Origin of the sequence: Streptomyces sp. NPDC019937, assembly GCF_040631655.1 — a bacterium.
Taxonomy (GTDB): Bacteria; Actinomycetota; Actinomycetes; order Streptomycetales; family Streptomycetaceae; genus Streptomyces.
Window position 1 is genome coordinate 57,672 of sequence record NZ_JBEYAL010000014.1, and the last position, 57,014, is coordinate 114,685.

Sequence of the window (57,014 nt, forward strand, 5' to 3'; positions counted from 1 at the left end):
GGGCACGGGGAGGTCGGCGTGGGCGGCGTACAGGGGGCGCGCGGAGCGGGAACACGCCTCGGTGGCGCGCAGCGCCAGCTCGGCCGCCTCGGCCATCTCCTTCGACGCCAGCGCGTCGTCCCCCAGCAGCCGCCGCAGCACGGAGTCGGCGGCCCGCAGCCGGGCCTCCAGCGCGGCCTCGGGGGAGACCACGTCCCAGGCCCGCGGTATGTGGTGGGCGACCAGCTCGTGCTTGAAGTTGTAGAAGGTCGCGGTGACGGTCCCCGCGCCCACCCGGCCGAACGCCGCCGCACGGCCCACGAAGTAGACGGCGCCGCGCTCCTCCAGGCCCAGTTCGGCCAGCTCGTTGGCGTAGTCCGGGGCGAAGTAGACGCAGGAGTGCAGCGGATTGACGACGGAGTGGCAGCGCCGTACGGCGTGCTGGGGAAGTGTGGTCATGGACCGCACGCTACCGGCTGGTAAGGCAGGCCGGCAGCCGGGGTTGGAAGCCGGGGCCGGGCGGCCGGTCCCGGTGCGGTCAGGAGACCGGCGGGGACCAGCCGAAGCGGGGCGCCCGGCGCTCCAGGAAGGCGGCGATGCCCTCCCCGGCCTCCCCGCTGACCCGCGCCTGCTCCCGCCAGTACGCGACCCGCTCCGCGTCGGCGGGCCCGGCCGCGAACTCCTTGGCCGCCGCCTGCGTCAGCCGCGAGCGGGACACCAGCACCCGGGTGAACTCCTCGACCCGCTTGTCGAGCCCGCCGGCCGGCAGCACCTCGTCGACCAGCCCGGTGCGCAGCGCCCGCGCGGTGTCGATCAGCTCGCCCGAGAACAGCAGGTACTTGGCGGCGGCCGGTCCGGTCAGCTCCACCAGCCGCCGGGTGGAGCCGGGGGAGTAGACGATCCCGAGCTTGGCCGGGGTGATCCCGAAGAGCGCGCCCTCCTCGGCGAACCGCAGGTCGCAGGCGGCCGCCAGCTGGCAGCCGCCGCCCACGCAGTAGCCGCGCACCGCGGCCAGCGTCGGCTTGGGGAAGGCCGCCAGGGCCTCCTCGGCGGGCAGCGCGAGGCCGGTCGTCTCCTCGTACGTCGCGCTCAGCGAACCGATGTCGGCGCCCGCGCAGAAGGTGTCCCCGTGGCCGGTGAGCACGAGCGCCCGTACGGCGGGGTCGGCCGCGAGCCCGTCGAGCAGCGGGGGCAGCGCCCGCCACATGGCGGGGGTGAGCGCGTTGCGCTTGGCGGGATTGCGGATGACGACGGTCGCTATGCCGTCCGTGACCTCGTGCCGCAGACAGGGCTCCATGCGGCGGATCGTATCCGGGCGGTGCGCGCCCTCCCGTCCGGGGCCACGAGACCGGGGCACGAGGCCGGGGTCGAGCCATAGGCGCCAGGGGGCGTCATCCAGACGGGCAGGAACAGTCGAGCGAGTGACTCTGGCATACGCCAACGAACAAAAGCGGTCGATAACTAAACAGTTGTGGTCACTCCCTCGGCCCGTACCAGACCATTCCTGACACTCGATCCGAGAGGTCGAGCCGTGGCGATGGGTGGGTGTCGGGCATGGAGATCGTCGGGAGAGTCCCCTCCGAACCGGGGCACGCCCCGCCGCGCGGACCGGCGGTCGGCGAGGGGGCGTGGCGGTTCACCGCTCCGGCCCTGGAGTCCTCCGTACCGCAGGCCCGGCACGCGGTGCGCGATCTGCTGGCCCATCAGGGGGTGTGCGGGCACGGCGATCTGGTGCCGAATCTGCTGCTGATCGTCTCCGAGCTGGTCACCAACGCGGTGCGGCACGCGGCGCTGCTCTCCCCGCAGATCGCCGTCGAGGTGTCGATCGGCCGGGGCTGGGTGCGGATCGCCGTGGAGGACAACCATCCCTACCGGCCCAGGCCCCTGGAGCTGGAGGCGGACCAGGGGCGGACCGGCGGCCGCGGGCTGCTGCTGGTGCGGGCGATCGCGGAGGAGTCGGGGGGGACATACGACGTGGATCACACGGCCAGCGGCGGCAAGGCGGTCTGGGCCGCCCTGCCGCTGACCCCCGCCGCTCCCGGCCCGGTGTCCGGCTCCGTGTCCGGCCCGGTGCCCGGCGGGCCGCTCACCAGCCTGCGGCCGCCCCGGTCAGCTCCCGGATCGCCGGCCGGGCCGCGTCCAGCACGGTCATGAACCACGCGGAGAACGGGCCCTCCGCGTGCAGCTTCGTCAGCTCGTCCGGTGTGACGAAGGCCGTCTCGCCGATCTCCTGCGGATCGGGCCGCGGCGTCTCCTTGAGCAGCCCGACGAACAGGTGGTTGTACTCCTGCTCGACCAGACCCGAGGCCGGGTCCGGGTGGTTGTAGCGGACCGTGCCCGCCTCGCCGAGCAGCGCGGGCGCGATGCCCAGCTCCTCGCCGGTGCGGCGGGCCGCGGCCACGAACGGCGGCTCACCGGGGTACGGATGGCCGCAGCAGGTGTTCGACCAGACGCCGGGGGAGTGGTATTTGCCCAGGGCGCGCCGCTGGAGCAGCAGCCGTCCCTGCTCGTCGAAGAGGAAGACGGAGAACGCCCGGTGCAGCTGCCCGGGAGCCTGATGTGCCGTGAGCTTCTCCTCGGTGCCGATCGTGGTGCCATCCTCATCGACCAGTTCGAGCATGATCGATTCCGTCGAGCCGTTCGGCGCGGAGGGCGCGGCGGTCTCGGCGGAAGGGCCGTTGGCGGGTGTGATCGGCATGACCGTCCTCATAGTTACGACGTTGGCCCCCAAGTCTGCCGCACGCATGCACGTGTCACTGGCACAGCCGGGCTTCGTGATCAGCATGTCCACCCGGTTCCAGCTGAAACGTGCAGTGCGCGACGTCGAAATGCGCCCCCAGACATCCCTGGAGATCGTGCAACAGCCGCTCATGGCCCACCGCGTCGAGCACCGGCCGGCCGACCACCACATGCGCGGAGAGCACCGGCATCCCGGAGGTGATCGTCCACACATGGAGATCGTGCAGCCCCTCCACACCGGGCAGGGCGAGGATGTGGGCGCGCACCGCGGCCATGTCGACATCCCGTGGCGCCGCCTCCAGGAGGACGTTCAGCGTCTCCCGGAGCAGGGTGTACGTACGCGGCACGATCATGAGCGCGATCCCGAGCGAGGCGATCGGGTCGGCCGCCTGCCACCCCGTGGCGAGGATGATCCCCGCCGACACCAGCACCGCGACCGACCCCAGGGCGTCCGCCAGCACCTCCAGGAACGCGCCCCGCACATTCAGGCTCTCCCGCTGCCCGCCGCGCAGCAGGGCCAGCGACACCAGGTTCGCGGCCAGCCCGACCGCCCCGAAGACGATCACCAGGCGGCCCTGGGTGGCGGCGGGGTGGAGGAAGCGCAGCACCGCCTCGCAGAGGATGTAGCCGCCGACCCCGAACAGCAGCAGACAGTTCCCCAGCGCCGCCAGGATCTCGGCGCGCGCGTATCCGTACGTACGCCGCGGGCTGGGCGGGCGCCCCGCGAAGTGGATCGCCAGCAGCGACATGGCCAGGCCGAGCGCGTCGGTGGCCATGTGCCCGGCGTCCGCCAGCAGCGCGAGTGAGTCGGCGAGCAGCCCGCCGACGATCTCCACGACCATCACGGTGAGGGTGACGACGAGCGCGATCCGCAGCCGCCACCGATGCCCGGCGCCCGCGGTGCGGTGGTCATGACCTGCGCCCATGTCGGTACGGCCCTCCTGCCCCGGGCGGCCCCTGTCCCCAGTGAACTACGCCGGGGCCATGGCCCGGGCGGGTCGTACCGCCGTCCGGGGCCTCCCGTGGCGGGGGCCGGGGTCAGCCCCGGCGGGCCCAGGGGGTGCCTTCCGGATCATGCCGGGCTCGCGAGCCCTGGCACGCACGCTCGCCGCGTTGTCGTCGTCGCACGCAGCGCCGCTGCGCTCTCCTCCTCCGCCTTGCGATCGCACGCCCCAGACCCCGCTCCCTGATCCGGCCTGATCCGAAAGACACCCCCTACGGGTGGTGGAGGCACCAGCCCTCCCAGGCGGACTCCACCATCGCGCGCACGTCGTGCCGGGCGGCCCAGCCCAGCTCCTTGCTGATCAGTTCGGTCGATCCGACGACCCGGGCCGGGTCGCCCGGGCGGCGGGGCCCGACCACGGGCGTGAGCTCGGGATGGCCGGTGACCTCGGCGATCAGGTCGGCCATCTCGCGCACCGAGACGCCCTGACCGGTGCCGATGTTCACCGTCAGATCGCCCGCGCCCGGCCGCGCGGCCAGGCGGCGGGCCACGGCGAGATGGGCGGAGGCCAGGTCCTCGACGTGGATGTAGTCGCGGATACAGGTGCCGTCCGGGGTCGCGTAGTCGTCACCGAAGATCCTCGGGGCCTCCCCGTGGGTGATCCGCTCGAACATCATCGGGATGATGTTGAACACTCCGGTGTCGGCCAGCTCGGGTCCCGTGGCGCCCGCCACATTGAAGTAGCGCAGACAGGCCGTCGACACCGAATGCGCCGCTCCCACGGCCCTGACCAGCCATTCTCCGGTCAGCTTGGTCTCCCCGTACGGGTTGATCGGCACACACGGGGTGTCCTCGGTGACCAGTTCCACATCCGGCATGCCGTAGACGGCGGCGGAGGAGGAGAAGAGGAAGCTGCCGATCCCGGCGGCGGTCACGGCCTCCAGCAGCACCGTGAGACCGTGCACATTCTCCCGGTAGTACCGCAGCGGCTGCTCGACGGACTCCCCGACCTGCTTCTTCGCCGCGAGATGCACCACACCGGTGATGTCCAGCTCCGCGAACGTACGGTCCAGCAGCTCACGGTCCAGGGTGGAGCCGCGCACGAGCGGAACGTCCTCGGGCAGCCGCCCGGGGATTCCGCTGGAGATGTCGTCGAGCACGGCCACCCGCTCGCCCGCCCGGGCCATGGCCCGTACGACATGCGACCCGATATATCCGGCACCACCTGTGATCAGCCACGTCATGACGGCACCCTATCCACAGGTCAGGGCGGCGCCCGTTTGTCGAGGGGACACGCCATCCACCATGATGATCGGCGGCGCGCGGAAGCGGTCGTTCCCCCGATCGTGTGGTGAATGCGCGGTGAACGGTCGCTTCCATCGATCCGATAGCCTCTGCCGACACGCCGCCCGCCCCACCCGGGACCGGGATGCGCGATGCCCGCTGTCCCCTCAGGGCTCCAGGGTTCCAGGCCTGTGCCAGAGCGGCGCGGTCACCATGTCAGCTGCCAAGGAGTGAGTTCGTCTGTCGACCGCGATTCTCACCGGTGCCCCGGTCGCCGGCTCGTCTCTCCAGGACGACCTGCGGTCGCTGGGTTTCGACGTGCGCACGGCGATCGACCCGGCCGGGGTGGCGACGGAGCTGGCCGCCGTCCCGCCGCGTGAGCGGGTGGCCCTCGTCGATCCCCGTTTCGTCGGCCACGGCCACGCCCTCCGCCTGGCGCTGACCGACCCCCGCTTCCCCGCGGCCGCCGTGCCCGGCGCGCTGACGGCGCAGCCGGAAGCCCGGGCCGCGTTGGCCCGCGCGGTGACGGCCGCCGCGGCCGCCCCCGGCGCCGCCGGGCAGGCCGAGCGCACTCCGGCGCCCGCGGCCGCCGCGGCCACGGCCGCCGGGCAGGTGGCCACGGTCGGCAGCGCCGAGGAAACGGACACCGGGGAAGCGGCGGAGGCCCGTACGCCCTCCCTCGTGGACGACATCGCCGCCGCCCTCGACGCCGAAGACGTCCCCCCGCACCGGCCCGAGCTGGGCGTGCTCGTCGCCACCGTGCCCGCGGACGAGGAGCGGCGGAGGGCGGCGCTGGCGCGGACCGCCTCCGTGGACGAGGAGCAGGTGCGGCTGCGCAGCGCCGTGAAGGCGCGGGACGGCTTCTTCACGACCTTCTGCATCAGCCCCTACTCCCGCTACATCGCCCGCTGGTGCGCCCGCCGCGGACTGACGCCCAACCAGGTCACCACCGCCTCCCTGCTCACCGCCCTCATCGCGGCGGGCTGCGCCGCCACCGGCACCCGGCCCGGGTTCGTCGCGGCCGGGGTGCTGCTGATCGCCTCGTTCGTCCTCGACTGCACCGACGGCCAGCTGGCCCGTTACTCGCTGCAGTACTCCACCCTCGGCGCCTGGCTGGACGCCACGTTCGACCGGGCCAAGGAGTACGCGTACTACGCGGGTCTCGCCCTCGGCGCGGCCAACGCCCCCGGCGGTGACGACGTATGGGCGCTCGCGCTCGGCGCGATGGTGCTCCAGAGCTGCCGCCATGTCGTGGACTTCTCCTTCAACGAGGCCAACCACGACGCCACCGGCAACAGCAGCCCCACCGCCGCCCTCTCCGACCGCCTCAACAGCGTCGGCTGGACGGTCTGGGTGCGGCGCATGATCGTGCTGCCGATCGGCGAGCGCTGGGCGATGATCGCCGTGCTGACCGCGCTCACCACACCCCGCATCACCTTCTCCGTCCTGCTCATCGGCTGCGCCCTGGCCGCCTGCTACACCACCGCCGGGCGGGTGCTGCGCTCGCTCACCCGCAAGGCGCGGCGCACCGACCGGGCCGCGCGGGCCCTGGCCGACCTCGCGGACTCCGGCCCGCTCGCCGAGCTGGTCGCCAAGGCGACCGCCCGTAGCTCCCGCGGCTATCTGGCACCGGTCGCGGCCGCCCTCGGCGCCGCGCTGCTCGTCGCCGGCGCCGCCGCGCTGCCGTACGGCTCCTGGCTCGCCGTCGCGGGCGCCGCGCTCTACGCCGTCCTCGCGGGCTGCGCCGTCGCCGCACCGCTGAAGGGCCCGCTGGACTGGCTGGTGCCGCCGCTGTTCCGGGCGGCCGAGTACGGGACCGTCCTCATCCTCGCCGCCCGCTCGCAGATGAACGGAGCATTGCCCGCTGCTTTCGGGCTGGTGGCGGCCGTCGCCTACCATCACTACGACACGGTGTACCGCATCCGCGGCGGCACCGGGGCGCCCCCGCACGGGCTGGTGCGGGCGATCGGCGGGCACGAGGGGCGGATCCTGGTGGTCACGGCCATCGCCGCGCTGCTGCACGGCCGGAGCCAGGGCGGCCCGAACCAAGGTTTCACCATCGCGCTGACCGCGCTCGCCGTGGTCATCGCGCTGACGGTGCTCATCGAGAGCATCCGCTTCTGGGTGTCCTCCGGAGCACCCGCTGTCCACGACGAAACAGGAGAACCCGCATGATCGGCCTCGTGCTGGCGGCCGGCGCCGGACGGCGTCTGCGCCCCTACACCGACACCCTCCCCAAGGCCCTGGTGCCGGTCGACGGTGAGACCACCGTCCTCGACCTGACCCTCGGCAACTTCGCGGAGGTCGGCCTGACCGAGGTCGCGATCGTGGTCGGCTACCGCAAGGAGGCGGTGTACGAGCGCAAGGAGGCCCTGGAGCAGAAGTACGGCCTCAAGCTCACCCTGATCGACAACGACAAGGCCGAGGAGTGGAACAACGCCTACTCCCTGTGGTGCGCGCGTGACGCGATCAAGCACACTGTGATCCTCGCCAACGGCGACACCGTGCACCCGGTCTCCGTCGAGAAGACCCTGCTCGCCGCGCAGGGCAACGGCCAGAAGATCATCCTCGCGCTCGACACGGTGAAGCAGCTCGCCGACGAGGAGATGAAGGTCGTCGCGGACCCCGCCAAGGGCGTCCAGAAGATCACCAAGCTGATGGACCCGGCCGAGGCGACCGGCGAGTACATCGGCGTCACCCTCATCGAGGGCGACGCCGCGGCCGACCTCGCCGACGCGCTGAAGACCACCTTCGAGCGCGACCCCGACCTCTACTACGAGGACGGCTACCAGGAGCTGGTCAACCGCGGCTTCAAGGTCGACGTGGCCCCGATCGGCGACGTCAAGTGGGTCGAGATCGACAACCATGACGACCTGGCGAAGGGCCGTGAGATCGCGTGCCAGTACTGACGAGGCTCATCCCCTCGCCGCTCGTCGTCGACATCCGCGCGGGCGCCCTGGACGACCTGGCGGACGTCCTGGCCGACCAGCGGATCTCGTCCTCCGGCAAGCTCGCCGTCGCGATCAGCGGCGGCTCCGGGGCCCTGCTGCGCGAGCGGCTGGCCCCGGCGCTGCCGGGCGCGAGCTGGTACGAGGTGGGCGGCGGCACCCTCGATGACGCGATCAAGCTCGCCGACCGGATGAAGTCCGGGCACTACGACGCGGTCGTGGGGCTCGGCGGCGGCAAGATCATCGACTGTGCGAAGTTCGCCGCGGCGCGCATCGGCCTCCCGCTGGTGGCCGTCGCCACGAACCTCTCGCACGACGGTCTGTGCTCACCGGTCGCGACCCTCGACAACGACGCGGGCCGCGGCTCGTACGGCGTGCCGAACCCGATCGCCGTGGTCATCGACCTCGATGTGATCCGCGAGGCCCCGGTCCGCTTCGTCCGCTCCGGCATCGGCGACGCGCTCTCCAACATCTCCGCGGTCGCGGACTGGGAGCTGTCCCACCGCGAGACCGGCGAGCAGATCGACGGACTCGCCGCCGCCATGGCACGCCAGGCGGGCGAGGCCGTGCTGCGCCACCCCGGCGGCGTCGGCGACGACAGCTTCCTGCAGGTGCTGGCCGAGGGCCTGGTCCTCACCGGCATCTCGATGTCGGTCGCGGGCGACTCCCGTCCGGCCTCCGGCGCCTGCCACGAGATCAACCACGCCTTCGACCTCATGTTCCCCAAGCGCGCGGCGAGCCACGGCGAGCAGTGCGGTCTTGGCGGGGCGTTCGCGATGTACCTGCGCGGGGAGCACGAGCAGTCGGCGTTCATGGCCGAAGTGCTGCACCGGCACGGTCTTCCGGTGCTGCCCGAGGAGATCGGCTTCACCGTGGACGAGTTCGTCCAGGTCGTGGAGTACGCGCCGAAGACCCGCCCCGGGCGCTACACGATCCTCGAGCACCTCGACCTCTCATCCGACGCGATCAGGGACGCATACGCCGACTATGCCAAAGCAGTCAGTCAAGCCATCAGTGGCTGAACTCCGCCCGGTCGTTCACCCCGCGGGGGTGAAGGACCGGCGGAGCGGTGAGCACTGGGCCGGGCGCCTGTACATGCGGGAGATCTCGCTGCGCTGCGACCGGTACCTGGTGAACACGCGGGTCACGCCCAACCAGCTGACGTATCTGATGACCGTCTTCGGCGTCCTCGCCGCCCCGGCCCTGCTGGTGCCGGGGATCGCGGGCGCCGTGCTCGGGGTGCTGATGGTCCAGCTCTACCTGCTGCTGGACTGCGTCGACGGCGAGATAGCCCGTTGGAAGAAGCAGTTCTCGCTGGGCGGTGTGTATCTGGACCGGGTCGGCGCCTACCTGTGCGACGCCGCGGTGCTCGTCGGCTTCGGTCTGCGCGCCGCCGACCTGTGGGGCTCGGGGCGGATCGACTGGCTGTGGGCGTTCCTCGGCACCCTCGCCGCGCTCGGCGCCATCCTGATCAAGGCCGAGACCGACCTCGTCGGGGTCGCCCGGCACCAGGGCGGTCTGCCGCCGGTCAAGGAGGCGGCCTCCGAGCCGCGCTCCTCCGGTATGGCGCTGGCCCGCAGGGCGGCCGGGGCGCTGAAATTCCACCGGCTGATCCTCGGCATCGAGGCGTCGCTGCTCATCCTCGTGCTGGCGATCGTGGACCAGGTGCGCGGCGACCTGTTCTTCACCCGGCTGGGCGTAGCCGTACTGGCCGGTATCGCCGTGCTGCAAACCCTGCTTCACCTCGTGTCCATCCTCGCGTCGAGCAGGCTCAAGTGACGGGCGGCACGATGAGGGTCGGAGCGGTTGTCCTGACGATGGGCAACCGCCCCGAGGAGCTGCGCGCGCTGCTCGACTCGGTCGCCAAGCAGGACGGCGATCCGATCGAGGTGGTCGTCGTGGGCAACGGCTCGCCCCTTCCGGCGCTCCCCGAGGGCGTACGGACCATCGAGCTGCCCGAGAACGTGGGCATCCCGGCGGGGCGCAACGTCGGCATCGAGGCGTTCGGACCGGGCGGCCGCGACGTCGACGTCCTGCTGTTCCTCGACGACGACGGGCTGCTGCCGGGCACCGACACGGCCGAGCTGTGCCGTGCGGCGTTCGCCGCCGACCCGGAGCTGGGCATCATCTCCTTCCGTATCGCCGACCCCGACACGGGCGTCACCCAGCGCCGCCATGTGCCCCGGCTGCGCGCCGCCGACCCGATGCGCTCCTCGCGGGTCACCACCTTCCTCGGCGGTGCCAACGCGGTCCGCACCGTGGTGTTCCAGCAGGTCGGCGGGTTGCCGGACGACTTCTTCTACGCCCATGAGGAGACCGATCTGGCCTGGCGGGCGCTGGATGCCGGATGGATGATCGACTACCGGTCGGACATGGTGCTGTACCACCCGACCACCGCGCCCAGCAGGCACGCGGTCTACCACCGCATGGTCGCGCGCAACCGGGTCTGGCTGGCCCGGCGTAACCTTCCGGCCCTGCTCGTACCCGTGTACCTGGGCGTCTGGCTGCTGCTCACACTGGCCAGGCGTCCGTCCAGGACCGCGCTTCGTGCCTGGTTGGGAGGGTTCCGGGAAGGCTGGAAGACCCCTTGTGGTCCACGGCGGCCCATGAAGTGGCGTACGGTATGGCGCCTGACCCGACTGGGCCGACCTCCTGTCATCTGACAAGCTCGTATCAGATACGCATCGAGCGCGACCCGGGGCGCGGCCCCGCTCAGCGCACCCTGAAGACGAAAGTGTCAACTGTGAGCGAGACTACGCACGACAGTGCGGTCGCCGTGAGTGCCCCGCCATCACCCGACGACGGCCTGTCCCCCGCCGAGCTGGCGAAGAAGTACGGCCTGTCGGTCAGCGGTGCCCGGGTGGGCCTCGGCGAGTACATCCGCCAGATGTGGGGCCGGCGTCACTTCATCCTGGCCTTTTCGCAGGCCAAGCTCACTGCCCAGTACAGCCAGGCGAAGCTGGGTCAGCTGTGGCAGGTGGCGACGCCGCTGCTGAACGCGGCGGTGTACTTCTTCATCTTCGGCCTGCTGCTGGGCGGCAGGGGCGGCATGGGGAACGAGCAGTACATCCCGTTCCTGGTGACGGGGGTGTTCGTCTTCACCTTCTCGCAGAACTCCGCCATGGCCGGAGTGCGGGCGATTTCCGGGAACCTGGGTCTGGTGCGGGCCCTGCACTTCCCGCGGGCCTCGCTCCCGATCTCCTTCTCGCTCCAGCAGCTCCAGCAGCTGCTGTTCTCGATGATCGTGCTGGTCGTGGTCCTGCTGGGCTTCGGGCACTTCCCGGACTTCTCGTGGCTCCTGGTCATCCCGGCCCTGGCGCTCCAGTTCGTCTTCAACACCGGTCTCGCCCTGATCATGGCCCGGATGGGCGCCAAGACGCCGGACCTGGCACAGTTGCTGCCGTTCATCCTGCGCACGTGGATGTACGCCTCCGGCGTGATGTACCCGTTGGAGCACATGCTCCAGAAGGCGGGAGCGCACTCCTGGGTCTCCGACGTTCTGCTGGCGAACCCGGCGGCGGTCTACATGGATCTGATGCGGTACGCGCTGATCGACGGCATGCCCGAGGCCCTGCCGCCGCACGTCTGGTCGTTCGCCCTGGGCTGGGCGGTGCTCTTCGGCGTCGGGGGTTTCGTGTACTTCTGGAAGGCAGAGGAGCAGTACGGCCGTGGCTGAGCAGACACTCGAAACCGTCGAGCGGGCCGCGCCCGCCGAGGCCCGCGTGCCCACCGTCATCGCCGACGACGTGCACATCGTCTACCGCGTCAACGGCGGCCCCAAGGGCCGTGGCAGCGCCACCGCCGCGCTGAGCCGCATCCTGCGCCGCAAGGGCGCCCCCGGTATGCGCGAGGTGCACGCCGTGCGCGGCGTCACCTTCGTGGCCTACAAGGGTGAGTCGATCGGCCTCATCGGCTCCAACGGATCCGGCAAGTCGACCCTCCTCAAGGCCGTGGCGGGCCTCCTGCCCGCCGAGCGCGGCAGCGTCTACACCGACGGCCAGCCGTCGTTGCTCGGCGTCAACGCGGCCCTGATGAACGACCTCACCGGTGAGCGGAACGTCATTCTGGGCGGTCTGGCCATGGGGATGTCGCGCGAGCAGATCCGCGAGCGGTATGCGGACATCGTGGACTTCTCGGGCATCAACGAGAAGGGCGACTTCATCACCCTCCCGATGCGCACCTACTCCTCCGGCATGGCGGCCCGCCTCCGCTTCTCCATCGCGGCGGCCAAGGACCACGACGTCCTGATGATCGACGAGGCCCTGGCCACCGGTGACCGGAAGTTCCAGAAGCGCTCCGAGGCCCGCATCCGGGAGCTGCGCAAGGACGCCGGAACGGTCTTCCTCGTCAGCCACAACAACAAGTCCATCCGGGACACCTGCGACCGGGTGCTGTGGCTGGAGAAGGGCGAGCTGCTGATGGACGGGCCGACGGACGAGGTCATCAAGGCCTACGAGAAGGAAACCGGCAAGTAGCCGAAAACCGGGAGGGGCCGGGGCCGCGGGGCGGCTCCGGCCCTTCTGTATGCACCCGTCCTGTGGAAAAGCTCACGCACTGTCACCCTGCCCGACTAAGGTGGTGGTCAGAATGGTCCATCGGACTTACGGGGGGTGACGCGTGCGACTGCTGCCGGGAATTGAGCACCATGGCGATCCGGTCGATCGGCGCGGGAAAAGCGGAAGCTGTGTTCCGTATCGGGGGAGGGACCTGGTGAACACACGTCCGCCAGGTGGAATTTCGCCCTGTCGCCAGGGCGCGGACGGGCCGTCCGGACCGTCCCGGGGCGCCGCGGCAGGCCGCCGACCGGCCGTCCCTCGGTTCCGGCCGCGGTCGCACGGTCTCCCGGTGGGCCGCGCGCGAACCGAAGGTGACGCAGAGGTACCGCCGCTGCCGCTGTTCACTAAACGGAGGCGCTGTATCGTGTGCGTGTACGCCGGGTTGCCGAGCGGCGGGGTATGAGGGAGGGGGACGCGTGTCGCCAGGGGAAGCGCACGTCGCACCGTACTCACGGCGTGAGCGGTTGCGCATTGCGACCATCCGCGAAATCAAGGACGTCGCCCGGACGCTCCTGGTTCAGGAGGGCCCGGAGAATGTGACCATCCGGGCCATCGCGCGGGAGATGGGCATGACCGCGCCGGCCGTCTACCGCTACTTCAGCAGCCGGGACGCGCTGATCCTGCAGCTGCGGGTGGACATCTTCGCGGAAATGGCCCGCTACATGCGCGGGGTCATCGGGCAGCTCCCCGAGGGCGAGCCCGGTCGCAGACTGATCGGCGGCGCCCGGGCGCTGCGCGTCTGGGCCATCAAGCACCCGCATGAGTTCGGCCTCATCCTCGGACCCTGGGCCCCGGGCCTCGGGCGCGAGGAGACCAAGCCGGAGCGCACCATGGGCTGGGTCTTCGGGTCCGTCTTCTCCGACCTGGTCTCCGACCTGTGGCGGGTGCGGGGCTTCCCGGCCCCCGAGGAGCAGGAGCTGGATCCGGCGCTGGCCCGTCAGCTCGGGGCGCTCAGCGAGGACCAGGGTGTGGACATGCCGCCGGGCGCCATCGCCGTCATGCTGCGCTGCTGGGCGCGGCTGTACGGGGTGATCTCCATGGAGGCGCTGGGACACATGTCGTTCGGGCTCTCGGAGGGGCAGTCGTTCTTCGAGTTCGAGCTGCGCGACCTGTGCACCATGCTGGACATCACCGAGTTCTACGACGAGGCCGCCTGACCCGGTCGGCGGGCGGTCCTCGGGGGCGTCGCCCGGGGTGTGGCCCCGTACGCGTGTGCGCCGAGGGGCGTAAGCTGTGGCAATGCCCAACCGGATCATCTCGGACGTGTGCGGCTGTCACCTGTTCGGGGGTGTCCGGCCGGACACCCTTGACATGTCGGCGCGGCGTGTCCGGATCGTGCCGACCCTGGCAACCGGTGTAGAACGGGGGATGTGACGGCATTGGCTCCACGGCCCATTTTCAGTACGCCCACGGGCCCCGGTCACCGGGATCCGCGCGGCGTCCTGGCCCTCGCCCGTACGCCTGGCTGTCCACGGTGACCGCGGAGGACGAGCGCAGCGGGTCCTCCACCACGTCGGGCAGCCTGAGCGGCGGGCAGGAAGCCGCGCGCGTCGTGCTCGACAAGGCCGCGCACGAGAACTTCCCCGTGGCCCCCTTCTTCGTCCCCCGCGCCTGGCGCGCCGATCTCATGGCCGTCTACGGCTACGCCCGGCTGGTCGACGACATCGGCGACGGCGATCTGCCCCCCGGCGGGGCCGACGCCGAGCTGCTGGGCCTGGACCGGTCCCTCGCCGATGATCCGCTCGCGATGCTCGACGCGTTCGAGGCCGACCTCGACCGCGTCTTCGCCGACACCCCGCCCGCGGCGCCCCGCCATCCGCTGCTGCGCGCGCTGCGCCCCACCGTCCGCCGCCACGGCCTCACCCCGGGCCCCTTCCGCGGCCTGATCGAGGCCAACCGGCAGGACCAGCGGGTCCGGCGGTACGCCACCTTCCAGGAGCTGCTGGACTACTGCGAGCTGTCCGCCAACCCGGTGGGCCGGCTCGTCCTCGGCATCACCGGCACCACGACCCCCGAGCGGGTCCGCCGCTCCGACGCGATCTGCACCGCGCTGCAGATCATCGAGCACCTGCAGGACGTCTCCGAGGACCTTCGCAGGGACCGCGTCTACCTCCCGGCGGAGGACATGAAACGCTTCGGGGTGACCGAGGCCGACCTCGCCGCCCCGAAGGGCGGTGCATCGGTGTGTGCCCTGGTCGCGTACGAGGCGGAACGCGCCCGAGACCTGCTGAATGAAGGCACCCCACTGGTGGGTAGCGTCCACGGCAGGCTGAAGGTGCTGCTCGCCGGATTCGTGGCCGGGGGGCGGGCCGCCTTGCGGGCGGTCGAGGCCGCGGGGCATGACGTACTCCCTGGACCGCCCAGGCCCACCAAGCTCAGCCTGCTGCGCGAGGTGGGGGCGACACTGCGAAGAGAGGGGTGAGCCGGACCGTGGACGGATTTCCGCACGCGTCCGCGCCAGTGCTCGCGGCATACCGCTACTGCGAGGCCGTGACCGGGCACCAGGCCCGCAACTTCGCCTACGGCATCAGGCTGCTGCCCACCGAGAAGCGCCACGCGATGTCGGCGCTCTACGCCTTCTCGCGCCGCATCGACGACATCGGCGACGGCGCGCTGGGCGCCGACGCCAAGCGGGCCCGGCTCGCCGAGACCCGCGGGCTGCTCGACCGGATCCGGGCCGGTGCGATCGAGGAGGACGACACCGACCCGGTGGCCGTCGCGCTCAGCCACGCCGCCCGGCGCTTCCCGATCCCGCTCGGCGGGCTCGACGAGCTGATCGACGGCGTGCTGAAGGACGTGGCCGGGCAGTCGTACGAGACCTGGGACGACCTCAAGGACTACTGCCGCTGTGTGGCGGGCGCCATCGGGCGGCTCTCCCTCGGCGTGTTCGGCACCGTACCCGGCGCGCGCGAGGCCGACCGCGCCCCCGAGTACGCCGATACGCTCGGTCTCGCGCTCCAGCTGACCAACATCCTGCGCGACGTCCGCGAGGACGCCACGACCGGACGCACCTATCTGCCCGCCGAGGACCTCGCCAAGTTCGGCTGCGCCGACGCCTTCCGCACCTCGGCCGCCCCGCCCGACGCCGACTTCACCGGTCTGGTGCAGTTCGAGGTCCGGCGGGCCAGGGCGCTCTTCGCCGAGGGCTACCGGCTGCTGCCCATGCTGGACCGGCGCAGCGGGGCGTGCGTGGCCGCCATGGCGGGCATCTACCGCAGACTCCTGGAGCGGATCGCCCAGGACCCCGCGGCCGTCCTGCGCGGCCGCGTTTCGCTGCCGGGCCACGAGAAGGCGTACGTCGCCGTGCGCGGCCTCGCCGGGCTCGACGCCCGCGCCGCCGTCCGCCGCGGGGCCGGGGGGATTCGATGACTCAGGCAACCTCGCAGCCCCGCGCCGCGTCGTGTTCACCCGAGGGGGTGAACCCATGACAGCCCGCACCGCACACTCCGCCGACCGCCCGGAACCGGACCCGGCAGGCCGCCCCGAGGGGGCGGCCGCGCTCGTCCGCGACCCGCGCGCACAGGTGAGCGAGCACGACCGTGAGCACACCGGAGGGGCCCGGACGGCGCTGGTGATCGGCGGCGGGATCGCCGGGACCACCGCGGCCCTCGCGCTCGCCGACGCCGGTGTGCGCGTCACGCTGCTCGAAGGGCGCCCCCGGCTCGGCGGGCTCGCCTTCTCCTTCCGCCGCCCCTCACCGGCCGGTGAGCTGAGCGTCGACAACGGGCAGCACGTCTACCTGCGCTGCTGCACCGCCTACCAGTGGTTCCTGGACCGGGTCGGCGCCACCGGGCTCGCCCCGCTCCAGGGCCGGCTGGACGTACCCGTCGTGGACGCCGCCGCGCGGCCCGGGCGGCGGCTGGGCCGGCTGCGCCGCACCGCCCTGCCGGTGCCGCTGCACCTGGCCGCGAGCCTCGCCACCTATCCGCACCTCTCGCTCGCCGAGCGCGCCCGGGTGGGCCGCGCCGCGCTCGCCCTGGGGCGGCTGGACCCGCTGGACCCGGCGCTGGACGCGGAGGACTTCGCGGGCTGGCTGCGCCGCCACGGCCAGTCGCCGCGCGCCGTCGAGGCGCTGTGGGACCTGGTGGGCGTGGCCACGCTCAACGCCACCGCCCGGGACGCCTCGCTGGGCCTGGCCGCGATGGTCTTCAAGACCGGGCTGCTCTCCGAGGCCGGTGCCGCCGACATCGGCTGGGCCCGCGCCCCGCTCGGCGAGCTGCACGACACCCTCGCCCGCGCCGCCCTGGACGCGGCGGGCGTGGCGACCGAGCTGCGCACCCGCGTCACCGCCGTCACCGCCGCCGAGGGCCGCTGGACCGCGCACACCGACCGCGGCCCGCTCCACGAGCCGGTGGACACGGTCGTCCTCGCCGTGCCGCAGCGGGACGCGCACGCCCTGCTGCCCGACGGCGCCCTCGACGACCCGGACCGGCTGCTGCGGATCGGCACCGCGCCCATCCTCAACCTGCACGTCGTCTACGACCGCACCGTGCTGCGCCGCCCGTTCTTCGCCGCCCTCGGCAGCCCCGTCCAGTGGGTCTTCGACCGCACGGACGCCTCGGGGCTGCGGGACGCGCCGGGGGCCGGGGACAGCCAGTACCTGGCGGTGTCCCAGTCCGCCGCGAGGGACGACATCGACCGCCCGGTCGCCGAGCTGCGCGCCCGCTACCTGCCGGAGCTGGAGCGGCTGCTGCCGGGCGCCCGCGGCGCGCGGGTACGGGACTTCTTCGTCACCCGGGAGCGCACCGCGACGTTCGCCCCGGTCCCCGGCGTGGGGCGGCTGCGGCCCGGCGCCCCCACCAACGCGCCCGGCCTGTACCTGGCCGGTGCGTGGACCGCCACCGGCTGGCCCGCGACCATGGAGGGCGCCGTGCGCAGCGGGCTCACCGCGGCCCGCGCGGCGCTCTCAGAAACCGGCCGCCCGCACGTGATTCCGCTTCCCGCCGTCGGCGGGGGGACGCCCAAGGAGGCGGCATGAGCACCACCACAGAAACCAGAGGAGAGACCGTGACCCCGGCGACCCCAGCTGTCGACTCCGCAGGCGTCATCGCGCTGTTGGAGCGCGGCCGTACGCTTGCCACGCCGGTGCTGCGCTCGGCGGTGGACCGGCTGGCCCCGCCCATGGACACCGTCGCCGCCTACCACTTCGGCTGGATCGACGCCGACGGCCGCCCCGCCGCGGGGGATGGCGGCAAGGCGGTGCGCCCGGCGCTCGCGCTGCTGTCCGCGCAGGCGGCCGGCGCCGACCCGGAGGTCGGGGTGCCCGGCGCGGTCGCGGTCGAGCTGGTGCACAACTTCTCGCTGCTGCACGACGACCTGATGGACGGTGACGAGCAGCGCCGCCACCGCGACACCGTGTGGAAGGTCCACGGACCGGCCCAGGCGATCCTGGTCGGGGACGCGCTCTTCGCCCTCGCCGGGGAAATACTGCTGGAGCTGGGCACCGTGGAGGCGGGGCGGGCCACCCGCCGGCTCACCTCCGCGACCCGCAAGCTGATCGACGGCCAGGCGCAGGACATCTCCTACGAGCACCGGGAGCGGGTCACCGTCGAGGAGTGCCTGGAGATGGAGGGCAACAAGACCGGCGCCCTGCTGGCCTGCGCCGCCTCCGTCGGCGCCGTCCTCGGCGGCGCCGACGACCGCGCCGCCGACACCCTGGAGCGCTACGGCTACCACCTGGGCCTCGCCTTCCAGGCCGTGGACGACGTGCTGGGCATCTGGGGCGACCCGGTCGCGACCGGCAAGCAGACCTGGAGCGACCTGCGGCAGCGCAAGAAGTCGCTGCCGGTGGTCGCGGCCCTCGCCGCCGGGGGCCGGGCCTCCGAGGACCTGGCCCAGATCCTCGCGGCCGACGCGCACAAGCCGGAGGACGAGTTCGCCGACTTCAGCGAGGAGGAGTTCGCGACCCGCGCCGCGCTGATCGAGGAGGCCGGCGGCCGGGACTGGACCTCGCAGGAGGCCCGTCGGCAGTACGCGAAGGCCATCGAGGCCCTCGACGAGGTGGACATGCCCGGCGAGGTACGAGATCAGTTCGTGGCGCTCGCGGACTTCGTCGTCGTCCGGGAGAGATGATCACAACCGACCGCGCCAGGCCCTGGGCCCGTAGGACCAGGCTCGCAGTCGCCGGCCGGCACCAGCCCGGTGCCGGCCGACGGAAGCCCCAACGACGGCAGATCACACTGCAGAGGGGAAGCCATGACAGCGACAACCGTCCAACCGTCCGAGTCATCCGAATCCGAGACGTTAACCGTCGCCCGTGAGGCGACGGCCCGCGCGGTCCGGCATCTGCTCTCCCGCCAGGACGAGCAGGGCTGGTGGAAGGGCGACCTGGAGACCAACGTCACCATGGACGCCGAGGACCTGATGCTCCGGCAGTTCCTCGACATCCAGGACCCCGGCGTGCTCGACGCCGCCGCCCGCCACATCCGCTCCCAGCAGGGCGCGGACGGCACCTGGGCCACCTTCCACGGCGGCCCGCCGGAGCTGTCCGCCACCATCGAGGCGTACGTCGCCCTCCGGCTGGCCGGTGACGCCCCCGACGCGCCCCACATGGCCGCCGCCTCGGCGTGGGTGCGCGACCAGGGCGGGGTGGCCGCAAGCCGCGTCTTCACCCGCATCTGGCTGGCGCTCTTCGGCTGGTGGCGGTGGGAGGACCTGCCCGAGCTGCCACCGGAGATCATCTACTTCCCGGCGTGGCTGCCGCTCAACCTCTACGACTTCGGCTGCTGGGCGCGGCAGACCATCGTGCCGCTCACCATCGTCTCCGCGAAGCGCCCGGTGCGCCCCGCCCCGTTCTCCCTCGACGAACTCCACGCCGACCCGCGCAGGCCGAACCCGCCCCGCCCCGCCGCCCCCCTCGCCTCCTGGGACGGCGCCTTCCAGCGGCTGGACCGGGCCCTGCACCTGTACCGCAAGGTGGCCCTGCGGCCGCTGCGCCGGGCCGCGCTGCGCTCCTGCGCCCGCTGGATCGTGGAGCGGCAGGAGAACGACGGCTGCTGGGGCGGCATCCAGCCGCCCGCCGTCTACTCCGTGATCGCGCTCCACCTCCTCGGCTACGACCTCGACCACCCGGTGATGCGCGCCGGGCTGGAGTCGCTGGACCGCTTCGCCGTCTGGCGCGAGGACGGCAGCCGCATGATCGAGGCGTGCCAGTCCCCGGTCTGGGACACCTGTCTGGCCGTCATCGCGCTCGCCGACGCCGGACTCGCCCCCGACCACCCCGCCCTGGTCAAGAGCGCCGACTGGATGCTCGCCGAGCAGATCGACCGGCCCGGCGACTGGTCGGTCAAGCGGCCCCGGCTCGCCTCCGGCGGCTGGGCGTTCGAGTTCCACAACGACAACTACCCCGACATCGACGACACCGCCGAGGTCATCCTCGCGCTGCGCCGCGTCGACCACCCCCAGCCGGACCGGGTCCAGGCGGCCGTGCGGCGCGGGGTGCGCTGGACGCTGGGCATGCAGTCCCGCAACGGGGCGTGGGGCGCGTTCGACGTCGACAACACCAGCCCGCTGCCCAACCGGCTGCCGTTCTGCGACTTCGGCGAGGTCATCGATCCGCCGTCGGCCGATGTCACCGCCCACGTCGTGGAGATGCTGGCCCACGAGGGCGGCGCCCGCGATCCGCGCACCCGGCGCGCCATCAACTGGCTGCTGGCCGAGCAGGAGCCGGGCGGCGCCTGGTTCGGCCGCTGGGGCACCAACTATGTGTACGGGACCGGCTCCGCCGTCCCCGCCCTGGTCGCCGCCGGGATCCCGGCCTCCCACCCGGCCATCCGGCGGGCCGTGCGCTGGCTGGAGAGCGTGCAGAACGAGGACGGCGGCTGGGGCGAGGACCAGCGCTCGTATCCCGACCCCGAGTGGATGGGGCGCGGCGCCTCCACCGCCTCCCAGACCGCGTGGGCGCTGCTGGCGCTGCTGGCGGCGGGGGAGCGGGAGAGCAAGGCGGTCGAGCGCGGGGTCGGCTGGCTCGCGGCCACCCAGGAGCAGGACGGCTCCTGGGACGAGCCGTACTTCACCGGCACCGGCTTCCCCTGGGACTTCTCCATCAACTACCACCTGTACCGGCTGGTCTTCCCGCTCACCGCGCTCGGGCGCTACGTGAGCGGCGAGGCCACCGGCGCGCGGCCGCGGAGGACGTGATGGCCTCCGGACCGGCCCCGGACACCGGCGGCGCCCCGCTGCTGATCGCCTGCGCGCTCGGCATCGAGCGGTTCGCGCTGCGAGGGGCCGGTCTCGGCGCCGCCGCCGGGCCGGTGACGGTGCTGCGCACCGGCATGGGACCGCAGGCGGCCGAGCGGGCGGTGCGCCGCGCGCTGGCCGCGGGGCGGGACCGGGCCCGGCCGGTCCGTACCGCCGTCGTCGCCACCGGTTTCTGCGCCGGGCTCGCTCCGGGGATGCACCCGGGGGACCTGGTGGTGGCCGACGAGACCCGCGACCCGGCCGGCCGCACCCCCTGCCACGGCAGCAGCCTCCTCGCCGAGGCGCTGGCCCGCCATGCCCGGCGGACCGGCGGGGGCGCCGGGCGCACCGTGCACATCGGGCCCGTCGTCGGCTCCAACCATGTGGTGCGGGGCGCGGAGCGGGCCGATCTGCACGCCGCCGGCGCCATCGCGGTGGACATGGAGTCCGCCGCCACCCTGCGCAGCGCGGTGCGCGGTGGCGCACGCCCGGTTGCGGCCGTCCGGGTGATCGTGGACGCTCCTGAACATGAGCTGGTCCGCATCGGGACGCTGCGCGGTGGAATATCGGCTTTCCGGGTACTACGAACTGTTCTTCCCGCTTTTTTCGATTGGCACCGTTCCTCTTTGCTCCCAGGAGGTGAGCTAGATGGCCATGCCGCTCCGCCAGACCATCCGGGTCGCGACGTATCTCTTTGACCAGAAGGTGCTCAAGCGCCGGGACAAGTTCCCGCTGATCGTGGAGTTGGAGCCGCTGTTCGCCTGCAACCTCAAGTGCGAGGGCTGCGGCAAGATCCAGCATCCGGCGGGGGTGCTCAAGCAGCGCATGCCGGTGGCGCAGGCGGTCGGCGCGGTGCTGGAGTCGGGCGCCCCGATGGTCTCCATCGCCGGCGGTGAGCCCCTGATGCATCCGCAGATCGACGAGATCGTCCGGCAGCTGGTGCAACGGAAGAAGTACGTCTTCCTGTGCACCAACGCGATGCTGCTGCGGAAGAAGATGGACAATTTCGCCCCCTCCCCGTACTTCGCGTTCGCCGTGCACATCGACGGGCTGCGCGAGCGGCATGACGCGTCGGTGGCGAAGGAGGGGGTGTTCGACGAGGCGGTGGCGGCGATCAGAGAGGCCAAGCGGCGCGGTTTCCGGGTCACCACCAATTCCACCTTCTTCAATACCGACACCCCGCAGACCATCGTCGAGGTACTCGACTTCCTCAATGACGACCTCAAGGTGGACGAGATGATGATCTCGCCCGCCTACGCGTACGAGAAGGCGCCCGACCAGGAGCACTTCCTGGGGGTCGAGCAGACCCGCGAGCTGTTCCGGAAGGCGTTCGCGGGCGGCAACCGCAGGCGCTGGCGGCTCAACCACAGCCCGCTCTTCCTGGACTTCCTGGAGGGCAGGACCGACTTCCCGTGCACCGCCTGGGGCATCCCCAACTACTCGCTCTTCGGCTGGCAGCGGCCCTGCTACCTGATGAGCGACGGCTACGTGCCCACCTACCGCCAGCTGATCGAGGAGACCGACTGGGACAAGTACGGCCGGGGCAAGGACCCGCGCTGCGACAACTGCATGGCCCACTGCGGCTACGAGCCCACCGCCGTCCTGGCCACCATGGGCTCGCTCAAGGAGTCGCTGCGCGCGGCCCGCGAGAGCGCCGTGGGCTGACACCCGAGGAGGGGAACCGAGCATGCCGCTGCTGGAGAACATCCGGGGCCCGCACGACCTCAAAGCACTGACCACGGAGGAGCTTGCCGCACTCGCCCAGGAGATCAGGGAGTTCCTGATCGAAGCCGTCGCCAGGACCGGTGGGCATCTGGGCCCCAACCTGGGCGTCGTCGAGCTGTCCATAGCCCTGCACCGCGTCTTCGACTCGCCGGTGGACCGCATCCTGTGGGACACCGGCCACCAGTCCTACGTCCACAAACTGCTCACCGGCCGCCAGGACTTCTCCAAGCTCCGCGGCAAGGGCGGGCTCTCCGGCTATCCGTCGCGCGCCGAGTCAAGCCACGACGTCATCGAGAACAGCCACGCCTCCACCGTCCTGGGCTGGGCCGACGGCCTCGCCAAGGCGGGCGAGATCCGCGGCCGCACCGACCATGTGGTCGCGGTCATCGGCGACGGCGCGCTCACCGGCGGCATGGCCTGGGAGGCGCTCAACAACATCGCCGCAGCCCGCGACCGCCCGCTGATCATCGTCGTCAACGACAACGAACGCTCCTACGCCCCCACCATCGGCGGCCTCGCCGGCCATCTGGCCACCCTCCGCACCACCGACGGCTACGAACGCTTCCTCGCCTGGGGCAAGGACGTCCTCCAGCGCACCCCCGTCGTCGGACAGCCGCTGTACGGATCGCTGCACGGCGCGAAGAAGGGGTTCAAGGACGCCTTCGCGCCGCAGGGAATGTTCGAGGACCTGGGGCTGAAGTACGTCGGGCCGATCGACGGGCACGACACGGAGGCCGTCGAGGCGGCGCTGCGGCGCGCCAAGCGGTTCCACGGCCCCGTCCTGGTCCACTGCATCACCGAGAAGGGCCACGGCTACCGGCCCGCCCTGGAGGACGAGGCCGACCGGTTCCACACCGTCGCCGCGATGGACCCGCTCACCTGCGCCCCCCTCATCCCCTCCCGCGGCCGGTCGTGGACGTCGGTGTTCGGCGAGGAGATGGTGGCCATCGGGGCCGAGCGGCCCGACGTGGTGGCCCTCACCGCCGCGATGCTCGACCCCGTCGGCCTCGCGGACTTCGCCGAGGCGTACCCGGACCGGGTGTGGGACGTCGGCATCGCCGAGCAGCACGCGGCGGTCTCGGCGGCCGGGCTCGCCACCGGCGGGCTGCATCCCGTCATCGCCGTCTACGCGACCTTCCTCAATCGCGCCTTCGACCAGCTGCTGATGGACATCGCCCTGCACCAGTGCGGGGTGACCTTCGTCCTGGACCGGGCGGGCGTCACCGGTACCGACGGGCCCAGCCACAACGGCATGTGGGACATGTCCGTCCTCCAGGTGGTGCCGGGCCTGCGGATCGCCGCCCCGCGCGACGCGGACCAGCTGCGCGCCCAGCTGAGGGAGGCGATCGACGTGGACGACGCGCCGACCGTCGTCCGCTTCCCCAAGGAGTCGGTGGGGCAGCCCATCCCGGCCCTGGAGCGGATCGGCGGGATGGACGTGCTGCGCCACGGCGACGACGTACTGCTCGTGGTGGCCGGGGTCATGGCGCCGGTGGGCTTGCGCGCCGCCGAGCTGCTGGCCGAGCGCGGCATCGGCTGCACCGTGGTCGATCCGCGCTGGGTCAAGCCCGTCGACCCCGAGCTGCCCGCGCTCGCCGCCCGCCACCGGGCGGTGGCCGTCGTCGAGGACAACGTGCGCAGCGCCGGGGTGGGCGCGGCCATCGGCCAGGCGCTGCGGGACGCGGGCGTCGACCTGCCGCTGCGGACCTTCGGCATCCCCGAGGCGTTCCTGCCGCACGCCAAGCGCGGCGAAGTGCTCGCCGACATCGGACTCACCCCCGCCGAGATCGCGGGCCGGATCGGTGCGGCCCTGGCCCGTATCGATGGGCGCGCCGCCGCCGGGGAGGCCGCCGCCAAGGAGAGGGACGCATGACAGCAGCCGAGCAGCGCTCGGGTTTCGACCTGGGCAAGCTCCTGGCCGGGCGCGGGTCCGAGCGCTATGACCTGCACACCCGGTACCTCAACCACCAACTGCCGCGGATGCTGCACACCATCGGCTTCGACAAGGTCTACGAGCGGGCCGAGGGCGCGTACTTCTGGGACGACGAGGGCCAGGACTACCTGGACATGCTCGCCGGTTTCGGGGTGATGGGCCTGGGCCGCCACCATCCCGTCGTCCGCAAGGCGCTGCACGACGTCCTGGACGCCTCGCTGGCCGATCTGACCCGCTTCGACTGTCAGCCGCTGCCCGGGCTGCTCGCCGAGCGGCTGCTCGCCCACGCCCCGCACCTGGACCGGGTGTTCTTCGGCAACAGCGGTACGGAGGCCGTCGAGACCGCGCTCAAGTTCGCCCGCTGCGCGACCCGTAAGCCGCGCGTCCTGTATTGCACGCACGCCTTCCACGGGCTCACCACCGGATCGCTGTCGGTCAACGGCGAGACGGGCTTCCGCGACGGCTTCGCACCGCTGCTGCCCGACACCGCGATCCCGATGGGCGACCTGGGCGCGCTGGAGCGGGAGCTGAAGCGCGGGGACGTCGCCGGGTTCGTCGTCGAACCGATCCAGGGCAAGGGGGTGCACGAGGCGCCGCCGGGCTTCCTGCGCGGCGCGCAGGAGCTGCTGCACCGCCACAAGGCGCTGCTCATCGCCGACGAGGTGCAGACGGGGCTCGGCCGCACCGGGGACTTCTTCGCCTACAGCCACGAGGACGGCGTCGAACCGGACCTGGTGTGCGTGGCCAAGGCGCTGTCCGGCGGCTACGTGCCCGTCGGCGCGACCCTCGGCAAGGACTGGATCTTCAAACGGGTCTACTCCTCCATGGACCGGGTGCTGGTGCACTCGGCCAGCTTCGGGGCCAACGCGCAGGCCATGGCGGCGGGGCTCGCCGTCCTCGCCGTCATGGAGGACGAGCAGATCGTCGCGAACGCCCGCCGCACCGGCGCGCTGCTGCGCGACCGGCTCACCGCGCTCATCGACCGCTATGAGCTGCTGCACGACGTCCGCGGCCGCGGGCTGATGATCGGCATCGAGTTCGGCAAGCCGGTCTCGCTGGGGCTGCGCAGCCGCTGGTCGATGCTGCAGGCCGCGCGCAAGGGTCTGTTCGCGCAGATGGTCGTGGCGCCGCTGCTCCAGCGCCATCGCATCCTCACCCAGGTCTCCGGCGACCATCTGGAGGTGATTAAGCTGATTCCGCCGCTGATCATCGGCGAGCGGGAAGTGGACCGCTTCGTCGAGGCGTTCACAGCGGTCATGGATGACGCACACGGGGGCGGCGGTCTGATGTGGGAGTTCGGCCGGACCCTCGTCAAGCAGGCGGTGGCCAACCGCTGACCAGGGAGATTCGGCAATGACCGACGCGACCGCCACCGGGGCCGTCAACGCGCTGACCGGACGATGGGCGCGGGCCGCCGTGAGCGGCGCGGAGTCCACCGTCCTCACCGGCGCCGGGGCCTGGCCGCTGCTCGCCCTGCTCGCGGGCGCGGCCGGCGGCCCGGCCCGCGGCGAGCTGGAGGACGCGCTCGGCATCGGCGCGGGAGGCGCGGACGGCGCCACGGCGCTCGGCCGCGAGGTCGTCGAGGCGATGGCCGCGATGGACGGCGTCGCGGCGGCCACCGGACTGTGGACCCGCTACGACCTGCCGGTGCGGCCCGAGTGGGAGGCGGAGCTGCCGCGGGGCGTACGGGGAGTGCTCAGCGGCGACACCGAGCGCGACGGCAAGGAGCTGGACGCCTGGGCCTCCCGGTGCACCGATGGCGCGATCGACCGGATGCCGGTGCCGCTGACGCCCGTCACCCAGCTGGTGCTGGCCGGGGCGCTCACGGTGCGGACGGCCTGGCAGCAGCCGTTCCAGCCGGGGTTCCTGCGGCCGGGACACGGCCCGTGGCGGGACCGGTCGCTGGCCGGGCTCACCCGGAAGACCGGCGACCTCGACGGGGTGCTGCGGGTCGTGCCCGACACCCCGGCCGGGCCGCTCACCCTGTCGGGGGTCGCGGGCGGCAACGGGATCGACGTGCACCTGGTCCTCGGCCCCGAGGACGTACCGGGCGGCCAGGTTCTGGAGGCCGGGATCGGCGCGGTGGCCGGGGAGTACCCGGGGTGGGGAGGCTCGGCGCTGCCGCTCGGCGAGGCGGGGCCCGGCGTCACGGTCATGGAGGCCGTCAGCTGGGACACCACCCCCTCGCTCGTCCTCACCACCCCGCAGTTCACCGTGACCGCCCGGCACGATCTGCTGCGGCACGCGGAACTGTTCGGGCTGCGCACCGCGCAGGACACCTCCCGCGGCCACTTCCCGGGGATCAGCCCGAGCCCGCTGGCGCTGTCCTCCGGTCGGCAGTCCATGACCGCGTCGTTCAGCGCCGAGGGCTTCTGGGCGGCGGCCGTGACCGCGTTCGCCATGGCTCCGGGTTCGGCCCCGCCGCAGCGGAAGGCGCGGCTGGTCAGGGTGACGTACGACCGCCCGTTCGGCTTCCTGGCCGTGCACCGGGCCACCGGTCTGGTGCTGACGGCGGGCTGGGTCACCGAGCCCGAGGCCGCCTCCTAGGACCGGGTCAGGCGGTGAGCAGCCGGTCCTGGAGCCGTGCGCGCTGCGGGGCGGTCAGCCCCAGGCCCTCGGTGAGATAGCGCTCGGTGCCGCCCCAGGTGTCCTCTATCGTCTCGAACGCCGCCGCCAGATAGGCGGGGCGCGCGTCGAAGAGCGGACTCAGCAGCGACAGCACCTCCGGGGACATGGGGTCGGACCCGTCCGCCGGATTGCCCTTGCGCCAGATCTTGTAGCGCCGGTGGGCGGCGGCCGACTCCAGGTAGTCGGCCTCGATCGCGTCCCGCTCGACCCCGAGCGCGAGCAGCGTGACCGCGACCGAGAGCCCGGCCCGGTCCTTGCCCGCGGAGCAGTGCATCAGCACCGGGGAGCTGTCCTCCGCCATGGCACCCAGCACCCGGCCGTGCTCGACGATCCGGCTGGTGATGATGGCCCGGTACGCGTTGATCATCCGCCGCTCGGCGCGCCCGTCGTCCAGCAGCTCGCGCAGGGTGTTGAGGTCGCCCTCGCGCACCATGGTCCAGAACCCGGCGCCGTCGGCCGGGTCGGACAGCGGGAGGTTCACGTTCCGCACGCCGGTCAGCGAGACGTCCGGGCCCTCCAGCTTGATGTCGGCCGCGTTGCGGAAGTCGAAGACCGTGTGCAGGCCGAGCGAGTCGAGGAAGGCCGCGTCGCTGTCGGTGGCATGGGCGAGGTGGCCGCTGCGGAACAGCACGCCGGGCCGTACGCGGCGGCCGTCGACGGTCGGCAGACCGCCGACGTCGCGGAAGTTGCGTACCCCCACCAGCTCGGGTTCGGCCTGCGGGACCTGCGGCGACGGCTGCGTCACGGGCGCTCCTCACGATCGGCCGCCGCGCCGCTCGTCGACGAGGCGGGTTCTGCTGACCATACGACATCGTGTTCCTGCTGCAATCAGTTCTGCCGACCGTGAGCGGGGCCATTGCCGTGCGCCGAACGCTGCCCGATGATGTTGGCACCTGTGGGGAATTGGGGATGTGTGATGATTGAAATCGGCGGAAACGGTCGGCTCTGGCTGCTTTCGGGGCAATGCAGCAGCTACGCCCTGCACCTCACCGACGAGGACACCCTGCTCCATCTCCACTGGGGCCCGCGCCTCACGGTCCCGGACGCCGAGGCCCTCGCCGCCGAACCCCTGCCCGCTGAGCGAGGGTTCGAATCACCGCTGGACGGGCGCGAGGAGTACCCGGTGGAGGGTGGCCCGCGCTTCGTGCGCCCTGCCCTGTCCGTCCGCGCGGCGGGCGTACGGGGCACCGAGTGGCGCTTCGAGGGAAGCGGTGTGGACGGCGACGAGCTGCGGCTGCGCTTCCACGATCCGCTCCACCACCTCGGCATCACCCTCCACTACCGGATGCGGGACGACGGCGACGTCATCGAGCGCTGGACCACCCTCACCCACACCGGCACCCCGGACGACGCCCCGCTGGAGCTGCTGCGCGCCGACTCCGCCGCCTGGTCGCTGCCGGCCGGCGACCGCCGGCGGCTGAGCCATCTGTACGGGCGGTGGGCCGCCGAGAGCCGGCTCGCCCGCACCGACCTCACCCCCGGCGAGAAGGTCATCGGCAGCCGCCGCGGCCACACCAGCCATCAGCATCTGCCGTGGATCGCGATCGACGACGGCACGGCCACCGAGGAGAGCGGCGAGGTGCATAGCTGCGCGCTCGCCTGGTCCGGCTCCTGGCGGATCGCCGTCCAGCGGCTCGCCGACGGCACCGTACAGACCGTCGGCGGCGCCGGGTACGACGACTCGGGGCTGCTGCTCCTCGCCCCCGGCGAGTCGTTCACCACCCCCGTCTTCGCGGGCCTGTGGACTCAAGGCGGCTTCGGGGCCGCGAGCCGCGGCTGGCACGCCTGGCAGCTCGCCCACGTCATCCCCGGCGCCGACCGGGAGCGGCCCGTCCTCTACAACTCCTGGGAGGCCACCGAGTTCGAGGTGAGCGAGGAGCAGCAGCGCTCACTCGCCCGGCTCGCCGCCGGTCTCGGCGTCGAGCTGTTCGTCGTGGACGACGGCTGGTTCGGGGCCCGCACCAGCGACCGGGCCGGTCTCGGCGACTGGACCCCCAACCCGGACCGCTTCCCGCACGGGCTGAAGCCCCTCGCGGACGAGGTGCACGGCTTGGGTATGCGGTTCGGCATCTGGGTCGAACCGGAGATGGTCAACGCCGACAGCGACCTGTACCGCGCCCACCCCGACTGGGTGCAGCACCACCCGGGCCGCACCCGCACCGAGTTCCGCAACCAGCTGGTGCTCAACCTCGCCCGGCCGGACGTCCGCGCCTACCTGTGGGAACGGCTGGACACGCTGCTGAGCAGCGCCCCCATCGACTATGTGAAGTGGGACTTCAACCGCTCCTTCACCGACCCCGGCTGGCCCGGCGACCCGTATCCGCAGCGGCTGGGCATCGAGCACGTCCGCGGGCTGTACGAGCTGCTGGGGCGACTGCGCGCCGCCCACCCCGGGGTCGCCTTCGAGTCCTGCTCGGGCGGCGGCGGCCGGATCGACCTGGGTATCCTCGGCCTCACCGACCAGGTGTGGACCTCGGACAACACCGACCCGCTGGACCGCCTCGCCATCCAGCACGGCTTCAGCCAGCTGCACCCGGCCCGGGTGATGGCCGCCTGGGTCACCGACAGCCCCAACGTGATGGGCAACCAGCGCCGCAGCGGGCTCGGCTTCCGCTTCGTCAGCGCCATGGCCGGGGTGCTGGGCGTCGGCGGCGACCTGACGAAATGGAGCGAGGCCGAACTCACCGAGGCCCGCGACTGGGTGGCGCTCTACAAGCGGATCCGGCCCGTCGTCCAGCACGGTGAGCAGTACCGGCTGCGGCCACCGGGCGGCGGCGGGCTCAGCGCGGTGCAGTACGTACGCGGCGGGGAGACCGTGGTGCTGGCGTGGCTGCACGCGCAGAGCTACGGCGAACCCCAGATCCCGCTGCGGCTGCGCGGCCTGGACCCCGCCGCGGCGTACGAGGACCTGGCCACCGGCACCGTCCACCGCGGCGCGGTGCTCGCCCATCGCGGTCTGCGCACCGGGCTGCGTGGCGACCTGGACGCCGCCGTATTCCACCTCCGCCGAACTGACCAGGTGGGATAACTCACCCCTGGTCAAGGGCTGGTTACGGTGGCGTAGGTCACGTGTCGGGGTGAAGGATGTCCGGATGTGGCAGACGATTCGCAAAGACTCAAGCATGGCGTGATCGGGTCGTACGCAGCCATCGGGGACAGTTTCACCGAGGGCGTCGGCGATCCGGGCCCGGACGGCGTCTTCATCGGATGGGCCGACCGGCTCGCCGTCCTCCTCTCCGATCAGCGGCCCGAACACGACTTCCGCTACGCCAACCTCGCCGTGCGCGGCCGGCTCCTGGACCAGATCGTCGAGGAACAGGTGCCGCGTGCGATCGACCTCGGTCCCGACCTGGTCACCTTCTGCGCGGGCGGCAACGACATCCTGCGGCCCGGCAGCGACCCCGACGATGTCGCCCGGCGCTACGAGGCCGCCGTCGCCGACCTGACCTCCCGGGTGCCCGCCGTGCTGTTGTGCACCGGCTTCGACACCCGCGGGATCCCGGTGCTCCGCCATCTGCGGGGCAAGATCGCCACGTACACGGCGCATGTGCGGGCGATCGCCGACCGCTACGATTGCCCGGTGCTCGACCTGTGGTCGCTGCGCTCGGTGCAGGACCGGCGGGCCTGGGACGACGACCGGCTCCATCTGTCGGCCGACGGACACACCCGGGTCGCGCTGCGGGCCGGTCAGGTGCTCGGCCTGGAGGTGCCCGCCGACCCCGACCAGCCGTGGCCGGACGAGGGGCAGCGCACTCCCGCCGAGGTGCGCCGGGACAACATCCACTGGGCGCGGGAGTATCTGGTGCCCTGGATCGGGCGTCGGCTGCGCGGGGTGTCCTCGGGGGACCACGTGGAGCCCAAGCGCCCGGATCTGCTGCCGCTGCGCTGAGGAGGCTGGTCCTTCGGTCCTTCGGCCGTCAGGCCAGGTAGGCCCATACGGCGCGGCCGGTGCCGCCCGTGTGGGGCCGTACGCCCCACGCCTGGGACAGGGCCTCCACCAGCATCAGCCCGCGTCCGCCCTCCTGATCCACGCTCACCGACGACCGCGCCTGCGGCACCGTACGGGCACAGCCCTGGTCGGCCACTTCGAGGCGCAGCCGGGTCCCCATCAGCTGCAACGAGCAGCGCACCTCATCGCTGGAGGTGTGGCGGACCGCGTTGGTGAACAGCTCGGAGACCACGAGTTCGGCGCTGTCGCGGGTGTCCTGGTCGACACCCCACGAGCGCAGCCGCAGGACGACATGCCTTCTCGCCTCCGCGACGGACGTGCTCAGCGCCGGGAGACGAAACGCGTCCTGAAGGCACGCAGCGACCGTCGAGCCGCTGTGCCCTAACCGGAGAGCCTCGTAGGAAGGAGCCACGCTCACACTATGCTCTGTCACGATCGCTTGTGACAAGGTTCAGTCTGTAAATTACAGAATCGCAAGGACAGACTGTTCCGAAAGCTGAGCCCGTGCCAGACTGCTGTGCTGTGACAGTAAGTGGAGGGGGACGATAGTGGCGGATGCGCGGTCGGGTGGTGCCCCGACCGTCCTGCGGGTCGTGCTCGGCAAGCGACTCCAGGACCTTCGCGAAAAGTCCGGGCTGTCCTTCGAACAGGCCGGGCGGGCCCTCGACGTCACCCATGCCACGATCCGGCGCATGGAGAAGGCCGAGGTCGGCCTGAAGCTCCCCTACGTCGAGAAGCTGCTGCGCACGTACGGCGTCACCGACCCCGAAGAAGTCGAGGCCTTCCTCTCCCTTGCCAGGGAGGCCAACAAGAACGGCTGGTGGCACCGGTTCCGGGACGTCCTGCCCGACTGGTTCAACACGTTCGTGAGCCTTGAGGTGGAAGCCAACCTCATCCGCGCCTACGAGCCGCACTACATCCCCGGGCTGCTGCAGACCGAGGACTATGCCCGCGCGGTGCTCCGCGCGGGCATGGCGCACGCCCCCGAAGCCGAGATCGAGCGCAACGTCGCGCTGCGGATGGAGCGCCAGGCCCTGCTGCGCCGCCCCGATCCGCCGATGCTGTGGGTCGTGATGGACGAGACGGTGCTGCGCCGTCCCATCGGCGGGCCCGAGACCATGCGGGCCCAGATCGGCCGGCTGCTCGAGGTCGCCGACTCACCCCAGATCAGACTGCAGGTCATGCCGTTCGACGCCGGTCCGCACCCGGCGATGTACGGCCCCTTCCATATCTTCCGGTTCCCGATCCCGGAGCTGCCCGATATCGCGTATACGGAGACGCTCGTGAGCGGCTCCTACTTCGACCAGCGCGATGATGTCTCGGCGTTCCTGGAGGCCCTGGACCGGATGTGCGCGCAGGCCGCGCCTGCACAGACCACTCAGGCCATTCTGAGTGGCATTCGCAAGGAGATCTGAACGATGGATCGCATATGCGGGAGCCGCGTCTACAGCGGCATGCCGGCCAGGGACCTCGGTTCCGAGGGCTGGCACAAGCCGTGGAGCGGTGGCAATGGGGGAAGCTGCGTCGAGGCGATGAGGCTGAAGGACGGCCGGGTGGCGCTGCGCCAGTCGACCGACCCGGACGGCCCGGCCCTGATCTACACGCACCTGGAGATGAAGCGCTTCATCCAGGGGGCGAAGGCGGGCGAGGCCGACTTCCTGCTCCTGTGACGCCCGTGCGACCGAAGGGCAACGAGGGGGATCGACAAGGGGAAATGGTGTGACCGACCAGAGATCAGCCGACCAGAGATCAGTGGATCAGCGATTAGCCGGCCGGCGATTATCCGCCTCGCGCATACCCGGCGCCCGGATATCCGGCCAGGACATCGACACCAGCAAACCGCATCCGGCCCGGATGTACGACTACTACCTGGGAGGAAAGGACAACTACGAGATCGACCGCGAGGCCGCCGAGCACATCATCGGGCAGTCCCCGAACATCCTCGACAGCGCCCGCGCCAACCGCGAGTTCCTGCTGCGCGCCGTCCGCACGGTGGTGGCAAGCGGCGTACGGCAGATCATCGACCTCGGTACGGGCATCCCGACCTCGCCCAACACCCATGAGGTGGCCCGGGAGATCGCCCCGGAGACCCGGGTCGTGTACATCGACAACGACCCGATCGTCGCCGCGCACGCCGACGCCAAACTGACCAGCACCCCCGGCACCCACTTCGCGCTGGCCGACGCGCGCGGACCCGCCGACATCCTGGCCCATCCGGCGGTGCGCGACCACATCGACTTCGCCGAACCCGTGGCGCTGCTGCTGGTCGCGGTCCTCCACTTCGTGTCGGACGCGGAGGACCCGGCCGGGATCATCGCCACCCTGACCGAACCGATGGTCCCCGGCAGCCATCTGGTCATCAGCCACGGCACCCTGGACTTCCACGGCCCCGACCAGGTGGCCGACGAGGTGTACCGGAAGTCCACCGCCGCGCTGAGACTGCGCGGCCACGCCGAGATCGTCCCGTTCTTCGACGGGTTCACGATGCTCGAACCGGGGCTGGTGCGGGCGCCGCTGTGGCGGCCGGACGGACCCACGCCCGACGCCGGGGCGCTCGCGTCCGTCGGCGTCTACGGCGGGGTGGGCCGCAAGACCTCCTGAACGCGCGCGGCGGGGATCCGCTCCAGGACCCCGCCCGCGAACACGTCGTACAGCGGCAGCGACTCCAGATGGACGTAGCCGATGTGGCAGTCGCACACGGCCAGCGGACAGGCCCGGGGCCGCAGCGCCGCGCGGTACGAACCGTCGTAGAGATTGCCCAGCTCCGTGGCGACGAAGTGGCAGCGGCGCACCGTGCCGTCACCGTCCACCGAGATCACCGAGGCGCCGGTCCGGCACGGCAGACCGGCGCTTCGGTGCGGATGGCGGCTGTAGCCGAAGAGCGGATCGACCGCCGTCCAGTCGGCGGCCTCGGCGTCCGTGTAGATGTGGCCCTCCGCCGCGTTCACCCACAGATAGACCTGCTCGGGCAGCTCGGCGCGCAGCCTGCGGGCCTGGTCCAGATGGCCGGGCAGACCGACGATGCCCACGCTGTGGCGCACCCCGCGCGCGGCCAGCTCCCCGCACTTGGCCAGGAACCGGTCGTACGGCGTCTGGCCCGGGTGGTACGTGCACCACAGCGCGAGCGTGTCGCGGTCGGCCTCGGCCGTCCAGTCGGTGCGGCAGCTGAGATTGGTCTGGATCGCCACCCGCTCGATGTGCGGCAGACGGCTCAGCTCGGTGAGCGCGCGGCGGTACCAGGAGCGCGTCAGCCCCTCGCCCCACGGCGTGAACAGCACCGACAGCCGGTCGCCCGACTGCTCCCGGGCCCATGCCGTGAAGCGCTCCAGCGCGGCCCGGTCGGCGCGCAGCGCCTCCCGGCTGTCGCGCCGCTTGGCGAACGGGCAGTACGGACAGTCGTAGTCGCACGAGGCCAGCGGGCCCCGGTACAGGATCGTCAGGTCCACGGCGCCGCCCCCGCGCTCACTTCGCCTCGTACGCGGCCATCGCGGCGCGCACGGCGGGGGAGAACAGCTCGGGGCCGAGCGCGTCGGAGTGCGCCAGGCCCTCCGCCGACAGCCTCAGCCGCCCGGGGCCCGCGGCCGGATCCAGCCAGCCGCGCGCGGCGAACCGGGCCAGCTCCTCGGGGAAGTCGCCGGCCGGATCGGTGGCGAACCGCGCCCGGTACGCGGCCACGTCCAGGCCCTCGGCCTGCAGGACGGACTGCAGCAGATGGCGGCGGCGGGCCTCGTCGCCGGTGATCGCCCGGCCGTGCTCGGCGCGGGCGAAGTCGGCCGTGGGACGGGACACGTAGTCGTCGATGATGCCGCGTATCTCCCGCATGTCGACCGCGTAGTCGAAGGAGTAGTGCAGCCCGGAGGTGTAGGAGCGGGCGCCGCAGCCCAGGCCGATCATGCCGTCCGTCTGGCAGGCGTGGTCCTCGCCGCCGGTCGCGGGCGCGTCCGCGCGGCGGAACATGCGCATCGAGATCTGCTCATAGCCGCGTCCGAGCAGATGGTCGCGGCCCAGCCGGTACAGCCGCAGCCGCCGCGCGTCCCACTCCGCCTCGCTCTCCGCCGCTCCCTTGCGGCCGAGGCCGGTCAGCGGGCGGACGTAGAGGGGGTAGAGATACAGCTCCTCGGGGCGCCAGGCGAGGGCCGCGTCCAGGGAGCGCAGCCAACTGTGCCCGGTCTGGCCGTCGATGCCGTAGATCAGGTCGATGTTGAGGACGGGGATGCCCGCCTCCCGGATCCGGGCCAGCGCGGCCTCGACATCGGCCCGGCGCTGCGGCCGGACCGCCGAACGCGCCTCCGCGTCCACGAAGCTCTGCACGCCCAGGCTCAGCCGGGTCGTACCGCGCGCGGCGAGCACGGCGAGCCGGTCGGCGGTGGCGGTGGCCGGGGACGCCTCGACGGAGAGCGGCACGGCGGCCAGGTCCGCGCCCATCCGCTGCTCGGCGATGTCGCACAGCCGCTCCAGCTCGGCCGCCTCCAGGAACGTCGGGGTGCCGCCGCCGAAGGCCGCGGCGGCGAACCGGGCACCGTCCCCGATCGCCTCGGACACCGCGTCCGCCTGCCGCTCCAGCGCGTCCAGATAGGCCGAGGTGAGGCCGTCCGGGGCGCCGATCCGGGTGAAGAGATTGCAGAAGCCGCAGCGCACCTCGCAGAACGGGATGTGCAGATACAGGGACAGCGCGTCCTTCGGCTCGTCCGCCCACAGCGCGCGCAGCGCGGGCCGGTCCGTCAGCGCGTGGTACGCGGTCTTGTGCGGATAGGCGTAGACGTACGACTGGTACGGGCGGACGGCCGGGGCACTGGTGGCGGGGGTGAGCGCGGTGTTCATCGGGTCCCAAGGAAGAAGTGGGTGTACGGCACGGTCCAGACGGATTCATGGCCGAGCCGGTGGCCCGTGTAGCCGTCGTCGCCGTACGCCGTGCCGTGGTCGGAGCAGACGATCGCGAAGCCGGGGCCGCGGCCGCCCATCGCGGTGAAGAGGCGGCCGATGTGGCGGTCGACGTACTCCAGCGCGGCGGCGTGGGAGGCGCGCGAGTCACCGCTGTCGCGGGTCGCGCCCGGCAGGTGGAACCAGTTGGGCTGGTGCAGCGCGGACACGTTGACGAACAGGAACAGCCGCCGGTCCGGGGCGAGGCCCCCGATCACCTGCTCGGCGCACGCGATCTGCGCCTCGAAGGAAGTGGGGGAGGGGACGCCGAACTCCGGTTCCCAGTGGCTCTCCTGGAAGTAGCCGGGCAGCACCGAGCCCATCGGGCTCCGCTTGGTGAAGAACCCGACGCCGCCGATGCACACCGTGTGGTACCCGGCCGCCGCGAGCCCGGTCACCAGATCCGGGGTGTCGTAGACGTACGTGCCCTCGGCCGTGGTCTCGCTGCCCGCGAAGCGTGCCGCGAACAGCCGCCGGTGCGGGCCCGGCCGGGCCGGGGTGGGCAGAAAGCCGGCGAACATGGCCTGGTGGGAGGCGTAGGTGAAGCTGCCGGGCGCGTGCCGCTCCTCCCAGGCTCCGCCGGGCATCCGGGCGGTCAGATGAGGGATGCGGCCGGCGGCGGCGAGTTCGGCGGCGACGTCGTAGCGCAGGGTGTCGAGGGTGACCAGCAGCAGATCATGGCTGCCCACGATCGCGTTCATGTCCGGTTCGGCCAGCGCCTGTTCGGGCAGCGCCTGTTCGGGCAGCGTGGGCTCAGTGAAGGGCATCGTGCCGGGCCTCCTCGTGCGCGCGGATCACGGCGGCGACCTGCGCCGCGTAGGTGTCCTGGCCCTCGGCGCCGCTGCCGGGCAGCCCGGTCAGCCGGGGCAGCAGATCGCCGAACGCGTTGACCTCGCCGACCACGAACCGCCGCCACCCGGTGCCGGGCAGCAGGTCCACCCCGACGCACAGGGTGCCCGGGAAGCCGGCCGCCGCCCGCTCCGCCGTGCCCAGCACCGTGGTCCACGCCACCCCGGCCGCCTCCGCGGCCGCCCGGGCGGCGGCCAGATCGCCGCGCACGCCCCCGAGGTGGAGATTGGTCATGGGGGAGCGGCTGGTCCGCACGACCGCGTGAGTCGCCCGGCCGCCGATCACCACCACCCGCAGATCGGCGGCGCGCTTGGCCTGCGACGCCTTGGGCACCCAGCGCTCGATGTGCAGCCCGTCCGGGGCCAGGGTGTCCACGATCGAGCCGATCTCCCGCTCCGTGTCATACCGCCGCACCCGCAGCGAGTTGAAGAGCGAGCCGTCCTCGGCGCGCTCCACCGAGGTGGTGGCGCGGATACGGCCGGGGCCCGCGTACTCGACGGCGAGCACCCCGGAGGCGGACGAGCCGTGCGCGAGCTTGACGAACGCACGGTGCATCCCGCTCTCGCCGAGCGCCGCCCGCACATCGTCCCAGCCGCGCACCCCCGGTGCCTGCGGGCCGGAGGTCGGCGAATACGGCACGGGGACACCGGCCGCGTCCAGCACCCCGTGGCACAGCCGCTTGTCGAACTGGACGGCCAGCTCGCCGGGGTCGTCCAGCAGGGTCGCGCCCGCCGTGCGCGCGGCCTTCGCGACGCCCCGTACGGCCTCGGTGAACCGCGCGTACCAGCGGGCGGTGCCCTCGACCCGGGCCGGGTCCCCGGCGCCCCGCAGCAGCTCGTCCACCTCGTGGTCCTCACCGGGCGACTCGATCCGCACGGTCTCGCCCGGCTCGAACTCCGCGCCAGCGCACAGCACATCGCGCCAGGCCAGCAGCCGGGGCGCGGCCAGCCCGGCGGCCAGGGCGGCGTCGGTGAACAGCTCCACCCGGCGGTGGCCGGGGTTGCCGACCACCGCGAGCCGCGGGCCGCCCGGGCCGTATGGACTATTCGGAGACGGCGACATAGCGGTATTCCTCCTCACTGTCGTCGCCCTCGTCCCAGTCCGGCTCCTCCTGCTCCGAGACGTCCACCTCGACCCCGGACGGCTCCAGCGCCTCGCACACCCGGCGCGTCATCGCGTCGGACAGATAGTGGTGGTGCAGGTCCAGCGTCCGCAGATGGGTCAGCGGCTGGCCGGTGAGGAGGGCCTCGGCGCCCGCGTCGCCGAGCGTGCCCAAGGACAGGGCGAGCGAGGTCAGCTGGGCGACGACCGGCGCGGAGGCGACGGCGGCGGCGATCTCGTCCTGGATCTCGCTGTCCTGCAGACCGAGATGGGTCAGCGCGGGGAAGCGGGCGCCGGAGAGGATGGGCGCGAGATCGGCGACCGTGGCATCGCCGCCGTACTCCTCCACCCCCAGCCACAGCGCGAGGTGCTCCAGCCGGGGCAGCTCGCTGGCGCCCACCGCGCGGACGGTCTCGCCCGGCAGCCCGCCGGACTCGAACCGCAGCACCCGCAGCCGCTCGTGGCGCACCGGCCGGAAGGCGAGACCTCCCGAGCCGCAGCCGCGCACCGCGAACTCCTCCAGCAGCGGGTACGCCTCCAGGACGGGCGTGACGTCGTCCATCCGCAGCCAGGACAGCTCGCACTCCTCGGGCATCACATCGGCGAGGAACAGCCCGCGCAGCGCGGGCAGCCGGTCCGCGGACGCGACCAGGGCGTCGAGCACCGGACGCACCTCGGAGTAGTGGCCGCTGCCCCACCAGTTGCCGATGACCACCGCGCGGACGCGGTCGGCCGCCACGGTGTCCAGGAACTCCGCCCACAGTTCGGCGAAGGGGCGGTCGTCCCAGGCGCCGATCCGCCAGGCGACGGCATCGGCGGGCGGCAGATCGGCGGCGTCTGTTCCGGTGTCCCGGCCGGTGTACTCGGCGACGGGCAGACCGGCGAAGGATTCCAGATAGTCCTCGATCACGGCCGCGTGCTCCTCACATGGGTCCTGATGTCCGGTGTCTTCGGATGCGCGGCGGTCATCACTCGGCGACGGCTGTGTAGCGCTGCACGTCGCCGTCCTCCCACTGGCGCTCGTGGCCCTTCTCGGACATCGTGAGCGCCACCCCGGACGGCTCCAGGGCCTCGCGCAGCCGCCGCTCCATCGGCTCCGAGAAGTAGTTGTGGTCCAGGTCGAGCCGCTCGAGGTGGGTGAGCGGCTGACCGTCGAGCAGCGCCGCCGCGCCCTCGTCGGTGAGCACGCCCATGGACAGATCGAGGGAGGTCAGCTGGGCGACGACCGGTGCGGAGGCGACGGCGGCGGCGATCTCGTCCTGGATCTCGCTGTTCTGCAGGCCGAGATGGCGCAGCGCGGGGAAGCGGCCACCGGACAGCAGCGGCGCGAGGTCGCCGACAGCGGCAGTGCCTCCGTACTCCTCGACGCCGAACCACATCTCCAGGTGTTCGAGGGCGGGCAGGTCGCTTTCGGCGACTCCGCGCGCCACCTCGCCGGGCAGCCCGCCGGTCTCGAAGCGGAGCCTGCGCAGGTTCTGGTGCTTGGTGGCGGGGAACCGCAGGCTCGCGTTGCCACGGGCGCTCAGCTCCCGCAGCCCGGGGTAGGCGTCCAGAACCGGTGTCACATCGGCCTGCTCGATCCAGGAGATCTCGGCCTCCTCCGCCTCCAGATCGCCGATGAAGACCGCTTCGAGGGAGGCCAGCCGGTCCTTGGCGGCCACCAGCAGATCGACGATCATCCCGGCGTTGTCGTCGTACGTCTCGCCCCACTGACCGATGATCAGCGCCCGCACCCGGGAGGCGTCGACCGTGGTCAGAAAGCGCTCGAAGCGGCCTTCGAACATCTCGCCCGACTCATCGGAGTAGGGGTCGTAGGAGATGCGCCAGGCCACCGAGTCCGCCTCGGGCGGCCGCGGGTCCTCCTCGTCGGGCAGCGGGAAGTCGTACACCGGGAGTCCGTGCAGTTCGGTCAGGTGTGCGGGGTAGGTCATCGCGCGGGTTCTCCCAATGGCTTCGAGCGGACGTGCCGGTCTTCGAACGGCGTGCGAAGAGTTGTACCAAGTCCCACCGACAGTCGCTTCAGGGGCCGTTGTCGGACCCCCTGCGTAACGTCGGGACCATCGACGGCCGCCGGGTGATCCGGTGGGCCGATGACGGGCTGTGGCCGCATTGAGGGCGGCGGGGAAGGGGAGCGCATGTACCGACAGGGGGACGTGCTGATCGTGCCGGTGGCGCGGGAGTCGCTGCCGCCGGGCACCGAGGCGCTGCCGCGGCAGCCCCGGGACGGGCGGGGGCGGCTGGTGCTGGCCCTCGGCGAGGTGACCGGGCACGCGCACGCGGTGGTCGGACCGGGCACGCTGGTGCGCGAGTCGGGGCCGTTCGGCGCCTCGTACCTCCATCTCCCCGACGGCGGACGGGTGGTGCACGAGGAGCACGCGGCGATACCGCTGCCCAAGGGGTGGTACCGGGTGGTGCGCCAGCGGGAGTACGTGCCGGGCGCCGTGCGCGTCGTGGCGGACTGAGAGCGCGGGGGACGAGGACGGATGACGACGGCTACGGCAGCGGAGACGACGAGCATGACCACAGGCGCCATGGAGACGACCCCCATGACCACGGAACGCTGGCGCGCGGTGGCCGCGGCGACCGGCCCCGCGGACCGCGAGGCGGCCGGGGCGGGCATCCGGCTGGCGTACGAGGCGGCGGGGCTGGAGCCACCGGAGCGGATCGTGTGGACCGGCTCGCCGCTCGCGGGCACGGCGGCCGCGCTGCTGCTCACCGGGCGGGCGGAGGGGCTGCCGGGCGAGGTCGCCGAGCGGGCCGCCGACGCGCTGGCGGCCGCCGGGGTCGAGCCGGTGGTGGGCGCCGCGGGCTCCTCGGTGCGCGAAGCGGTGCGCACCCGTCCCTGGGCGCGCGCCCGGCAGCGGGCGCACACCGCGCTGGGGCCGTCCGGGTGGGCCGAGCGCTGGGCGCTGACGGGGGCGCCGCTGTGGGACGTCACCCGGGCGCTGACCGAGCGCATCCGCACCGGGGTCATCGAGACCCTGACGGAAGAGGCGGCCACGGAGCGGGCGGATCAGGAGACGGCCGTCCGGCTCGCCCTGCTGGACGCGGTGCTGGGGCAGCACGACGCGCCCTGGCTGGCCTCCGTCGCCGAGGGGCCGGACGACGGGCTCGCCGGAGCGGCCGCGGTCGCCCGCGCCGCGGGCTGGTGGTGGCCGTACGAGAAGGCCGTGGTGATCGCGGAGCGCCCGGTCGAGCTGCACCGCGACGAGGCCGGCCGCCTCGACCGCGGTGACGGCCCCGCGCTCGCCTTCCCCGACGGCTTCGCGCTGTACGCCTGGCGCGGCATGCCGGTGCCCCCGGACTTCCTCGACCGGCTGGGCGAGCTGACCCCGGACCGGATCCGCGCCGAGGAGAACGCGGAGCTGCGCCGGGTGATGCTGGAGCATTTCGGCTACGACCGCTATCTCGACGAGTCCGGGGCGCGGCCCGTGCACCGGGACGAGTCGGGTGTGCTGTGGCGCATCGACCTCGCCGACGACGAGCCGGTGGTGATGGTCGAGGTGGTCAACTCCACGCCCGAGCCGGACGGTGCGCACCGCACGTACTGGCTGCGCGTACCGCCCCGCACCCGGACCGCCCGTGAGGGCGTGGCCTGGACCTTCGGCCTGGACGCCGCGACCTATGTGCCGGAGCGCGAGACCTGATTCCGGACGCGCACACCCCACATCGGCTTGGTCTGGACCTTGACTGGTATAGACCAAGCCGATTGAGTGTCCTCCGACAACACGAGGATTGGGGTGGTCCCATGTGGAGAAGACGCGCCATGGCCTGGTTCGCCGCGCTGGCGGCGGCGTGCGCCTTACTGATTGGCATGCCCATGGCTTCCGCATCGGCCGAGGCGGGCACGGCGGACACGGCCCCGCGCGCCGCCTGCAGCTACCCGGACTGGGTCGCGGGCAAGTGGTACGCGACCGGTGACATCGTCCGGTACACCGACGGCAGGTACTACCGGGCCGAGCACGACAATCCCGGCTACGACCCGGTGATCAGCACCTGGTACTGGGATCCGTACGACTGCGGCGGAGGCGGAACCTCCGGCTTCGTCGTCAGCGAGGCGCAGTTCAACCAGATGTTCCCGAACCGGAACGGCTTCTACAGCTACCAGGGCCTGACCGCCGCCCTGAGCGCCTACCCCGGCTTCGCGAACACCGGCAGCGACACCGTGAAGAGGCAGGAGGCCGCCGCCTTCCTCGCCAACGTCAGCCATGAGACCGGCGGTCTGGTCCACATCGTCGAGCAGAACACGGCGAACTACCCGCACTACTGCGACTGGAACCGGCCCTACGGCTGCCCCGCGGGCCAGGCGGCGTACTACGGCCGCGGACCGATCCAGCTCAGCTGGAACTTCAACTACAAGGCCGCGGGCGACGCGCTCGGCATCGACCTGCTGAACAACCCCTGGCTGGTGCAGAACGACTCCGCGGTGTCCTGGAAGACCGCCCTGTGGTACTGGAACACCCAGACCGGCCCGGGCACCATGACCCCGCACAACGCCATGGTCAACCAGCGCGGCTTCGGCGAGACCATCCGCAGCATCAACGGCAGCCTGGAGTGCAACGGCGGCAACCCGGGCCAGGTGCAGAGCCGGATCGACGCGTACCAGCGGTTCGTCCAGATACTCGGCACCACCCCCGGCTCGAACCTGAGCTGCTGAGAACCCTCTCCGCATAAATGAGATGCGCCGGGCGGGCCGCGCGCGCCAGCCTGGAACGCATGGCGTGGACGACGACGTACGACCTCGATGCGTTCCGGGCCGCCGCGGGCGCGTTCCTGCGCGCCCGCCCGGTCCGGCACACCGTGCTCCTCACCGTCGTCTCCTCGCTGGCGGCGGCGGGCAGCGGCCGCTACGGCGACCAGCCGCCGCTCTACGGCTGGTGGCGGGCGCCCTCGGGCGCGATCGAGGGCGCGTACCTCCGCACCCCGCCCCATCCGCCGCTGCTCTCCGCCATGCCGGCGGAGGCGGCGGGCGCGCTGGCCCGCACCCTCGCCGGCGCGGACCGGCTCACCGGGGCGGACCGGCCGCGGGTCACCGGGGTGAACGGCGCGCGCCCGGTCGCCGAGGCCTTCGCCGACGCCTGGGAGCGGCACACCGGGGAGACCCGCGGGGTGGACCATGTCCAGCGGCTGTACCGGCTCGCCACCCTGACCCCGTCCGGGCCCGTACTACGGGGGCGGGCCCGGGCGGCCACCACCGCCGACCGCGATCTGCTGCTGCGCTGGTACGAGGCGTTCGGCCGCGACACCGGGGCGCTGCCCGGGGACGAGGTCGCCCGCGCGGTGGACGACCGGCTCAGCCACCGCGGCGCCACGCTGTGGGAGGTGGACGGCGAGCCGGTGGCCACCGCCGCGGTGAGCCGCACGGTCGCGGCCACCGTCCGCGTCTCGCTCGTCTACACCCCGCCCCGCTTGCGCGGACAGGGGTACGCGGGCGCGGTCACGGCCGCCCTGAGCCGGGCCGCGCGTACCGCGGGAGCCGAGCGGGTGCTGCTCTTCGCCGACCTCGCCAACCCCACCAGCAACGCCCTGTACCAGCGGATCGGCTACCGCCCGGTCGAGGATCACCTGCGGCTGACGTTCGCCCCCTGAGAACGGCCCGAGCAGATCCGGAGCCCCCTTCCGGAACAAGGTCGCCGGTCGCGAGAGTTGTGACAGTGCAGCAGCACAACTGCACAGGCCATGGGGTGCCCCGTCGCTCCCCTTCACCCAGGAGGTGCCGTGACCGGTTCCAGTCCTCGGCGTGCCCGGCTCGCCACAGCCCTGCGCCCCGCCGCCTTCGGCGCGGACCCGGCAGGGGAGCGGATGGAGCGCATCCGGCGGTCCCCGAACTTCGCGAACGGTGTGTTCACCAACCCCGGTGGCGGCAGCTCCGCCCCCTCCGGGGCCATGCTGAAGTTCCTGCCCACGTACTTCCGCAAGGAGAACCGGATACGCCGGGCCCCGGCCGGGACCGTGCCGGTGTACCCCACCACCCTCGCCGACCTGGCCACCCCGCCCGCCTCCGGACTGCGGCTGACGTGGATGGGCCACTCCAGCGTGCTCGCCGAGATCGACGGGGGGCGGGTGCTGTTCGACCCGGTGTGGGGTCAGCGCTGTTCCCCCTTCGCGTCCGTCGGGCCCAAGCGGCTGCACCCGGTCCCGGTGCCGCTGCGGGAGCTGGGGCCGGTGGACGCGGTGGTCATCTCCCACGACCACTACGACCACCTGGACATGCCCACGATCCGCGCGCTGGTGCGCACCGGCACCCAGTTCGTCGTACCGCTCGGGGTCGGCGCGCACCTGGAGCACTGGGGCGTACCGGCGGACCGGGTGACGGAGCTGGACTGGCACGAGTCCACCGAGGTGGCCGGGCTGCTGCTCACCGCCACCCCCGCCCGCCACTTCTGCGGCCGCGCGCTGCGCAACACCCAGCACACCCTGTGGGCCTCCTGGGTGGTGGCCGGGCCCGAGCACCGGGTCTACCACAGCGGGGACACCGGGTACTTCTCCGGCTTCGCCGAGATCGGGAAGTCGTACGGACCGTTCGACGCGACCATGATCCAGATCGGCGCGTACAGCGAGTTCTGGCCGGACATCCACATGACCCCCGAGGAGGGCATGCGCGCCCACCTCGACCTCCAGGGCGGCGAGCCCACCCAGGGGATCATGCTGCCGATCCACTGGGGCACCTTCAATCTGGCGCCGCACCCGTGGGAGGAGCCCGCCGAGGGCACCGTCACCGCGGCCCGGGCGGCGGGAGCGAGCGTGGCCGTGCCGCGCCCGGGGCAGCCCTTCGAGCCGGGCCGCGGGCTGCCGCTGGAGACGTGGTGGCGGGCGGTGGCGGCGCCGGGCGCCGCACCGCCGGCCGTCGAGACCGCTGCCGGGCCCGGGGGCACGGTCGGCACGGCCGGTGCGGCCGACGGGACCGACGCGGCCGACGGGACCGACGCGGCGGTGCCCATTCCGCAGCCGTAGCACGCGAGTTGAGTCGAAAGCCTTGTGGGCGGTGTGGCGCGCTCGCTTGAATGGTTAGGAAAGCTTCCTAACGGACGGCTCAAGCGAATGGAGTCCCCCATGTCCAGAAGGATCGGCCTCACGGCGGCGGCCGTGGCGTTACCCGCCGCGCTCGTGTTCACCGGCGTCGGAGTCGGCGTGGGCCAGGCGGCCACGCCCCCGGCCGCCACCCCCGTACAGTCCCCGGCTCACCGGGCGGGCGCGGCGGCCAACCTGGACGATCCGGCCAAGAAGGAGATCGCCATGAAGCTGGTCTCCAGCGCCGAGAACTCCTCCCTGGACTGGCGCGGCCAGTTCAAGTACATCGAGGACATAGGCGACGGCCGTGGCTACACCGCGGGCATCATCGGCTTCTGCTCCGGCACCGGCGACATGCTGGAACTCGTCGAGTACTACACCGACCAGAAGCCGGACAACGTCCTCGCCAAGTACCTCCCCGCCCTGCGCAAGGTCAACGGCAGCGACTCCCACAGCGGCCTGGACCCCAACTTCACCAAGGACTGGAAGAAGGCCGCCGCCGACAAGGCGTTCCAGGACGCACAGGAGCACGAGCGCGACCGCGTCTACTTCAACCCGTCCGTCAAGCAGGGCAAGGACGACGGCCTCGGCGCGCTCGGCCAGTTCATCTACTACGACGCGATCGTCATGCACGGCCCCGGCGACAGCAAGTACAGCTTCGGCGGCATCCGCAAGACGGCCATGTCCAAGGCCAAGACCCCGGCGCAGGGCGGCAACCAGACCACGTATCTGAACGCCTTCCTCGACGCCCGCAAGAAGGCCATGCAGAGCGAGGAGGCGCACAGCGACACCAGCCGGGTCGACACCGCGCAGCGCGTCTTCCTCAACGCGAAGAACTTCGACCTGAACCCGCCGCTGAAGTGGAAGGTCTACGGCGAGTCCTTCGAGATCAACTCCTGACCGCCGCTGTCGGTGCCCCTTCCTCGCCCACCTCGTCCCGGACGCGACGCACCGCGTCCGGGACGAGGCGTTCGCGCACCTCGGGCCGGAGGTCAGCCCTGAGCCGCCGCGACCAGCGCTCGCATGACCCGCAGGTCGTCGCCCGCCTCCGGGTGCCACTGCACGCCCAGCACGAAGCCCTCCGCGGACGGCATCTCCACCGCCTCCACCGTCCCGTCCTCGGACGCGTAGGCGCCGGGGACCAGGTCGTCGGCCAGGCGGTCCACCGCCTGGTGGTGGAAGGTCGGCACGGACACGGGCTCCGGGAGCACCGTGCCCAGCAGCGTGCCCGGGACCGGCTTCACCTCGTGCCAGTCGAAGACGCCCGGCGCGCCCGCGTGGCCGTCCAGGTGCTGGACGAGGGTGCCGCCCAGGGCGACGTTCAGCAGCTGCATGCCGCGGCAGATGCCCAGCAGGGGGACACCCGAGGACAACGCGGCCTCGATCAGGGCCAGTTCCCAGGCGTCGCGCTCCCGGGCGGGCGGGCCCGTACGCGGATCGACGGGGGCGCCGTAGCGGATCGGCTCCACGTCCGGGCCGCCGGAGATCACCAGGCCGTCGAGGCGGGAGACGACGGCCGCCGCCGATTCCGGGGCGGCGTCCGGGGGCAGCATCGCGGCCAGGCCCCCGGCGCGCTGGACGAGGCGGTGGTACCCGGCCGGGAGCAGGGCGGCGGGGAGGTTCCAGACGCCCCAGTGTGCCGTGGCTTCGAGGTAGGTGCTGATGCCGATCAGAGGCAGAGGGGGCACGGACAGGTCCAATCTCTCAGTCGCGGGACAGTTCCGCCTCGGCCTCCGCGAGCGCCGCGAACTCCTCCTCCGGCGCCGACGCGACCAGCCGGTGGCGGCTGTAGAAGGCGAAGTAGGCGAGCGCCACGGCGTAGACGCCGAGGGCGATGAAGGCGGCGTCCTTGTCCACCAGGAAGGTGGCCACCAGCGCCGAGCAGGCCAGGACGAAGGCGGTGGACGAGGTCACGATGCCGCCTGGGGTGCGGTAGGGGCGGTCGAGCCCCGGCTCCCGGCGGCGCAGGACGATGTGGGAGAGCGACATCAGGGCGTACGAGATGGTGGCGCCGAAGACCGCGACGTTCAGCATCCGGGCGCCGTCGCCCGACCAGGCGGCGAGGCCGAAACCGATGGCGCCGGGGACGAGGAGGCCCAGGTAGGGGGCCTTGCGGCGGCTGGTCAGGGAGAGGAAGCGGGGGAGGTACCCGGCCCGGGAGAGGGCGAACAGCTGCCGCGAACCGGCGAAGATCAGGGAGAAGAAGGAGGCGACGAGACCGGCGAGTCCCGCGTAGTTGACGACGCGGGACAGCGCCGTGGCCTCACCGTCCGGCTGCAGCGCCTCGACCAGCGGGTTGCCGGCGTCCCGCACGGCGTCCGGGCCGCGGGCGCCGGTGGCGGCGAGGAAGGTGAGCAGGGCCAGGAGCAGCAGGATGCCCATCGAACAGGCCATGGCCCTGGGCAGGGTGCGGGCCGGCTCACGGGTCTCCTCGGCCGCGAGCGGGACGCCCTCCACACCCAGGAAGAACCACATGCCGAAGGGGAACGCCGCCCAGATGCCCAGCACACCGAACGGCAGCCAGGAGTTGGCGCCGAAGGCCGAGTGGTCGACCGCGATGTCGTTCAGCGAGCCCGAGTCGAAGTCGGTGAAGGCGGCGACCGCGAAGATCAGCAGCGCGGTGACGGCGATGGCGGTCACGATGAGGCTGAACCGCAGGGCCTCGCCCACGCCCCACAGATGGATCCCGATGAAGATCACGAAGCAGGCGAGATAGACCGGCCAGCCGGACTCCAGGCCGAAGAGGCCGAGCGATTCGACGTAGTCGCCGATGAAGATGGAGATGGCGGCGGGCGCGAGGACGTACTCGATGAGGATCGCGGTGCCGGTGAGGAACCCGCCCCAGGGGCCGAGGGCGCGCCGCGCGAAGCCGTAGCCGCCGCCCGCGGTGGGGAGGATCGCGGCCAGTTCGGCGAGGGCGAAGACCATGCAGGTGTACATCAGCCCCATGAGCACGGCGGCGATGGCCAGGCCACCGAAGCCGCCCTCCGCGAGGCCGAAGTTCCAGCCGGAGAAGTCGCCGGAGACCACATAGGCGACGCCGAGGCCGGTCAGCAGCAGCGGACCCGCGCTGCCGCGCCGCAGGGTGCGCCGCTCCAGATAGCCCGGATCGCCGGGTGCGCCGGGGTCGGGGGAGGTGTGGGCGGTCTCGGTTCCATCGGCCATGTCAGCCATGGGCACTCCTGGCTTCGCGCGAGGGGGACGGCGGTGGGGAGGGGATTGGTGTGGGGGCATACCTTTGCCGTAGGGGGAGGTTCCGCGCAAGACCCTCCGCGTAAAAACGGGGCTACGGCAGGAATCCGCGCAGCAGTGCCGCCGTGCCCTCGCAGTGCTCCCGCATCACCTCGCGCGCCCCGTCCGCGTCCCCGTCGAGCACCGCCTCGACCAGCGCCGCGTGCTGCGCCTGGGAGTGCTCCAGGTTCCGTACCAGCAGCGGGATGCAGTCCAGCAGGTCGTTGACGGTGGCGCGGACGGCCGCGTACTGGGCGGCCAGCGAGGGGGAGCCCGCCAGCTCGGCCAGGGTCAGATGCAGCATCGTGTCCAGGCGCCGGTAGTCGGCCGGCGGGGCGTCCCGCGTCGCGTCGAGGGCGGCGCGCAGCCGCGCGGCCCGGCCGCCGTCCAGGCCGTGCGCCGCGCACAGCCCGGCCGCGCCGACCTCCAGGACCTCCCGGAAGCGCAGCGTGTCCTCGACGTCCACCGCCCCGATCCGCCGCCGCAGCTCGTCCTCGTCGCCCGCGGCGGGCTCCGGCCGGGCCCGTACGAAGGTGCCGCCGTAGCGGCCGCGGCGGCTCTCCACGACCCCCTGGTCCTGGAGGACCTTCAGCACCTCGCGCAGGGTCACCCGGCTGATCCGCAGCCGCTCCGCCAGCTCGCGCTCGGCCGGGAGGCGGTCGCCGTCGGGGACCAGCCCCAGCCGTACGACCTGGAGTATCTGCTCCAGCGCCTCCTCGAAGCCGTTTCCGGCGCGCACCGGGCGCAGCACCGGCGCCAGCTGGTCACCGCTCTCACTGCCGCTCATGGAACCGTCCGCACCTCCTTCCCAATCAATGGTCTGGGGTATTACCTTAAGGCCACTCCGCGCCCCCACACCCGTCCGAAAGCCCGAAATTCCGGAAGTCCGGAAGCCAGGAGGCACCACCGTGGCAGACCGCACGCCCCCGCTCTCGGTCGACGAGCTGACCAGGCTCGTCGCCGCCGGGGAGATCGACACCGTCGTCCTGGCCTTCACCGATATGCAGGGCAGACTGCAGGGCAAGCGGTTCGCCGCCCGCTTCTTCCTCGACGATGCCCTGGAGCACGGCACCGAGGGCTGCAACTACCTCCTCGCCGTCGACGCCGACATGAACACCGTCGGCGGTTACGCCATGTCCTCCTGGGAGCGCGGCTACGGCGACTTCGCCCTCCACGGCGACACCCGCACCCTGCGCCGCACCCCCTGGAACCCGGGCACCGCGATGCTCACCGCGGACCTCGCGTGGCACGACGGCTCGCCCGTGGCCGCCTCCCCGCGGCAGATCCTGCGCCGCCAGCTCGACCGGCTCGCGGAGCGCGGCTGGACCGCGTACGCCGGGACCGAGCTGGAGTTCATGGTCTTCCGGAACACCTACGAGCAGGCGTGGGACAGCGGCTACCGCGGCCTGACCCCGGCCAACCAGTACAACGTCGACTACTCCATCCTCGGCACCGGCCGCGTCGAGCCCCTGCTGCGCCGCATCCGCAACGAGATGGGCGCCGCCGGGATGACCGTGGAGTCGGCCAAGGGCGAGTGCAACCTCGGCCAGCACGAGATCGCCTTCCGCTACGACGACGCGCTGACCACCTGCGACCAGCACGTCATCTACAAGACCGGCGCCAAGGAGATCGCCGCCCAGGAGGGCACGGCGCTCACCTTCATGGCCAAGTACGACGAGCGCGAGGGCAACTCCTGCCACATCCACCTCTCGCTGCGCGACGAGGCCGGACAGCCCGTGCTCGCGGACGACGACGGCCCGTACGGCATGTCGAAGACCATGCGCCACTTCCTGGCCGGGCAGATCGCCGCGATGCGCGACTTCACCCTCCTCTACGCCCCCAACATCAACTCCTACAAGCGCTTCCGGCCCGGTTCCTTCGCGCCCACCGCCGTCGCCTGGGGCCCGGACAACCGCACCTGCGCGCTGCGCGTCATCGGCCACGGCCAGGCGCACCGGCTGGAGAACCGGCTCCCCGGCGGCGACGTCAACCCGTACCTCGCCGTCGCCGGAATGGTGGCCGCCGGGCTGTACGGGGTCGAGCGGGAGCTGGAGCTGCCCGAGGTCTGTACCGGCAACGCCTACACCGGCGACGCCGAGCACGTGCCGACCTCGCTGCGCGACGCCGCCGAGCTGTGGCAGGCCAGCCCCATAGCGCGGGCCGCGTTCGGCGACGAGGTGGTCGAGCACTACCTCAACATGGCCCGCGTCGAGCAGGAGGCGTACGACACCGCCGTCACCGACTGGGAACGCTTCCGGTCCTTCGAGCGCATGTGAGGAACCACCGAGTGAGCACCGAACACCCCCACGAGCACCCCACCGAGCACCACATCCTCAACCCGGCGACCGAGGAGGTCATCGCCACCGTCCCGGCCGCCACGCCCGCCGACGTGGACGCCGCCGTGGCCCGCGCCACCGCCGCCCAGCGCGGCTGGGCCGCCCTCGCCCCCGCCGACCGGGCCCGGCTGCTGCGCCGCTTCGCCGCCACCGTGGACGACCACATCGAGGAACTGGCCGCGCTGGAGGTCCGCGAGGCGGGCCACCCCATCGGCAACGCCCGCTGGGAGGCGGGCAACGTCCGCGATCTGCTGGAGTACGCGGCCGGGGGAGTGGAGCGGCTGAGCGGCGCCCAGATCCCGGTCGCCGGCGGCCTGAACATCACCTTCCACGAACCGCTCGGCGTGGTCGCCGTCATCGCGCCGTGGAACTTCCCCATGCCGATCGCGGGCTGGGGTACCGCGCCCGCCCTCGCCGCGGGCAACGCCGTCCTCCTCAAGCCCGCCGAGACCACCCCGCTCACCGCCCTCCGGCTCGCCGAACTCGCCCTCGCCGCCGGGCTGCCCGAGGGGCTGTTCCAGGTGCTGCCCGGCGCCGGTCCGGTGGCCGGGGCCGCGCTGGTCGAGCACCGGGACGTCGCCAAGGTCGTCTTCACCGGGTCGACGGCCGTCGGCAAGGAGATCATGGCCAAGTGCGCGGCGGGCGTGAAGCGCGTGACGCTCGAACTCGGCGGCAAGAGCCCCAACATCGTCTTCGCCGACGCCGACCTCGAGGCGGCGGCGAGCGCCGCGCCCGGCTCGTTCCTGGACAACACCGGCCAGGACTGCTGCGCCCGCAGCCGGATCCTGGTCCAGCGCGGCGTGTACGACCGGTTCATGGAGCTGCTGGAGCCCGCCGTGAAGGGCTTCACCGCCGGCGACCCGGCCGACCCCGCCACCGCCATGGGCCCGCTGATCTCGGCCGCGCAACGGGAGCGCGTACGGTCCTACGTCCCCGAGGACGCGCCCGCCGCGATCCGCGGCGAGGCCCCCGGCGGCAAGGGCTTCTGGTACCCGGCGACCGTCCTGGAGGCCACCGCGCCCGGCGACCGCGCGGCCGTGGAGGAGATCTTCGGGCCGGTGGCCGTCGTCCTCCCCTTCGACGACGAGGCCGACGCCGTGCGGCTCGCGAACGCGACCGACTACGGCCTGTCCGGCTCGATCTGGACCCGCGACGTGGGCCGCGCGGTGCGCGTCTCGCGCGCCGTCGCCGCCGGGAACCTGTCCGTCAACTCGCACAGCAGCGTGCGCTACGCGACCCCGTTCGGCGGCTACAAGCAGTCCGGCCTCGGCCGGGAGCTGGGCCCCGACGCCCTGACCGCCTTCACCGAGACCAAGAACGTGTTCATCAGCACCGAGGAGCAGTGACGTGAGCGAGACCGTGACCGAGACCCCCGTGTGCCGCCGCCTGGTGGGCCGTACCGCCGTCATCACCGGAGCGGGCAGCGGCATCGGCCTGGCCACCGCACGCCGCTTCGCCTCCGAGGGGGCGCGCGTGGTGTGCGCCGACATCGACGAGTCCGCGGGCAAGGCCGCCGCCGACGAGGTCGGCGGGCTCTGCGTCCAGGTGGACGTCACCGACCCCGAGCAGGTCGAGGCGCTGTTCAAGACCGCGTACGACACCTACGGCTCGGTCGACGTGGCGTTCAACAACGCGGGCATCTCGCCGCCCGACGACGACTCGATCCTCACCACCGGTCTGGACGCCTGGAAGCGGGTCCAGGAGGTCAACCTCACCTCCGTCTATCTGTGCTGCAAGGCCGCGCTGCCCTACATGCGGCGGCAGGGCCGGGGCTCCATCATCAACACGGCGTCGTTCGTGGCCGTCATGGGCGCCGCGACCTCGCAGATCAGCTACACCGCGTCCAAGGGCGGGGTGCTGGCGATGTCGCGCGAGCTGGGCGTGCAGTTCGCGCGCGAGGGCATCCGGGTCAACGCGCTGTGCCCGGGGCCGGTCAACACCCCGCTGCTGAAGGAGCTGTTCGCCAAGGACCCGGAGCGGGCGGCGCGGCGGCTGGTGCACGTACCGGTCGGGCGGTTCGCCGAGCCGGAGGAGATCGCGTCCGCGGTCGCCTTCCTGGCCAGCGACGACTCGTCGTTCGTCAACGCGGCCGAGTTCCTGGTGGACGGCGGCATCGCGGGGGCGTACGTCACCCCGCTGTAGACCGGTCCACCGGGCTCGTCGCGGGCCTGGTTGTCGCCGGGCGCGCAGTCCGCGCGACCCCGGTGCGCGGAGCCGACCCGTGGCCATAAGGTGACGGCGTGAGCATGAACACGCCCCCGGGCTGGTATCCCGATCCCGGCTACACAGGTCACGGCCCCGCCCTGCATCGGTGGTGGGACGGGTCCACCTGGACCGAGTACACGCGCGACGCCACCGCCCCCGCGGACTCGCCCTTCGGCCCGCCGCCCGCGCCCGGCTATCCGCCCGGCGCGGACGGCGGGCGGGGGATCGGCCGCGGTCCCCGGGTCGCGGTGCTCGCGCTGTCGGTGGGGGCCGTGGTCGCCGCGATCATCGGCGGCATCGTGCTGCTGGGCGACAGCGGGGACAGCGGTGACGGCGATCGGGCGAATCCGCTGCCCACCGCCCCCGCCCCGCCCGGAGGCGGCGGCGACGCCCCCTCGGACGGCCCGTCCGGCCTGCCCACCGACGGCCCCAGCGCGCCGCCCACCGACGATCCGAGCATCGCCCCGGACACCGCGAGCGGCATCAGCCTGCCCGTGCTGACGGGCTGGCAGGCGGGCCGCAGCAGCTCCGGCGGCGCGGGCGTGACCACCTCGCGCTACCCGTGCCCGGGGGACCCCTCCACCGACTGCGTGCGCGGCGGCGCCTTCTCCGGGACCGCCAGCGGCTTCAAGGCGGACACCGCCAAGGGCATCGCCGAGGAGGACATAGCCAAGAACGCCGAGGAGTCCTACGGCACGGACGAGGACACCGACCGCAAGGCGTACGGCGGGATCGAGTCGCATAAGCGGATCAAGGAGGAGGCGGTCGACGTCGCGGGGGAGAAGGGCTACCTGGTGCGCTGGAAGGTGATGACGAAGAAGGGCGACGACGGATACGTCCAGTCCCTCGCCTTCCCGTCGCCCACCGTCCCCGGCACCATGGTCCTGGTGCGCTTCGGCTTCGACGTGAGCGACAAGGCGCCGCCGCTCGGCGACATGGACAAGATCGTGGACGGCATCGAGGCCCTGGCGGGCGACGGACGGTCCATATAGGACCGCCCGCACCCCGCTACAGGAAGGTGTGGCCCTCGCCCCGGTACGTCGGCACCGAGTCCACCACCCGGTCGTCCTCGACCAGATGGAGCGTCGCGAACCGCTCGCACAGCTCACCGGCCTTGGCGTGCCGGAACCACACCTGGTCGCCGATCAGCAGATCGTCGGCGGCCGTGCCCAGCAGCGGGGTCTGCACCTCGCCCGGGCCCTCCTGCGGGTCGTAACGCAGCCCCTCCGGCAGATACGGCACCGGCAGCCGGTCCCGGCCCGCCGCCCCGGACGCCGGATAGCCGCCGCCCAGTACGGTCACCACGCCCACGCCCGGCCGGCGCACCACCGGCTGGGCGAAGAGGGCGGCCGGGCGGCCGCGGAAGGACGTGTAGTTGTCGAACAGCCGCGGCTGGTAGAGCCCGGACCCGGCGGCGATCTCGGTCACCGCGTCCTCGGCGGCGGTGTGCTGCACGCTGCCCGTGCCGCCGCCGTTGACGAATTCGAGGTCCGCCACCGCCCGGACCGCCCGGACCGCCGCCGCCCGGCGGGCCGCCAGCTCCCGGCGCGCCGTGCTCTGCATCAGCCGGATGGCGCGGGAGCGCAGCGGACGGCCGGTCACCGCGTCCCCCACCCCCGCGACATGGCCCTCGTAGCCCATGAGCCCGACCACCCGGAAGCCGGGGCGGCGCTCGATCGCCCGCGCCAGCCCGGCCAGCTGCTCGGGGGTGCGCAGCGGGGAGCGCAGGGCGCCGACACGGATCCGGCCGCCCAGCATCCGCAGCGAGGTGTCCAGCTCCAGGCAGACCCGGACCTCTTCGGTCCCGGCGCGCACACTGTCGATCAGGTCGAGCTGGCCGATGTCGTCCACCATGACGGTCACGGCGGCGGCGAGCTTGGGGTCGCCGGTCAGGGTGGCGTAGCCGTCCCGGTCGGTGGACGGGTAGGCGAGCAGGACGTCCTCGAAGCCCTCGCGGGCCAGCCACAGGGACTCGGAGAGGGTGAAGCTCATGATGCCCGCGAAGCCGTCCCGCGCCAGGGCCCGTTCCAGCAGCGCCCGGCACCGCACCGACTTGCTGGCCACCCGGATCGGCTTGCCTCCCGCCCGGCGTACCAGATCGCGTGCGTTGTCGTCGAAGGCCCTCAGGTCGACAATCGCCATGGGTGCCTCGAGATGGGCGGTGGCCCGGTCGTAACGGGCCCGGTCAGCGGCGGAAGGGGACATGTCGTGAAGCTTGCCAGAACGCCATTACCGCTGGGTAGAGGGCGGCCGGTGCGGAGGGTGCCCGGGGCCCCGTAGAGTGTCGCGCACGCCACGACCGGCAGGTCAGCGGCGTGATGTCCGTATTCGGGCCGCCTGCCCGAAAGGCGGTGGGGCGGCGCGGCGAGCCGGACGGAGCGACGTGGACCAGGTCTCGATGGGCGTGAGGGGGTGCCGGTGAGCGCGGACGCGGAACAGGCGCACTCTTCTCGTCGTACGCCCCCACCTCGCCCTGCGCACCCCCCGCGCACCGCGCCCACGCCCCGGTCCGCGCCCCCTCCGCGCACCGTCACCCCGCCCAGCGCCCCGCCCGGTTTCGGCCCGCCGGGGTTCGGCCCGCCGGGGTTCGGCCCGCCCGGCTTCGTCCCCGACCCGGAGACCCCCGTGCTCGGCGTCCCGGCGAAAGTCCCCTTCCCCCGGGGCGCCTTCCGCGGCGTACGGCACACCGGCCGCGGCGCCTTCACCGCCGACGGTCCGCGCGTACCGCCGCACCCCGGCGCCCCGCCGCGCCCGGCCGCCCCGCCGAGCGCCGGAACCGGCCACCACCGCGCGCGCGGCCGTACCGTGGCCGCCGCCGTCTCCCTCGTCCTCGGCGTCGGACTGCTCGGCGGCGCGGCGGCCGGCAGCTGGCTGGGCGACGGCCGCGGCGCGACGGCCTCGGCCGCCGACACCTACGCCACGGCGCGCGCCGCCTGGCACAGCGTCCCGGCGGACGACCTCTTCCCCCGCACCCTGCGCGGCGAGGGCGACGGACCCGGCGGCGCCGACCGGCTCTGGACCCGGATCGCGGTCGCCCCCGACAGCAGTTGCGGCGGCGGCTTCGATCCGCTGCTCGCCAAGGCGCTCTCCCCGGTGGGCTGCGAACGGCTGCTGCGCGCCACCTACACCGACGCCACCAGCACCAGCGTGACCACCGTCGGCCTGCTGATCACCTCGGCCGACCCCGCCGGGATGAAGGCCCTGCGGCAGCGCTTCACCGAGGACAAGCTGGACGAACGCGCCGATCTGATGCCCCGTCCGTACGCCGCGAAGGGCACCGCCGCCGCCCGCTTCGGCGACGACCAGCGCGCGAGCTGGCGCATCCGGATCCTGACCGACGCCCCCGCCGTCATCTACGCCGTCTCCGGCTTCGCCGACGGCCGCGAGGTCACCGACCCGCAGTCGGCGTACGAGGCCACCCGGCGCGGCGCGACCACCGCCCCCGCCCAGTCCGGCCTCGGCAACGACGCCCGCGGCATCGCCGACGCGACCGAGGACGCCTTCCGCCGCGCCCTGTCCAAGGCCCCGGCGGCGCCGGACGAGCCGGAGAAGCGGGGAAGCGCCTCATGAAGACCGCGCGGCGCATCGCCGTGGGCCTCGCCGCCGCCGGGCTGACCCTGGTGCCCGTAGCCCCCGCGCAGGCCGACGGCATCCAGGCCCAGGAGTGGGCGCTCGACGCCGTCCACACCCGCCAGGCCTGGCAGACCACCAAGGGCGCGGGGACGACCGTCGCCGTCCTGGACACCGGCGTCGACGACCGGCACCCCGACCTCGCGGGGCAGGTGCTGCCCGGCAAGGACCTCATCGGCTTCGGCGCCCGGCGCGGCGACCGCCCCTGGGCCCGGCACGGCACCGCGATGGCGGGCATCATCGCGGGCAGCGGACATGGCGCCGATGGCGGCGACGGCGTGCTCGGCGTCGCGCCCAAGGCCAAGATCCTGCCGGTGCGGGTGATCCTGGAGGACGGCGACCCCAAGCGCGCCAAGGCGCGCGGCTCCCGGGGCGGCGCGCTCGCCCAGGGCATCCGCTGGGCCGCCGACCACGGCGCCGACGTGATCAACCTGTCCCTGGGCGACGACAGCGCCTCCGCCCACCCCGAACCCGCCGAGGACGCCGCCGTGCAGTACGCGCTGGGCAAGGGCGCCGTCGTGGTCGCCTCCGCGGGCAACGGAGGCGACAAGGGCGACCGCGTCTCCTACCCGGCCGCCTACCCCGGCGTGATCGCGGTGACCGCCGTCGACCGCTACGGCAACCGCGCCGCCTTCTCCACCCGCCGCTGGTACGCCGGCCTCTCCGCGCCCGGCGTCGACGTGGTCATAGCCGACCCCGACAAGCGCTACTACGAGGGCTGGGGCACCAGCGCGGCCGCCGCCTTCGTCTCCGGCGCCGCCGCCCTCGTCCGCTCCGCCCACCCCGACCTGAGCCCGCGCCAGGTCCGGCAGGCGCTGGAGCGGACCGCCCGGAACCGCCCGTCCGGCGGCCACAGCGATGAGCTGGGC

General features: G+C 72.7%; 53 protein-coding genes (2 of these 53 cut by a window edge). 36 read left to right on the forward strand and 17 right to left on the reverse strand.

Annotated features, from left to right (window positions below; all coding sequences use genetic code 11):
- Both ABZ562_RS16080 and ABZ562_RS16085 read right to left on the reverse strand, forming a co-directional pair.
- On the reverse strand, window positions 1-438 hold the 5' portion of the coding sequence (locus tag ABZ562_RS16080; protein ID WP_361479013.1) for a hypothetical protein. 426 nt of this gene lie to the left of the window's left edge; the window shows 438 of its 864 coding nt (coding positions 1-438); it begins with the start codon at window positions 436-438; the stop codon falls past the left edge of the window.
- Between the two features lie 79 nt (window positions 439-517).
- Entirely contained in the window at window positions 518-1,276 is a 759-nt protein-coding gene (locus ABZ562_RS16085) for an enoyl-CoA hydratase/isomerase family protein (protein ID WP_361479016.1), read from the reverse strand.
- 257 nt (window positions 1,277-1,533) lie between these two features.
- Here ABZ562_RS16085 and ABZ562_RS16090 point away from each other — a divergent pair, with 257 nt between their 5' ends.
- Entirely contained in the window at window positions 1,534-2,133 is a 600-nt protein-coding gene (locus tag ABZ562_RS16090; RefSeq protein WP_361479019.1) for an ATP-binding protein, read from the forward strand.
- On the opposite strand, the gene idi is transcribed toward ABZ562_RS16090, so the two are convergent.
- The 3 genes from idi to galE form a co-directional block, all read right to left on the reverse strand.
- Window positions 2,066-2,677 carry an isopentenyl-diphosphate Delta-isomerase gene (idi, locus tag ABZ562_RS16095; protein ID WP_361479022.1) on the reverse strand — a complete coding sequence of 204 codons (612 nt, stop codon included), beginning with the start codon at window positions 2,675-2,677 and terminating at the stop codon, window positions 2,066-2,068. The genes ABZ562_RS16090 and idi overlap by 68 nt on opposite strands.
- A 55-nt stretch (window positions 2,678-2,732) precedes the next feature.
- The gene (locus tag ABZ562_RS16100) at window positions 2,733-3,644 is read right to left on the reverse strand and encodes a cation diffusion facilitator family transporter (RefSeq protein ID WP_361479025.1); all 912 of its coding nucleotides are present in this window, start codon (window positions 3,642-3,644) and stop codon (window positions 2,733-2,735) included.
- Between the two features lie 289 nt (window positions 3,645-3,933).
- Window positions 3,934-4,905 (reverse strand): UDP-glucose 4-epimerase GalE, encoded by a 972-nt coding sequence (galE, locus tag ABZ562_RS16105; protein ID WP_361479028.1) that lies wholly within the window; start codon window positions 4,903-4,905, stop codon window positions 3,934-3,936.
- 280 nt (window positions 4,906-5,185) lie between these two features.
- Here galE and ABZ562_RS16110 point away from each other — a divergent pair, with 280 nt between their 5' ends.
- The 18 genes from ABZ562_RS16110 (at window position 5,186) to ABZ562_RS16195 (ending at window position 26,832) form a co-directional block, all read left to right on the forward strand.
- The gene (locus ABZ562_RS16110) at window positions 5,186-7,120 is read left to right on the forward strand and encodes a DUF5941 domain-containing protein (protein WP_361479345.1); all 1,935 of its coding nucleotides are present in this window, start codon (window positions 5,186-5,188) and stop codon (window positions 7,118-7,120) included.
- On the forward strand, window positions 7,117-7,854 hold the full coding sequence (locus ABZ562_RS16115; RefSeq protein ID WP_361479031.1) for a phosphocholine cytidylyltransferase family protein: 738 nt from the start codon (window positions 7,117-7,119) through the stop codon (window positions 7,852-7,854). The genes ABZ562_RS16110 and ABZ562_RS16115 overlap by 4 nt, the downstream gene beginning before the upstream one ends.
- Window positions 7,842-8,915 carry an iron-containing alcohol dehydrogenase family protein gene (locus ABZ562_RS16120; protein ID WP_361479034.1) on the forward strand — a complete coding sequence of 358 codons (1,074 nt, stop codon included), beginning with the start codon at window positions 7,842-7,844 and terminating at the stop codon, window positions 8,913-8,915. The genes ABZ562_RS16115 and ABZ562_RS16120 overlap by 13 nt, the downstream gene beginning before the upstream one ends.
- Window positions 8,881-9,672 carry a CDP-alcohol phosphatidyltransferase family protein gene (locus tag ABZ562_RS16125; RefSeq protein ID WP_361479037.1) on the forward strand — a complete coding sequence of 264 codons (792 nt, stop codon included), beginning with the start codon at window positions 8,881-8,883 and terminating at the stop codon, window positions 9,670-9,672. Before ABZ562_RS16120 ends, ABZ562_RS16125 begins: the two co-directional genes overlap by 35 nt.
- Before the next feature lie 11 nt (window positions 9,673-9,683).
- Window positions 9,684-10,556: a glycosyltransferase gene (locus ABZ562_RS16130; RefSeq protein ID WP_055557474.1), complete on the forward strand. Its 873-nt coding sequence runs from the start codon at window positions 9,684-9,686 to the stop codon at window positions 10,554-10,556.
- Window positions 10,557-10,636: 80 nt separating this feature from the next.
- A complete protein-coding gene (locus ABZ562_RS16135) occupies window positions 10,637-11,569 on the forward strand; it encodes an ABC transporter permease (RefSeq protein ID WP_055557416.1) in 933 nt (310 codons plus the stop codon).
- A complete protein-coding gene (locus ABZ562_RS16140; RefSeq protein ID WP_361479042.1) occupies window positions 11,562-12,368 on the forward strand; it encodes an ABC transporter ATP-binding protein in 807 nt (268 codons plus the stop codon). The genes ABZ562_RS16135 and ABZ562_RS16140 overlap by 8 nt, the downstream gene beginning before the upstream one ends.
- A 497-nt stretch (window positions 12,369-12,865) precedes the next feature.
- On the forward strand, window positions 12,866-13,606 hold the full coding sequence (locus ABZ562_RS16145) for a TetR family transcriptional regulator (RefSeq protein ID WP_055557418.1): 741 nt from the start codon (window positions 12,866-12,868) through the stop codon (window positions 13,604-13,606).
- Window positions 13,607-14,001: 395 nt separating this feature from the next.
- Entirely contained in the window at window positions 14,002-14,871 is an 870-nt protein-coding gene (gene hpnC, locus ABZ562_RS16150; protein WP_361479348.1) for a squalene synthase HpnC, read from the forward strand.
- A complete protein-coding gene (gene hpnD, locus ABZ562_RS16155; protein ID WP_361479045.1) occupies window positions 14,868-15,818 on the forward strand; it encodes a presqualene diphosphate synthase HpnD in 951 nt (316 codons plus the stop codon). Before hpnC ends, hpnD begins: the two co-directional genes overlap by 4 nt.
- Window positions 15,819-15,873: 55 nt before the next feature.
- Window positions 15,874-17,427: a hydroxysqualene dehydroxylase HpnE gene (gene hpnE / locus ABZ562_RS16160; RefSeq protein ID WP_361479048.1), complete on the forward strand. Its 1,554-nt coding sequence runs from the start codon at window positions 15,874-15,876 to the stop codon at window positions 17,425-17,427.
- Window positions 17,424-18,521, forward strand: a complete 1,098-nt coding sequence (locus ABZ562_RS16165) for a polyprenyl synthetase family protein (protein WP_361479051.1) — start codon at window positions 17,424-17,426, stop codon at window positions 18,519-18,521. The genes hpnE and ABZ562_RS16165 overlap by 4 nt, the downstream gene beginning before the upstream one ends.
- 123 nt (window positions 18,522-18,644) lie before the next feature.
- Entirely contained in the window at window positions 18,645-20,588 is a 1,944-nt protein-coding gene (gene shc, locus ABZ562_RS16170) for a squalene--hopene cyclase (protein ID WP_361479054.1), read from the forward strand.
- Window positions 20,588-21,325 (forward strand): 1-hydroxy-2-methyl-2-butenyl 4-diphosphate reductase, encoded by a 738-nt coding sequence (locus tag ABZ562_RS16175; RefSeq protein ID WP_361479057.1) that lies wholly within the window; start codon window positions 20,588-20,590, stop codon window positions 21,323-21,325. The genes shc and ABZ562_RS16175 overlap by 1 nt, the downstream gene beginning before the upstream one ends.
- Window positions 21,276-22,292, forward strand: a complete 1,017-nt coding sequence (gene hpnH / locus ABZ562_RS16180; protein ID WP_361479059.1) for an adenosyl-hopene transferase HpnH — start codon at window positions 21,276-21,278, stop codon at window positions 22,290-22,292. The genes ABZ562_RS16175 and hpnH overlap by 50 nt, the downstream gene beginning before the upstream one ends.
- A 22-nt stretch (window positions 22,293-22,314) precedes the next feature.
- On the forward strand, window positions 22,315-24,225 hold the full coding sequence (gene dxs / locus ABZ562_RS16185) for a 1-deoxy-D-xylulose-5-phosphate synthase (RefSeq protein ID WP_361479062.1): 1,911 nt from the start codon (window positions 22,315-22,317) through the stop codon (window positions 24,223-24,225).
- Complete coding sequence (locus ABZ562_RS16190; RefSeq protein ID WP_361479065.1) at window positions 24,222-25,622, forward strand: aspartate aminotransferase family protein; 1,401 nt, start codon at window positions 24,222-24,224, stop codon at window positions 25,620-25,622. Before dxs ends, ABZ562_RS16190 begins: the two co-directional genes overlap by 4 nt.
- A gap of 16 nt (window positions 25,623-25,638) precedes the next feature.
- Entirely contained in the window at window positions 25,639-26,832 is a 1,194-nt protein-coding gene (locus tag ABZ562_RS16195; protein ID WP_361479068.1) for a serpin family protein, read from the forward strand.
- 7 nt (window positions 26,833-26,839) lie between these two features.
- On the opposite strand, the gene ABZ562_RS16200 is transcribed toward ABZ562_RS16195, so the two are convergent.
- A complete protein-coding gene (locus ABZ562_RS16200; RefSeq protein WP_361479071.1) occupies window positions 26,840-27,658 on the reverse strand; it encodes a tyrosine-protein phosphatase in 819 nt (272 codons plus the stop codon).
- A gap of 171 nt (window positions 27,659-27,829) precedes the next feature.
- Here ABZ562_RS16200 and ABZ562_RS16205 point away from each other — a divergent pair, with 171 nt between their 5' ends.
- Both ABZ562_RS16205 and ABZ562_RS16210 read left to right on the forward strand, forming a co-directional pair.
- On the forward strand, window positions 27,830-29,941 hold the full coding sequence (locus ABZ562_RS16205) for an alpha-galactosidase (protein WP_361479074.1): 2,112 nt from the start codon (window positions 27,830-27,832) through the stop codon (window positions 29,939-29,941).
- Between the two features lie 66 nt (window positions 29,942-30,007).
- Window positions 30,008-30,802, forward strand: a complete 795-nt coding sequence (locus tag ABZ562_RS16210; RefSeq protein WP_361479077.1) for an SGNH/GDSL hydrolase family protein — start codon at window positions 30,008-30,010, stop codon at window positions 30,800-30,802.
- 28 nt (window positions 30,803-30,830) lie between these two features.
- Here the strand turns inward: ABZ562_RS16210 and ABZ562_RS16215 are convergent, their stop codons facing one another.
- Window positions 30,831-31,274 carry an ATP-binding protein gene (locus tag ABZ562_RS16215; RefSeq protein ID WP_234357236.1) on the reverse strand — a complete coding sequence of 148 codons (444 nt, stop codon included), beginning with the start codon at window positions 31,272-31,274 and terminating at the stop codon, window positions 30,831-30,833.
- Window positions 31,275-31,410: 136 nt separating this feature from the next.
- Between ABZ562_RS16215 and ABZ562_RS16220 the strand changes: the two genes are divergently transcribed.
- The 3 genes from ABZ562_RS16220 (at window position 31,411) to ABZ562_RS16230 (ending at window position 33,463) form a co-directional block, all read left to right on the forward strand.
- Window positions 31,411-32,277 carry a helix-turn-helix transcriptional regulator gene (locus tag ABZ562_RS16220; RefSeq protein ID WP_361479080.1) on the forward strand — a complete coding sequence of 289 codons (867 nt, stop codon included), beginning with the start codon at window positions 31,411-31,413 and terminating at the stop codon, window positions 32,275-32,277.
- 3 nt (window positions 32,278-32,280) lie between these two features.
- Window positions 32,281-32,532 (forward strand): DUF397 domain-containing protein, encoded by a 252-nt coding sequence (locus tag ABZ562_RS16225; protein ID WP_123108060.1) that lies wholly within the window; start codon window positions 32,281-32,283, stop codon window positions 32,530-32,532.
- A gap of 184 nt (window positions 32,533-32,716) precedes the next feature.
- A complete protein-coding gene (locus tag ABZ562_RS16230; protein WP_361479350.1) occupies window positions 32,717-33,463 on the forward strand; it encodes an SAM-dependent methyltransferase in 747 nt (248 codons plus the stop codon).
- Here ABZ562_RS16230 and ABZ562_RS16235 read toward each other — a convergent pair.
- The 6 genes from ABZ562_RS16235 to ABZ562_RS16260 all read right to left on the reverse strand — a co-directional run bounded on the left by ABZ562_RS16235 (window position 33,433) and on the right by ABZ562_RS16260 (window position 39,663).
- Window positions 33,433-34,308, reverse strand: a complete 876-nt coding sequence (locus ABZ562_RS16235; protein WP_361479084.1) for an STM4011 family radical SAM protein — start codon at window positions 34,306-34,308, stop codon at window positions 33,433-33,435. The two genes, ABZ562_RS16230 and ABZ562_RS16235, sit on opposite strands and share 31 nt — an antisense overlap.
- Before the next feature lie 16 nt (window positions 34,309-34,324).
- Entirely contained in the window at window positions 34,325-35,683 is a 1,359-nt protein-coding gene (locus ABZ562_RS16240; RefSeq protein WP_361479087.1) for an STM4012 family radical SAM protein, read from the reverse strand.
- Window positions 35,680-36,483: an STM4013/SEN3800 family hydrolase gene (locus tag ABZ562_RS16245; RefSeq protein WP_361479353.1), complete on the reverse strand. Its 804-nt coding sequence runs from the start codon at window positions 36,481-36,483 to the stop codon at window positions 35,680-35,682. Before ABZ562_RS16245 ends, ABZ562_RS16240 begins: the two co-directional genes overlap by 4 nt.
- A gap of 52 nt (window positions 36,484-36,535) precedes the next feature.
- Window positions 36,536-37,693: an STM4014 family protein gene (locus ABZ562_RS16250; protein WP_361479090.1), complete on the reverse strand. Its 1,158-nt coding sequence runs from the start codon at window positions 37,691-37,693 to the stop codon at window positions 36,536-36,538.
- Window positions 37,674-38,609, reverse strand: a complete 936-nt coding sequence (locus tag ABZ562_RS16255; protein ID WP_361479356.1) for an STM4015 family protein — start codon at window positions 38,607-38,609, stop codon at window positions 37,674-37,676. The genes ABZ562_RS16250 and ABZ562_RS16255 overlap by 20 nt, the downstream gene beginning before the upstream one ends.
- Window positions 38,610-38,700: 91 nt before the next feature.
- On the reverse strand, window positions 38,701-39,663 hold the full coding sequence (locus ABZ562_RS16260; RefSeq protein ID WP_361479093.1) for an STM4015 family protein: 963 nt from the start codon (window positions 39,661-39,663) through the stop codon (window positions 38,701-38,703).
- 204 nt (window positions 39,664-39,867) lie between these two features.
- Between ABZ562_RS16260 and ABZ562_RS16265 the strand changes: the two genes are divergently transcribed.
- From ABZ562_RS16265 to ABZ562_RS16290, 6 genes are all read left to right on the forward strand, one after another.
- Complete coding sequence (locus ABZ562_RS16265; protein ID WP_361479096.1) at window positions 39,868-40,194, forward strand: hypothetical protein; 327 nt, start codon at window positions 39,868-39,870, stop codon at window positions 40,192-40,194.
- An 84-nt stretch (window positions 40,195-40,278) separates the two neighbouring features.
- Complete coding sequence (locus tag ABZ562_RS16270) at window positions 40,279-41,379, forward strand: DUF6745 domain-containing protein (RefSeq protein WP_361479099.1); 1,101 nt, start codon at window positions 40,279-40,281, stop codon at window positions 41,377-41,379.
- 101 nt (window positions 41,380-41,480) lie between these two features.
- Complete coding sequence (locus ABZ562_RS16275; protein WP_361479102.1) at window positions 41,481-42,389, forward strand: glycoside hydrolase family 19 protein; 909 nt, start codon at window positions 41,481-41,483, stop codon at window positions 42,387-42,389.
- A 59-nt stretch (window positions 42,390-42,448) separates the two neighbouring features.
- The gene (locus ABZ562_RS16280) at window positions 42,449-43,321 is read left to right on the forward strand and encodes a GNAT family N-acetyltransferase (protein ID WP_361479104.1); all 873 of its coding nucleotides are present in this window, start codon (window positions 42,449-42,451) and stop codon (window positions 43,319-43,321) included.
- A 129-nt stretch (window positions 43,322-43,450) separates the two neighbouring features.
- A complete protein-coding gene (locus tag ABZ562_RS16285; protein ID WP_361479107.1) occupies window positions 43,451-44,686 on the forward strand; it encodes an MBL fold metallo-hydrolase in 1,236 nt (411 codons plus the stop codon).
- Between the two features lie 99 nt (window positions 44,687-44,785).
- The gene (locus ABZ562_RS16290) at window positions 44,786-45,643 is read left to right on the forward strand and encodes a chitosanase (RefSeq protein WP_361479109.1); all 858 of its coding nucleotides are present in this window, start codon (window positions 44,786-44,788) and stop codon (window positions 45,641-45,643) included.
- 92 nt (window positions 45,644-45,735) lie between these two features.
- Here the strand turns inward: ABZ562_RS16290 and ABZ562_RS16295 are convergent, their stop codons facing one another.
- From ABZ562_RS16295 to ABZ562_RS16305, 3 genes are all read right to left on the reverse strand, one after another.
- Complete coding sequence (locus tag ABZ562_RS16295; protein WP_361479112.1) at window positions 45,736-46,431, reverse strand: gamma-glutamyl-gamma-aminobutyrate hydrolase family protein; 696 nt, start codon at window positions 46,429-46,431, stop codon at window positions 45,736-45,738.
- A gap of 16 nt (window positions 46,432-46,447) precedes the next feature.
- Window positions 46,448-47,908, reverse strand: coding sequence for an ethanolamine permease (gene eat, locus ABZ562_RS16300; RefSeq protein WP_361479359.1), 1,461 nt, complete (start codon window positions 47,906-47,908; stop codon window positions 46,448-46,450).
- Window positions 47,909-48,029: 121 nt separating this feature from the next.
- On the reverse strand, window positions 48,030-48,761 hold the full coding sequence (locus ABZ562_RS16305) for an FCD domain-containing protein (RefSeq protein WP_361479114.1): 732 nt from the start codon (window positions 48,759-48,761) through the stop codon (window positions 48,030-48,032).
- 121 nt (window positions 48,762-48,882) lie between these two features.
- On the opposite strand from ABZ562_RS16305, the gene ABZ562_RS16310 reads away from it, so the two are divergent.
- From ABZ562_RS16310 to ABZ562_RS16325, 4 genes are all read left to right on the forward strand, one after another.
- Window positions 48,883-50,250 carry a glutamine synthetase family protein gene (locus ABZ562_RS16310; protein ID WP_361479117.1) on the forward strand — a complete coding sequence of 456 codons (1,368 nt, stop codon included), beginning with the start codon at window positions 48,883-48,885 and terminating at the stop codon, window positions 50,248-50,250.
- 11 nt (window positions 50,251-50,261) lie between these two features.
- The gene (locus ABZ562_RS16315; RefSeq protein WP_055557447.1) at window positions 50,262-51,656 is read left to right on the forward strand and encodes an aldehyde dehydrogenase family protein; all 1,395 of its coding nucleotides are present in this window, start codon (window positions 50,262-50,264) and stop codon (window positions 51,654-51,656) included.
- Window position 51,657: 1 nt separating this feature from the next.
- Entirely contained in the window at window positions 51,658-52,452 is a 795-nt protein-coding gene (locus ABZ562_RS16320; protein WP_361479121.1) for a 3-oxoacyl-ACP reductase, read from the forward strand.
- Window positions 52,453-52,556: 104 nt separating this feature from the next.
- Complete coding sequence (locus ABZ562_RS16325) at window positions 52,557-53,507, forward strand: DUF2510 domain-containing protein (protein WP_361479124.1); 951 nt, start codon at window positions 52,557-52,559, stop codon at window positions 53,505-53,507.
- 16 nt (window positions 53,508-53,523) lie between these two features.
- Here ABZ562_RS16325 and ABZ562_RS16330 read toward each other — a convergent pair whose 3' ends face one another.
- Window positions 53,524-54,720, reverse strand: coding sequence for an amino acid deaminase/aldolase (locus tag ABZ562_RS16330; protein WP_361479127.1), 1,197 nt, complete (start codon window positions 54,718-54,720; stop codon window positions 53,524-53,526).
- A 213-nt stretch (window positions 54,721-54,933) separates the two neighbouring features.
- Here ABZ562_RS16330 and ABZ562_RS16335 point away from each other — a divergent pair, with 213 nt between their 5' ends.
- Entirely contained in the window at window positions 54,934-56,085 is a 1,152-nt protein-coding gene (locus tag ABZ562_RS16335) for a hypothetical protein (protein WP_361479130.1), read from the forward strand.
- A protein-coding gene (gene mycP / locus ABZ562_RS16340; RefSeq protein ID WP_361479133.1) for a type VII secretion-associated serine protease mycosin crosses the window boundary here: on the forward strand, window positions 56,082-57,014 show its 5' portion. It continues 273 nt past the right edge of the window; only the first 933 of its 1,206 coding nucleotides appear in the window; its start codon is at window positions 56,082-56,084; the stop codon falls past the right edge of the window. The genes ABZ562_RS16335 and mycP overlap by 4 nt, the downstream gene beginning before the upstream one ends.

Excerpts from the sequence above, each read along its gene's own strand:
- ABZ562_RS16190 (WP_361479065.1), top strand. The coding sequence starts at position 24,222 with ATGACAGCAGCCGAGCAGCGCTCGGGTTTCGACCTGGGCAAGCTCCTG.
- ABZ562_RS16245 (WP_361479353.1), bottom strand. The coding sequence starts at position 36,483 with ATGAACGCGATCGTGGGCAGCCATGATCTGCTGCTGGTCACCCTCGAC.
- ABZ562_RS16165 (WP_361479051.1), top strand. The coding sequence starts at position 17,424 with ATGAGCACCACCACAGAAACCAGAGGAGAGACCGTGACCCCGGCGACC.
- galE (WP_361479028.1), bottom strand. The coding sequence starts at position 4,905 with ATGACGTGGCTGATCACAGGTGGTGCCGGATATATCGGGTCGCATGTC.
- ABZ562_RS16270 (WP_361479099.1), top strand. The coding sequence starts at position 40,279 with ATGACCACGGAACGCTGGCGCGCGGTGGCCGCGGCGACCGGCCCCGCG.
- ABZ562_RS16260 (WP_361479093.1), bottom strand. The coding sequence starts at position 39,663 with ATGACCTACCCCGCACACCTGACCGAACTGCACGGACTCCCGGTGTAC.
- ABZ562_RS16130 (WP_055557474.1), top strand. The coding sequence starts at position 9,684 with ATGAGGGTCGGAGCGGTTGTCCTGACGATGGGCAACCGCCCCGAGGAG.
- ABZ562_RS16290 (WP_361479109.1), top strand. The coding sequence starts at position 44,786 with ATGTCCAGAAGGATCGGCCTCACGGCGGCGGCCGTGGCGTTACCCGCC.
- eat (WP_361479359.1), bottom strand. The coding sequence starts at position 47,908 with ATGGCCGATGGAACCGAGACCGCCCACACCTCCCCCGACCCCGGCGCA.
- ABZ562_RS16305 (WP_361479114.1), bottom strand. The coding sequence starts at position 48,761 with ATGAGCGGCAGTGAGAGCGGTGACCAGCTGGCGCCGGTGCTGCGCCCG.
- ABZ562_RS16275 (WP_361479102.1), top strand. The coding sequence starts at position 41,481 with ATGTGGAGAAGACGCGCCATGGCCTGGTTCGCCGCGCTGGCGGCGGCG.
- ABZ562_RS16250 (WP_361479090.1), bottom strand. The coding sequence starts at position 37,693 with ATGTCGCCGTCTCCGAATAGTCCATACGGCCCGGGCGGCCCGCGGCTC.
- ABZ562_RS16090 (WP_361479019.1), top strand. The coding sequence starts at position 1,534 with ATGGAGATCGTCGGGAGAGTCCCCTCCGAACCGGGGCACGCCCCGCCG.
- ABZ562_RS16175 (WP_361479057.1), top strand. The coding sequence starts at position 20,588 with ATGGCCTCCGGACCGGCCCCGGACACCGGCGGCGCCCCGCTGCTGATC.
- hpnE (WP_361479048.1), top strand. The coding sequence starts at position 15,874 with ATGACAGCCCGCACCGCACACTCCGCCGACCGCCCGGAACCGGACCCG.
- hpnH (WP_361479059.1), top strand. The coding sequence starts at position 21,276 with ATGGCCATGCCGCTCCGCCAGACCATCCGGGTCGCGACGTATCTCTTT.
- ABZ562_RS16225 (WP_123108060.1), top strand. The coding sequence starts at position 32,281 with ATGGATCGCATATGCGGGAGCCGCGTCTACAGCGGCATGCCGGCCAGG.
- ABZ562_RS16325 (WP_361479124.1), top strand. The coding sequence starts at position 52,557 with ATGAACACGCCCCCGGGCTGGTATCCCGATCCCGGCTACACAGGTCAC.
- ABZ562_RS16265 (WP_361479096.1), top strand. The coding sequence starts at position 39,868 with ATGTACCGACAGGGGGACGTGCTGATCGTGCCGGTGGCGCGGGAGTCG.
- ABZ562_RS16230 (WP_361479350.1), top strand. The coding sequence starts at position 32,717 with ATGTACGACTACTACCTGGGAGGAAAGGACAACTACGAGATCGACCGC.
- ABZ562_RS16115 (WP_361479031.1), top strand. The coding sequence starts at position 7,117 with ATGATCGGCCTCGTGCTGGCGGCCGGCGCCGGACGGCGTCTGCGCCCC.
- idi (WP_361479022.1), bottom strand. The coding sequence starts at position 2,677 with ATGCCGATCACACCCGCCAACGGCCCTTCCGCCGAGACCGCCGCGCCC.
- ABZ562_RS16240 (WP_361479087.1), bottom strand. The coding sequence starts at position 35,683 with ATGAACACCGCGCTCACCCCCGCCACCAGTGCCCCGGCCGTCCGCCCG.
- ABZ562_RS16125 (WP_361479037.1), top strand. The coding sequence starts at position 8,881 with ATGCCAAAGCAGTCAGTCAAGCCATCAGTGGCTGAACTCCGCCCGGTC.
- shc (WP_361479054.1), top strand. The coding sequence starts at position 18,645 with ATGACAGCGACAACCGTCCAACCGTCCGAGTCATCCGAATCCGAGACG.
- ABZ562_RS16195 (WP_361479068.1), top strand. The coding sequence starts at position 25,639 with ATGACCGACGCGACCGCCACCGGGGCCGTCAACGCGCTGACCGGACGA.
- ABZ562_RS16085 (WP_361479016.1), bottom strand. The coding sequence starts at position 1,276 with ATGGAGCCCTGTCTGCGGCACGAGGTCACGGACGGCATAGCGACCGTC.
- ABZ562_RS16330 (WP_361479127.1), bottom strand. The coding sequence starts at position 54,720 with ATGTCCCCTTCCGCCGCTGACCGGGCCCGTTACGACCGGGCCACCGCC.
- ABZ562_RS16280 (WP_361479104.1), top strand. The coding sequence starts at position 42,449 with ATGGCGTGGACGACGACGTACGACCTCGATGCGTTCCGGGCCGCCGCG.
- ABZ562_RS16100 (WP_361479025.1), bottom strand. The coding sequence starts at position 3,644 with ATGGGCGCAGGTCATGACCACCGCACCGCGGGCGCCGGGCATCGGTGG.
- ABZ562_RS16205 (WP_361479074.1), top strand. The coding sequence starts at position 27,830 with ATGATTGAAATCGGCGGAAACGGTCGGCTCTGGCTGCTTTCGGGGCAA.
- dxs (WP_361479062.1), top strand. The coding sequence starts at position 22,315 with ATGCCGCTGCTGGAGAACATCCGGGGCCCGCACGACCTCAAAGCACTG.